At 63.3% G+C, this 57,671-nt stretch carries 47 protein-coding genes and 1 tRNA gene (1 of these 48 running past the window's edge); 28 read left to right on the plus strand and 20 right to left on the minus strand.

The annotated features are described in order from the left end of the window. Positions 1-71: 71 nt before the first annotated feature. The 15 genes from ACYU70_RS14415 to ACYU70_RS14485 all read left to right on the plus strand — a co-directional run bounded on the left by ACYU70_RS14415 (position 72) and on the right by ACYU70_RS14485 (position 21,153). The gene (locus tag ACYU70_RS14415; RefSeq protein WP_460616031.1) at positions 72-1,736 is read left to right on the plus strand and encodes a lipopolysaccharide biosynthesis protein; all 1,665 of its coding nucleotides are present in this window, start codon (positions 72-74) and stop codon (positions 1,734-1,736) included. Positions 1,737-1,751: 15 nt separating this feature from the next. Then, the gene (locus ACYU70_RS14420) at positions 1,752-2,864 is read left to right on the plus strand and encodes a glycosyltransferase family 4 protein (RefSeq protein ID WP_460616032.1); all 1,113 of its coding nucleotides are present in this window, start codon (positions 1,752-1,754) and stop codon (positions 2,862-2,864) included. A 167-nt stretch (positions 2,865-3,031) separates the two neighbouring features. After that, on the plus strand, positions 3,032-4,366 hold the full coding sequence (locus ACYU70_RS14425; RefSeq protein WP_342298128.1) for an O-antigen ligase family protein: 1,335 nt from the start codon (positions 3,032-3,034) through the stop codon (positions 4,364-4,366). Continuing rightward, on the plus strand, positions 4,335-5,375 hold the full coding sequence (locus ACYU70_RS14430; protein WP_342298130.1) for a nucleotide-diphospho-sugar transferase: 1,041 nt from the start codon (positions 4,335-4,337) through the stop codon (positions 5,373-5,375). The genes ACYU70_RS14425 and ACYU70_RS14430 overlap by 32 nt, the downstream gene beginning before the upstream one ends. Further along, complete coding sequence (locus ACYU70_RS14435) at positions 5,372-6,721, plus strand: glycosyltransferase family 4 protein (protein ID WP_342298132.1); 1,350 nt, start codon at positions 5,372-5,374, stop codon at positions 6,719-6,721. Before ACYU70_RS14430 ends, ACYU70_RS14435 begins: the two co-directional genes overlap by 4 nt. A 50-nt stretch (positions 6,722-6,771) precedes the next feature. Beyond that, complete coding sequence (locus tag ACYU70_RS14440) at positions 6,772-7,611, plus strand: glycosyltransferase family 2 protein (RefSeq protein ID WP_342298134.1); 840 nt, start codon at positions 6,772-6,774, stop codon at positions 7,609-7,611. A 187-nt stretch (positions 7,612-7,798) separates the two neighbouring features. Further along, entirely contained in the window at positions 7,799-8,728 is a 930-nt protein-coding gene (locus tag ACYU70_RS14445; protein WP_342298136.1) for an alpha-1,2-fucosyltransferase, read from the plus strand. Beyond that, positions 8,725-10,005, plus strand: coding sequence for a hypothetical protein (locus ACYU70_RS14450; protein WP_342298138.1), 1,281 nt, complete (start codon positions 8,725-8,727; stop codon positions 10,003-10,005). The genes ACYU70_RS14445 and ACYU70_RS14450 overlap by 4 nt, the downstream gene beginning before the upstream one ends. A gap of 608 nt (positions 10,006-10,613) precedes the next feature. After that, a complete protein-coding gene (locus ACYU70_RS14455) occupies positions 10,614-13,325 on the plus strand; it encodes an Ig-like domain-containing protein (RefSeq protein ID WP_342298140.1) in 2,712 nt (903 codons plus the stop codon). A 257-nt stretch (positions 13,326-13,582) separates the two neighbouring features. Further along, a complete protein-coding gene (gene gmd / locus ACYU70_RS14460) occupies positions 13,583-14,698 on the plus strand; it encodes a GDP-mannose 4,6-dehydratase (RefSeq protein ID WP_342298141.1) in 1,116 nt (371 codons plus the stop codon). 58 nt (positions 14,699-14,756) lie between these two features. After that, a complete protein-coding gene (locus tag ACYU70_RS14465; RefSeq protein WP_342298142.1) occupies positions 14,757-15,707 on the plus strand; it encodes a GDP-L-fucose synthase family protein in 951 nt (316 codons plus the stop codon). A 51-nt stretch (positions 15,708-15,758) separates the two neighbouring features. Then, positions 15,759-16,967, plus strand: a complete 1,209-nt coding sequence (locus ACYU70_RS14470) for a glycosyltransferase family 61 protein (protein ID WP_342298144.1) — start codon at positions 15,759-15,761, stop codon at positions 16,965-16,967. Between the two features lie 59 nt (positions 16,968-17,026). Next, positions 17,027-18,256, plus strand: coding sequence for a glycosyltransferase family 61 protein (locus ACYU70_RS14475; protein ID WP_342298146.1), 1,230 nt, complete (start codon positions 17,027-17,029; stop codon positions 18,254-18,256). A 159-nt stretch (positions 18,257-18,415) separates the two neighbouring features. Continuing rightward, complete coding sequence (locus ACYU70_RS14480; RefSeq protein WP_342298148.1) at positions 18,416-19,426, plus strand: glycosyltransferase family 2 protein; 1,011 nt, start codon at positions 18,416-18,418, stop codon at positions 19,424-19,426. Between the two features lie 362 nt (positions 19,427-19,788). Next, complete coding sequence (locus tag ACYU70_RS14485; protein ID WP_342298149.1) at positions 19,789-21,153, plus strand: T9SS type A sorting domain-containing protein; 1,365 nt, start codon at positions 19,789-19,791, stop codon at positions 21,151-21,153. Positions 21,154-21,260: 107 nt separating this feature from the next. Here the strand turns inward: ACYU70_RS14485 and ACYU70_RS14490 are convergent, their stop codons facing one another. The 10 genes from ACYU70_RS14490 to ACYU70_RS14535 form a co-directional block, all read right to left on the minus strand. Then, positions 21,261-22,712, minus strand: a complete 1,452-nt coding sequence (locus ACYU70_RS14490; protein WP_342298151.1) for a T9SS type A sorting domain-containing protein — start codon at positions 22,710-22,712, stop codon at positions 21,261-21,263. A 190-nt stretch (positions 22,713-22,902) separates the two neighbouring features. Continuing rightward, positions 22,903-27,345 (minus strand): InlB B-repeat-containing protein, encoded by a 4,443-nt coding sequence (locus ACYU70_RS14495; protein ID WP_342298152.1) that lies wholly within the window; start codon positions 27,343-27,345, stop codon positions 22,903-22,905. A 74-nt stretch (positions 27,346-27,419) separates the two neighbouring features. Beyond that, positions 27,420-31,739 carry an InlB B-repeat-containing protein gene (locus ACYU70_RS14500; protein ID WP_460616033.1) on the minus strand — a complete coding sequence of 1,440 codons (4,320 nt, stop codon included), beginning with the start codon at positions 31,737-31,739 and terminating at the stop codon, positions 27,420-27,422. A gap of 116 nt (positions 31,740-31,855) precedes the next feature. After that, positions 31,856-33,073 (minus strand): ATP-grasp domain-containing protein, encoded by a 1,218-nt coding sequence (locus tag ACYU70_RS14505; protein ID WP_342298155.1) that lies wholly within the window; start codon positions 33,071-33,073, stop codon positions 31,856-31,858. 50 nt (positions 33,074-33,123) lie between these two features. Beyond that, positions 33,124-34,482, minus strand: coding sequence for an NAD(P)H-dependent oxidoreductase (locus ACYU70_RS14510; RefSeq protein WP_342298156.1), 1,359 nt, complete (start codon positions 34,480-34,482; stop codon positions 33,124-33,126). A 108-nt stretch (positions 34,483-34,590) separates the two neighbouring features. Beyond that, positions 34,591-35,142 (minus strand): dTDP-4-dehydrorhamnose 3,5-epimerase, encoded by a 552-nt coding sequence (rfbC, locus tag ACYU70_RS14515; protein ID WP_342298157.1) that lies wholly within the window; start codon positions 35,140-35,142, stop codon positions 34,591-34,593. A gap of 166 nt (positions 35,143-35,308) precedes the next feature. Beyond that, positions 35,309-36,415 carry an NAD-dependent epimerase/dehydratase family protein gene (locus tag ACYU70_RS14520; protein WP_342298159.1) on the minus strand — a complete coding sequence of 369 codons (1,107 nt, stop codon included), beginning with the start codon at positions 36,413-36,415 and terminating at the stop codon, positions 35,309-35,311. A 163-nt stretch (positions 36,416-36,578) separates the two neighbouring features. Continuing rightward, on the minus strand, positions 36,579-37,472 hold the full coding sequence (gene rfbF, locus ACYU70_RS14525) for a glucose-1-phosphate cytidylyltransferase (protein WP_342298160.1): 894 nt from the start codon (positions 37,470-37,472) through the stop codon (positions 36,579-36,581). 42 nt (positions 37,473-37,514) lie between these two features. Then, a complete protein-coding gene (locus ACYU70_RS14530; protein ID WP_342298162.1) occupies positions 37,515-38,285 on the minus strand; it encodes a WecB/TagA/CpsF family glycosyltransferase in 771 nt (256 codons plus the stop codon). 183 nt (positions 38,286-38,468) lie between these two features. Further along, positions 38,469-39,821 carry an exopolysaccharide biosynthesis polyprenyl glycosylphosphotransferase gene (locus tag ACYU70_RS14535; protein WP_342298163.1) on the minus strand — a complete coding sequence of 451 codons (1,353 nt, stop codon included), beginning with the start codon at positions 39,819-39,821 and terminating at the stop codon, positions 38,469-38,471. A 678-nt stretch (positions 39,822-40,499) separates the two neighbouring features. On the opposite strand from ACYU70_RS14535, the gene ACYU70_RS14540 reads away from it, so the two are divergent. Continuing rightward, on the plus strand, positions 40,500-40,958 hold the full coding sequence (locus ACYU70_RS14540; protein ID WP_342298164.1) for a BLUF domain-containing protein: 459 nt from the start codon (positions 40,500-40,502) through the stop codon (positions 40,956-40,958). A gap of 166 nt (positions 40,959-41,124) precedes the next feature. Here ACYU70_RS14540 and ACYU70_RS14545 read toward each other — a convergent pair whose 3' ends face one another. Then, positions 41,125-41,622, minus strand: a complete 498-nt coding sequence (locus ACYU70_RS14545) for a hypothetical protein (protein ID WP_342298165.1) — start codon at positions 41,620-41,622, stop codon at positions 41,125-41,127. 566 nt (positions 41,623-42,188) lie between these two features. Here ACYU70_RS14545 and ACYU70_RS14550 point away from each other — a divergent pair. From ACYU70_RS14550 to ACYU70_RS14595, 10 genes are all read left to right on the plus strand, one after another. Beyond that, positions 42,189-43,355: a DegT/DnrJ/EryC1/StrS family aminotransferase gene (locus tag ACYU70_RS14550; protein ID WP_342298167.1), complete on the plus strand. Its 1,167-nt coding sequence runs from the start codon at positions 42,189-42,191 to the stop codon at positions 43,353-43,355. A gap of 8 nt (positions 43,356-43,363) precedes the next feature. Then, the gene (locus ACYU70_RS14555; protein WP_342298169.1) at positions 43,364-44,296 is read left to right on the plus strand and encodes an NAD-dependent epimerase/dehydratase family protein; all 933 of its coding nucleotides are present in this window, start codon (positions 43,364-43,366) and stop codon (positions 44,294-44,296) included. Positions 44,297-44,477: 181 nt separating this feature from the next. After that, a complete protein-coding gene (locus ACYU70_RS14560; RefSeq protein ID WP_342298171.1) occupies positions 44,478-44,798 on the plus strand; it encodes an ArsR/SmtB family transcription factor in 321 nt (106 codons plus the stop codon). A 67-nt stretch (positions 44,799-44,865) separates the two neighbouring features. Continuing rightward, on the plus strand, positions 44,866-45,684 hold the full coding sequence (locus tag ACYU70_RS14565; RefSeq protein WP_342298173.1) for a sulfite exporter TauE/SafE family protein: 819 nt from the start codon (positions 44,866-44,868) through the stop codon (positions 45,682-45,684). 59 nt (positions 45,685-45,743) lie between these two features. After that, entirely contained in the window at positions 45,744-47,099 is a 1,356-nt protein-coding gene (locus tag ACYU70_RS14570; protein ID WP_342298174.1) for a rhodanese-like domain-containing protein, read from the plus strand. Positions 47,100-47,153: 54 nt separating this feature from the next. Continuing rightward, complete coding sequence (locus ACYU70_RS14575; protein ID WP_342298175.1) at positions 47,154-47,489, plus strand: rhodanese-like domain-containing protein; 336 nt, start codon at positions 47,154-47,156, stop codon at positions 47,487-47,489. Positions 47,490-47,528: 39 nt separating this feature from the next. Continuing rightward, on the plus strand, positions 47,529-48,089 hold the full coding sequence (locus ACYU70_RS14580; RefSeq protein WP_342298177.1) for a YeeE/YedE family protein: 561 nt from the start codon (positions 47,529-47,531) through the stop codon (positions 48,087-48,089). Between the two features lie 9 nt (positions 48,090-48,098). After that, positions 48,099-48,503 carry a DUF6691 family protein gene (locus ACYU70_RS14585; protein WP_342298179.1) on the plus strand — a complete coding sequence of 135 codons (405 nt, stop codon included), beginning with the start codon at positions 48,099-48,101 and terminating at the stop codon, positions 48,501-48,503. A 74-nt stretch (positions 48,504-48,577) separates the two neighbouring features. Next, positions 48,578-49,918 carry an MFS transporter gene (locus ACYU70_RS14590; RefSeq protein ID WP_342298181.1) on the plus strand — a complete coding sequence of 447 codons (1,341 nt, stop codon included), beginning with the start codon at positions 48,578-48,580 and terminating at the stop codon, positions 49,916-49,918. A 111-nt stretch (positions 49,919-50,029) separates the two neighbouring features. Then, entirely contained in the window at positions 50,030-50,905 is an 876-nt protein-coding gene (locus ACYU70_RS14595) for a DNA/RNA non-specific endonuclease (RefSeq protein ID WP_342298183.1), read from the plus strand. 95 nt (positions 50,906-51,000) lie between these two features. Here the strand turns inward: ACYU70_RS14595 and ACYU70_RS14600 are convergent, their stop codons facing one another. The 9 genes from ACYU70_RS14600 to ACYU70_RS14640 form a co-directional block, all read right to left on the minus strand. Next, positions 51,001-51,714, minus strand: a complete 714-nt coding sequence (locus tag ACYU70_RS14600; protein ID WP_342298185.1) for a GAF domain-containing protein — start codon at positions 51,712-51,714, stop codon at positions 51,001-51,003. Between the two features lie 232 nt (positions 51,715-51,946). Continuing rightward, a tRNA-Asn gene (locus ACYU70_RS14605) sits at positions 51,947-52,023 on the minus strand. A 111-nt stretch (positions 52,024-52,134) separates the two neighbouring features. Next, a complete protein-coding gene (locus ACYU70_RS14610; RefSeq protein WP_342298187.1) occupies positions 52,135-52,581 on the minus strand; it encodes a hypothetical protein in 447 nt (148 codons plus the stop codon). A 92-nt stretch (positions 52,582-52,673) separates the two neighbouring features. Next, positions 52,674-53,645: a signal recognition particle-docking protein FtsY gene (gene ftsY / locus ACYU70_RS14615; RefSeq protein ID WP_342298189.1), complete on the minus strand. Its 972-nt coding sequence runs from the start codon at positions 53,643-53,645 to the stop codon at positions 52,674-52,676. 102 nt (positions 53,646-53,747) lie between these two features. Continuing rightward, positions 53,748-53,912 carry a DUF4295 domain-containing protein gene (locus tag ACYU70_RS14620; RefSeq protein WP_210514038.1) on the minus strand — a complete coding sequence of 55 codons (165 nt, stop codon included), beginning with the start codon at positions 53,910-53,912 and terminating at the stop codon, positions 53,748-53,750. Between the two features lie 8 nt (positions 53,913-53,920). Continuing rightward, on the minus strand, positions 53,921-54,103 hold the full coding sequence (gene rpmG, locus ACYU70_RS14625; RefSeq protein ID WP_168674975.1) for a 50S ribosomal protein L33: 183 nt from the start codon (positions 54,101-54,103) through the stop codon (positions 53,921-53,923). 259 nt (positions 54,104-54,362) lie between these two features. Beyond that, positions 54,363-56,063 (minus strand): aminopeptidase P N-terminal domain-containing protein, encoded by a 1,701-nt coding sequence (locus tag ACYU70_RS14630; RefSeq protein WP_342298190.1) that lies wholly within the window; start codon positions 56,061-56,063, stop codon positions 54,363-54,365. A gap of 171 nt (positions 56,064-56,234) precedes the next feature. Next, entirely contained in the window at positions 56,235-56,474 is a 240-nt protein-coding gene (rpmB, locus tag ACYU70_RS14635; protein ID WP_044003635.1) for a 50S ribosomal protein L28, read from the minus strand. 86 nt (positions 56,475-56,560) lie between these two features. Continuing rightward, entirely contained in the window at positions 56,561-56,743 is a 183-nt protein-coding gene (locus ACYU70_RS14640) for a DUF5522 domain-containing protein (protein WP_342298193.1), read from the minus strand. A gap of 80 nt (positions 56,744-56,823) precedes the next feature. Between ACYU70_RS14640 and ACYU70_RS14645 the strand changes: the two genes are divergently transcribed. Beyond that, on the plus strand, positions 56,824-57,336 hold the full coding sequence (locus ACYU70_RS14645) for a hypothetical protein (RefSeq protein WP_342298195.1): 513 nt from the start codon (positions 56,824-56,826) through the stop codon (positions 57,334-57,336). A 62-nt stretch (positions 57,337-57,398) separates the two neighbouring features. Beyond that, on the plus strand, positions 57,399-57,671 hold the 5' end (the start) of the coding sequence (gene rocD, locus ACYU70_RS14650) for an ornithine--oxo-acid transaminase (RefSeq protein ID WP_342298196.1). The gene runs 981 nt beyond the window's last position; only the first 273 of its 1,254 coding nucleotides appear in the window; its start codon is at positions 57,399-57,401; the stop codon falls past the right edge of the window.

The raw sequence follows: 57,671 nt of genomic DNA on the forward strand, positions 1-57,671 counted from the left end.
ATGACCGTTCGACCCTCCAATGGATACCAAACGCCCCAACGCCAACAACCAAAAACCACCCACCACCCCCAATGGCCTCCACCGACGAACCTCAAAACCTGACCGTGGCCACCGTCAATGGTGTGAAGTGGACGATGACGGCCACCATCGTCAACTCGGTGCTGCAGGTGGGCTACACCGCCGTGATGGCGCGCCTGCTGAGCCCGGCTGCCTTCGGGCTGGTGGCGCTGGCGGGCGTGATTCTGCGCTTTGGGGTGTATTTCGCCAAGATGGGCATGGAGCGGGCCATCATCCAGAAGCCGGATTTGACGGAGCGCGACGTGAGGGCGGCGTTCACGTCGTCGGTGGTGCTGGGGGTGTTTTTTGCGGGGCTGCTGGTGGCGGGCGCGCCACTGGCGGCCACCATCGTGCATCAGCCCGAGGTGGTGCCCGTGGTGCGGGCGCTGGCGCTGGGCATCCTATTTAGTGGTTTGAATGGCACGGCGATGAGCCTGCTACACCGGGCCATGCGCTTCCGGGCGCTGGCTATTTTCGAGATGGCTTCGTTCCTGATAAGCTACCTGGGGCTGGGCATGGTGCTGGCCTGGCAGGGCTTCGGGGTGTGGGCACTGGTGAGCGCCACCCTAGGTCAGGGACTGATAATGAGCGTTCTGGCCTACGGGGCAGTGCGGCACACGCTGCGGCCGCTGTTCAGCTGGGAAGCCTATAAGCCGCTGCTGGCGTATGGCAGCCGGATGTCGGCCATCAGCTTCGTGGAGTTCGTGACGCAGTCGCTCGATACGTTGCTGATTGGGCGGCTGCTGGGGCCGGCGGCGCTGGGAATCTACACCCGGGGCGGGCTGCTGATTGGCTTGCCGGTGTACCTGCTGTCCAGCAACGTGGCGAAGGTGGTGTTCCCATCCTTCAGCCAGGTGCAGGCAAACCGGGCGCGGCTGCGCGAGGTTTATCTGAGCAGTATCACGCTGGTGGCCATGATAATTACGCCGGTGTGCGCCGGCGCGGTGGTGGCCGCTCCGGAAATCGTGCATGTGATGCTGGGCGAGAAATGGATGGCGGCGGTGCCCATTCTGCAGGTCATCAGCGTGACGTATGTGCTGAGCGCCATCACCATGTTTGCCGGGGTGGTGTGCGATGCCACGGCGGCCCTCAGCCACAAGCTGCTGCTTACGCTGGTGTGCCTGGCGGCGCTGGCGGTGCTGCTGTTTGTGGGCAGCAAGTTTGGGCTGGTGGGTGTGGCCTGGGCCATGGTGGGCTGCGAGTTACTACGCACTGCCCTGTATTCCAACATTATGCGGCGCGAACTGGGCGCGGCACCCTTCGCGGTAATCGGGGCCTATGGGCCGGGCGTGCTGGCGGGGGCCGTAGCGGCCGGGGCCATTGCGGCGGTGCGCCTGGGGCTGCTGGCCCTGCACGCGCCCGCCCTGGCCATCCTCATCGCCGAAGTGCTGACCGGGGCCGTGGTGCTGGCCGGCCTGGTGCTGGTGCGCCCGCCCGTGCAGCTGCGCACCGTGATGCGCGCCCTGCTGGCCCGCCTCACCGGCACCCGCGCTGCGGCCACCGACCGCCTGATACCGCGCCTGCTGCACGCCATGTCCGCCCGCCTGGCCCGGCAGGCCGGCGATGCGCCGGCCACGATGCCCGCCCCCACCACTACGCTTGCCATCGAACTGGAAGCCGAAACGCCCGCCGAGACTCAACCCACCCATTTCTCCACCGCTGAAACTGAGCTTGCCTAGCTCCCTGCCCCGGCCATGAAAATCCTGTACGAACCCGAAACGTTTTCCATTCAGGATGTGGGGGGCGTTTCCCGCTACTTCTACGAACTCATCGACCACGCCGGGCCGGAGGTGACCTGCGAGTTGCCCGTGGTGCTCAGCAACAACATTTACCTGAAGGACCGGAAGCATACCCGCCACCTGGGGCTGCTGCCCGGCGTGCAGGTGCCCGGCCTGTGGCGCATGATGCAGTACGCCAACCGCCGGGCCTCCTGCAAGGCCATTCAGCGGCAGAAGTTCGACGTGTTCCACCCCACCGTGAACGACCAGACCTGGTTTCTGGATTTGCTGGGCAAGAAGCCGTTCGTTATCACCATTCACGACATGATTCCGGCGCTGTTCAGCGAGTATTACCAGCGCACCGGCACGGAGCTGAGCACGCTGGCCAGCCGCGCCGCCCGCATCATCACTGTATCAGAAAACACGCGGGCCGACGTGCTGCGCCTGCTGCCCGTCCCCCCCGACCATGTGACCGTAGTTCATCACGGCCACGCCGTGCGCCATTACCCCTACGAGGAGGCCGTGGTAGCCCCCGACGACTACCTGCTGTTCATCGGCAGCCGCCGGGCTTACAAGAATTTTGGCTGCCTGGTGAAGGCCTTCGGGATGCTGCACGCCGAGTACCCCGGCCTGCACCTGATGTGCGCCGGCGGCGGCCCCTTCACCGAGGAAGAAATGACCCAGCTGCGCGAGGCCGGCGTGGCCGCGCGCGTTCACCAGCTCGGCTACCTCTCCGATGGTCAGCTGCACCACCTCTACCACCGGGCGCGGGCTTTCGTATTTCCGTCGCTGTATGAAGGGTTTGGGTTTCCCATTCTCGAAGCCTTCGGGCAGCACTGCCCGGTGGTGCTGAGCAATGCGTCGTGCTTCCCGGAAATCGCGCAGGACGCGGCCCTCTACTTCGCCCCGCACGATGCCGATGACCTGCACGAACAGCTCGACCGCGTGCTCTACGACCGTGCCCTGCGCCAGATTCTCACCCGCCGCGGCCAGGACCGGGTGCGCGATTTCACCTGGGCCCGCACCGTGGCCGACACGCACCGCGTGTACGAAGAGGCGCGGGAAGACTCGCCGATGGTGGCTTGCTGAGGCTACTCGAAAGAACGTCGAACCAAAAGAACGTCATGCTGAGCGCAGTCGAAGCATCTCTACCTCAATACTAATCCAATTGAAGCAACGAAGCGGTAGAGATGCTTCGGCTGCGCTCAGCATGACGGCCATTGTAGTTGCTAACACCACCCAAACTCCACACCAAAATGAAGCTAAGCCTACGCTTTCTGTACGTGCTGCCGGTGCTGGGGGTGATTATCACCGACCGCGCCTTCACGGAGTTTGCGCTGGCCGATGAGGGCTCGCCGGTGCTGGCGAAGTTCGGACTGCTGCTGCTGGCTACTTCGTGCGGCTTTTCGGTGCTGTACTTCCGGTATATGCAGCCGCTGATGCGGCGCTGGTTTCTGGTGGTGGTGGCGGCGCTGGGCGGGCTGGCGCTGGAGTCGTATGCCGGCTGGGGCTCGTGGGCGGTGTATCCGCACGTGTTTGCCAAGCTATTGATATTAAGCCATGTGTTTGGCCTTTATGCGTTTTACCGCCGGTTTGGGCCGCCGCCATTTGGCCTGCTGATGGGCACCGTGATGCTGGGCCTGCTGGCCGACCTAGCCGTGTACCACCCCGATGCGCTGAGCCTGTCGGCATTTCTGGATAATGAGCGCGGCTTTGCTTCCACTTCGGCCATGATGTTGCTGCTGCCCACGCTCTACTACCTCAACCAGTACCTGACGCGGGGCGGGATGATGCGGCTGCTGCTCTTTTTTATGGGGGCGGCGCTAATTATCTTCCTGCAGCATCGCTCGGTGTGGGTGGCCATGGGCGCGGCGCTGGCCCTGAACGCGGTGCTGCTCATGCTGGGCCGCGTGGAAGGTGCCCGCCTCAGTTCGGCCCGGCTGCTGCCCATGGTGCTGCTGCCGCTGTTCGTCCTGATTTCGGGCGGCCTAGTGGCCCTCAGCGACCCGAAAGTGGTGAAGAAGCTGGAGTCCAGCGTGGGCGACATTCTGCACCCCGACAAGCAGGGCACCGGCAGCTGGCGGCTGAAGCAGTTCGAAGCCTATAAGCCGTATCTGGAAGAATACCCCATTGCCGGCATGCGCCTGAAGGGCTTTGAGCTGCCGGTGCAGTTCTACACCCTGGCCGAGGATGGCGGCGGCCAGGTGCAGGTATGGGCCGATGGCACGGGCCACCATTTCCACAGCTTCTACGTCGACCGGCTGTTCTATTTCGGTATTCTCGGGCTGCTGCTCACGGTGCTGGTGCCGCTGCTGCTGCTGGGCCGCCGCCTGCTGAGCCGCGCCCCACTGCCGCCCACTTCGGCGGTGCTCATCGTGTACAGCATCAGCTCGTTGGTCTACAGCATTTCCTACGATTGGCCGCTGTATTTCTTCGGTCTGCTGGGCCTTTCACTGGCCGCCGCCGCCGAGCCCGGCCGGGTGCCCGTGCCCGCTCCCGCTATCCCGCAGCCTGCCCGCCAGCGCCTGCCTCGCCTCGATTCTCTTGCCACTTCCCGCCATGCCCACGCTCCCAACCTCGCCCGCCCCTGAGCTGGACACGCCCGTGCTGCTCATCGTGTTCAACCGCCCGGAGGCGGCGCGGCGCGTACTGGCGGCCGTGCGCCAGGCCCAGCCCGCCCGCCTCTACGTGGCGGCCGATGGCCCCCGCCCCGGCCGCCCCACCGATGCCGCCCTGTGCAACGAAACCCGTGCCTTAATAGAAGCCGAAGTAAACTGGCCCTGCACGGTCCAGACGCTGTTTCGGGACGACAACCTGGGCTGCGGCCTGGGGCCCGCCACGGCCATCGACTGGTTTTTTCGGCAAGAGCCGGAGGGTATTATTCTCGAAGATGACTGCCTGCCCACGGCCAGTTTTTTCAATTTTTGCGACCAGCTGCTGCGCCGCTACCGCTACGATAGCCGCGTGATGCACATCAGCGGCAACAACCTCTCCCGTGATGCCCGGTGGCCCGTGCCGGCCGAGGCCGATTCCTACCATTTCTCGGGGCGGGTGCACAGCTGGGGCTGGGCCACCTGGCGGCGCGCCTGGCGGCACTTCGATATTCACCTCACCCTGCTCACCGAGCTGCGCCGGCGCGGCGATTTAGATAATATCTACCCCGTCTGGCTGGAGCGCCAGTATTGGCTGCGCAAGTTCGAGGCGGTGCGCCTTGGCCCGCAGCCACCCCACATCTGGGACTACCAGTGGCACTTCGCGGTGGCCTGCAACGGTGGCCTCACCATCATCCCGGCCGTGAACCTGGTCACCAACATCGGCTTCGGCAACGACGCCACCCACACCTTCGACCCCTACGACCAGGATGCTCACCCCGCCGCGCACGAGCTAAATTTTCCGCTGCGCCACCCGCCCACCGTGCTGCGCGATGCCCGCCGCGACGCCCGCCACTTCCGCGAACACCTGGCCGGCCGCGCTTGGGCCACGGTGCGGCGACTAGTGGCCCGGCTGCTCCCGGCGGCTACCCCGCCCGCCCCCTCGTCGCCCAAGCCCGTGGCGTCCCCGCTTGCTCACCCTCACCCCGCTTCTGCATTATCGTCATGAATGTTCTCGTCTCCTCTTATGCCTGCAACCCCGCCCAGGGCGGCGAGTGCGGCAACGGCTTCCACTGGGCCTGGGGCATGGCGCAGCGCGGCCACCGCGTGTGGTGCCTCACCACGCCGTATGGCCGGCTGGGCATCGCCACTTTCCTCGCCAATAATGCCCACGAGGGCGCGGCCGGCCGCATTCAGTTCGTATATCCGAAGGTACCCGGCTGGGTGCAGTTTCTGTATCGCTGGCAGTTTGGGGTGTATCTGCACTACTTCATCTGGCAGTACACGGCCTGGCGGCTGGCCCGGCGGCTCGACCGGGAAGTTGATTTCGACCTGGTGCACCACGCTACCTACAGCAGCCTGAAAATGGGCTCCTGGCTGTGGCGGCTGGGCAAGCCGCTGGTGTACGGTCCGGTGGGCGGCGCGCAGAAAGCCCCCATCGCCTTCCGCCAGTACCTGCCCGACTGGTTCCAGACCGAAACCCTGCGCTCGGCCTTCACCTGGGTGCTCACCACCTTCGACTACAACCTGCGCCAAAACCTGCGCCACGCCGCCCTGGTGCTGGCTTCCAACGACGAATCGGCCAACCTGGCCCGGCGGCTGGGAGCCAAACGGGTAGAGCTTTTCCTCGATACCGGCCTTTCCGAAGCCTTTCGGGCGGCCGAGTTTCCGGCGCGGCCAGCGCGTTCCGTACTGGAGCTGCTGTGGGTGGGCCGGCTCTATCCGAATAAAGCCCTGCCGCTGGTGCTCGATGCGCTTTCGCAGGTCGATAAGCGGGTGCGGTTTCACCTCACCGTGCTGGGCGATGGGCCGATGCGCGACCTCGTGCCCGGCTGGATTGCCCAGTACGGCCTGATGGGCCGCGTGACCTGGCGCGGCAGCGTGCCGTGGGCCGAAGTCCACGCCGCCATGCTCAATAGCGACGTGTTTCTGTTCGGCTCGCTGCGCGATTCGTTCGCCTCGCAATTCATGGAGGCGCTGGCCACGGGCCTGCCCATCATCACGCTCAACCACCAAGGTGCGCGCACCTTTCTGCCCGATGCGGCCGCCATCAAGGTATCGGTCGAGTCGCCGGCCGTGGCCACCGCCGCCATGGCCCGCGCCGTGGAATACGTGTACGACCACCCCGAGGCGCGCCGCGCCATGGGCCGCGCCGGCTACGAATTCGCCCTGCGCCAAACCTGGCCCCAGCGCCTCGACCGCCTCCTGACCATGCTGCACGACCTGAACCTGGCCCCGGCCAAACCCTCCTCCCTGCTGGCCCGGCGGCGCAAGCTGCCGCTCTCGCGCCTGCGCCGCCACAAGCGCCGCCCCGAGGTCGTGCAATCCCACAAACTTTTAACTCCTAACTCTTAACTGCCAACTCTTAACTCCTGCCCTCCATCCTTCCCCTGTAAGCCTTTTTTATGCTGTACGTCGTCATTCCGGTTTTCAACCGCCTGCCCTACACCCGCGCCTGTCTGAACTCGCTTCGACAGCAAACCCGCACCGATTTCCGCGTCGTGGTGGTTGATGACGGCTCTACCGACGGCACGGCCGAGGTGCTGGCCAACGAGTTTCCGGAGGTGGAAGTGGTGACCGGCGACGGCAACCTCTACTGGACGGCCGGCGTGAATGCCGGCATCCGCCGCGCCCTGGCCCTGGGCGCCACCCGCGTGCTCACCATGAACAACGACGTGCTGGCCCTGCCCGATTTCATCGAGCGAATGCTGGCCTACGCCGACCAGCACCCCACCGCCGTGCTGGGTGCGCTGGAGCTCGACGCCGCCACCGGCGAGCCCGTGTACGGCGGCGAGCGCCTGGACTGGAGCACCAACACCCGCCACGACCTGCTCAAGGAGCTCACGCCCGGCGAGCGCCACGGCCTGCACCCCGTCACCTACCTCCCCGGCCGCGGCCTGCTCATTCCGCTGGCCGTCATCGAAGCCATTGGCCTCTTCGATGAAAAGCGCCTGCCGCACTACCTCGCCGATTTCGACTACACCAGCGTGGCCCGCCGCCACGGCTTCCCCGTGTTCTGCAACTACGACGCCCGCCTCAGCACCTACCCCGAAGAAAGCGGCCAGGAGCAAACCCGCCGCCAGCGCAGCCTGCGCGGCTATTTGCAGCACTTATTCGGCATTCGGGGCGGCGGCAACCTGCGCAACTTCACGCATTTCTCCCTCAAAAACTGCCCCCGCCCCTACCTGCCCTACTTCCTGTTGAATGGCTACGCGAGGCGGCTGGCGGGGTATTTCATGCACTAACATAAGCTGTTTAGCTGGCTAAAAAGAACGTCATGCTGAGCGTAGTCGAAGCATCTCTACCTCATAAGTAATCAATGCTGACTCAACGAAGCGGTAGAGATGCTTCGACTACGCTCAGCATGACGGGCCAATGCCCCGACTACTTTCTACTCCCCCTTCCCTTCACCCCCAAATCCTTCCTCCCGCTATGGTTATTCTGACCCAGGACCTCCACGGTTTCGGCAACTGCCTGCTCCTCACCTCGCATTTTTTAGTCAATGCTGTGGAGCACGACTACGAATTGGCCATTCCCGCCTTCAAAAGCTACGCGCCTTATTTTGAAGGCACCGTGGGCCAGCGCGACAGCTTTTTCGGCCGCCTGCCGGTGCGCCTCCACGCCGACCAGCCCGTGCCCGATATGCTGCACCGCGTGCTGCAATGGCGCGTGGGGCCGCCCGTGCTCCTGCGCCTGCCCTGGCTGCCGCGCCTACTGGGTGTGCACCTCGTAGGCGACCTGCCCACCGGCGATGTCGACCTCAACAGCGCCGAATATCTGGCCCAGGCCCACGGCCCGCGCCATCTCATGGTGCACGGCTGGCAATACCGCGACAAGCCCAACTTCGCCCGCCACGGCGACCTGCTGCGGCGCTTCTTCCGGCCCATAAAGCCGCACCGCGATGCCGTGGCCGAAGTGCTGGCCACCAACCGCACCCACGCCGACGTATTGGTGGGCGTACACATCCGGCGGGGCGACTACGCTGGCTGGTACGGCGGGGCCTACCTCTACACCAACGCCACCTACGTGCGGGCCATGCGCGAAATGCGCGCCCTGTTTCCGGCCGATGCGCGGGTACGCTTCCTGTTGTTTTCCAACGAGCCCATCCCCGCCGCGGACTTTGCCGAGTTCGATACCGGCCGCTCCACCGACCACCCGCTGGAAGACCTGTACGCGCTGGCCGGCTGCGACTACATCATCGGCCCGCTGAGCACCTACTCCATGTGGGCTTCCTTCTATGGCCGCGTGCCCCTCTGCCACCTGCACCGCCCCGACCAGCCCATCCAGTCCCTGGCCCAGTTCGTGGTATTTGAAGACCAGGAAACCGTGCGCTGGGAATCGGAAAAAGTGGCACTGGTATGAGCCCGCCCACCTATTGGCCGCGCCCGGCGGCCTACGCCATCATGCTGGCGGCACTGAGCGGCGCGGGCCTCCCGGCGGGCTGCGGACGGCACCCCAGCGGCCCGGCCCAGCTCATCGTCCGCCACGGCGGCACCTATACGGGCACTTTCGGCAGCACCGATTCCAGCTTGCCCTGCGTCAGCATCGAAACCACTGAGCCGGTCACGCTCAGCGGCTGCGTGCTGGCCGGGGCCGGCAACCTGATTGAGGCCACCCGGGGCGGCGCCCAGCTCACCGTGGTGAATTGCCAGGGCTACGGCCTAGCCCAAAGCCTCGATAACATTCGCCACGGGCACTTTCTGGAAGCAAACTCCGCCAAATCCGTGCGCGTCGAGCACAACTATTTTGAGCACACCAGCGGCATCAGCATCTACCAGTGGAGCGGCGACGGCACCCCCGCCCAAACCCTCACCGTGCGCTACAACTCGGCCCGCAACATCGACGGCCGCTACCGCAACGGCGGCAGCACGCCCGTCAATTTCCTGGGCTTGAATGGCCTGCCCAACCTGGCCAACATCGAAGTGGCCTGGAACCAGATTATTAATGACCCCGACCAGTCGCTGGTCGAGGACAACATCAACTTCTTCAACTCGGGCGGCACCCGCACCAGCCCGGCCCGCCTGCACGACAACTACATTCAGGGCGCTTACCCCAGCCCGGCCACCAGCGCCACCTACGCCGGCTCGGGCATCACCCTGGACGGCACCGGCCGCGCCCCCATCACCACCACGGCCTTCGTGGAGGGCTACGACAACCAGCTGGTGAGCACCTGCGCCGCCCTGAATATCGCCTCGGGCCACGACAACCACTTCTACCACAACCGCATCATCACCAGCGGCCTGCTGCCCGACGGCACCCGACTGGTGGCCAACTACGCCGGCATTGGCGTCTGGAATGCCTACAAGCAGCCGCCCACCGTGTTTTTCCACAACCAGGTCAGTAATAACGTGGTGGGCTTCGTGCATTGGGGCGGCAGCACTCCCCTGCCCAACCGTCAGGACCTGAGCCCCGATGCCTGCGCGCCCTGCACCGCCACCACCCACCTACCCAACCCCATCACCCTGCAAACCGAGCAGGCCGAATGGAAGCTATGGCAGCACAAGCTGCGGGCGCAGCGCCTGCACGTAGGCCCGGCCGCCACTCCCGCCCGGCCCCGAATGCGCCTTCAGCAGCCTCCCAGCGTCGATAGCGGGGCCATGCGGAGCATCATGACTTCATTCAGGCCGAAATCATATTGATAGGCAAACTTGAATTAATTCAATTTAAATCAAGTTTTAGCCGTTTTCAACCAAAAATTAAATATTGCATATCTTAAATATAACAACTTATACGCTATTGCACTTTGCGAAGTATTGAAAATTTAATTAATCTCAAATAATTAGCTTAACCAATCATATATATCAGTTACAAAAGCTGATGACGAGCTTTTCCGGCTTGTGATAACGCCGACTTCGGCACCCCAACCCAAAGCCCCCTTAAAGCACATAACAAGCCCCTATTATGTTTAAATGGGCTTTATAAAGGCTGCTTTGATGAAGTTTACCGGCCTGCACACGGCTTGCCAAAGCAGCATTCTCAGCCTGGGAAACCTATCCCGCAGGCGGACCTATGCTAACGAGCAATTTTAAATTGCATTTTATGATATATAACAAATTCTATCAGAAGGCTTGGAACAAATAGATTTTTGGCTGGGTTGAAGGGGCCATTGCCAATCATTTTTTTCGTTTCAAGTTTTTCAAGAATGCAAAAAAATCTCAAGCACACCTTCGCTCTTTCCCCTGTAACACGCCCACTTACTGGCATTCTTTCTGCGGCTATTAGTTGCTTCCTCGCGGTAGCACCGGGTATGAATCCGGCCATGGCGCAGGCCCCCAACGTTACGTATTCCGGCCCGCTCGTTATCACGCAGGGCGGTACTTATACGGGTAACTACCGCAGCACCGACTCTAATGTGCCGGTCATCACGATTCAGACCACGCAGCCCGTCGTTATTGAGAACTGCGTGCTGGCCGGTGCCGGCGACTTGATTGACGCTAAAAACGGCGGCGACAACCTGATTGTGCGCAACAACAAAGGCTACGGCCTGGCCCAGAGCGCCGACAACACCCGCCACGGCCGCTTCCTGGAGGCCAACTCGGCGAAGTCGATTGTGATTGAGCACAACTACTTCGAGCACACCACGGGCATCGACATCTATCAGTGGGGCGGCAACGGCACGGCCTCGCAGACGCTGACCATCCGCTACAACCAATCGAAAAACCTGGACGGCCGCTACCGCAACGGCGGCGGCACCTATTGCAACTTCCTGGGCATGAACGGCGCACTCGGCCTGGTCGGGGCCGAAATTGCCTGGAATGAAGTACTGAACGAGCCCAACCAGTCGCTGGTGGAGGACAACATCAACTTCTACAACTCGTCGGGCACCTCGGGCAGCCCGCTGAAGCTGCACGACAACTACGTGCAGGGCGCCTACCCCTACCCCGCCACGGGGTCGAGCTACACGGGCTCGGGCATCACGATTGACGGCGACGCCCAGTCGGCCAGCGGTGCCACGGCCTTTATTAATGGCTACAACAACCAGCTGGTGAGCACCTGCGCGGCCATGAACATCGCCTCGGGCCACGACAACCACTACTATAATAACCGCATGGTGACCTGCGGCCTGCTGCCCGACGGCTCTAAGATGCCCGCCGGCTACGCCGCCGCCGGCCTCTGGAACGCCTACCAGCAGTCGGGTTCGGTGTTCTTCAACAACGATATGACCAATAACTTCATTGGTTTCTTCTACCAGGGCGGCAACACGCCCTACACCAACCGCCAGGACACCAGCCCCGGCGCCTGCCCCACCTGCACGAGCACCACGCACATTCCTGACCGTCCGCTGACGCTGGCCGATGAGCAGGCCGAATGGACGCTCTGGCAGCAGAAACTGTCGCAGAACGGCATCACCCTTGGCGTGGGCGGCACCAGCGGCGGCGGCGGCACTACTACGCCTACCACGCCCAGCGCCCCCACCGTTAGCCTGAGCGTGCCCAGCACCGGCACCGTAGGCACGGCCCTGAACATGACGGCTACCGCCGCTTCCACCAACGGCACCATCACCACGGTGGAATTCTTCAACGGCGCTACTAAAATCGGTGAAGACCTGACGGCTCCTTATTCCTTTAGCTACACGCCCACGGCGGCTGGCACGCTGAGCCTCACGGCCCGCGCCACCAACAACGCCGGCGCCGCTACTTCGACGGCCGTTTCTTCGGTAACCGTGACGGCCCCGACCACGACTACGCCGCCCACCACGGGCACCGGCACTACGCCGACCAACGCCACCTTCGTGCGGGCCATTAACGTAGGCGGCACCGCCACCACCATCGATGGCCTGAGCTTTGAAGACGGCAACAGCGCCGCTAACTTCCAAATCAACGGCTCGCCCTTCTCGAACCAGAGCGTGACGCTGAACCCGGCCACCGACGCCGCCCGCGCGGCCATGATTCGTGCTTCGGTGTATGACCCCAACATCAGCGCGGCGGTGAGCGGCGTGGCCAGCGGCACCTACAGCGTGTACCTCTACATGTGGGAAGATAACAACCCCGTGACCCTGAACATCACCCTCGAAGGCCAGACCGTGCAGTCGAACTACAGCAGCGGCTCGGCCGGCCACTGGGACCGCCTCGGCCCCTTCACGGCCAACGTGACCGATGGCACCATCAACATCGGGACGGTGAGCTCGAACAACAACAACCTGTCGGGCATCGAAATCTGGAAGCAGAACTCGGGCACTACCACGCCGACTACGCCCAGCGCCCCCACCGTTAGCCTGAGCGCCCCGAGCACCGGCACCGTGGGCACGGCCCTGAACCTGACGGCCTCGGCCGCCTCGACCAACGGCACCATCACGAAAGTGGAGTTCTTCAATGGGGTGACTAAACTCGGCGAAGACCTGACGGCTCCTTACACCTTCAGCTACACGCCCACCACGGCCGGCACGCTGAGCCTCACGGCCCGCGCTACCAACAACGCCGCTGTTGCCACGACTTCGGCCGCCGTTAGCGTGACCGTAACGGCCCCCACGACCACCACACCGCCCACCACCACCGCGCCCACCTTCGTTCGGGCCGTGAACCTGGGCGGCGGAGCCATCACCCTCGACGGCAATAGCTGGGCCGCCAGCTCGGGCGCAGCTAACTTCCGCGCCACCGGCCTCACCGCCTTCTCGAACCAGAACGTGACCCTGACCCCCACCACCGATGCCACCCGCGCCAGCATGATTCGCTCGTCGATGTACGGCAGCAGCACCGGCCTGGCCCTGAGCGGCGTAACCAGCGGCACCTACAGCGTGTACCTCTACGTGTGGGAGGATAACAACGCGGAAACCTTCAACATCTCGCTCGAAGGCAAAACCGTACTGAGCGGCTACAACAGCGGCTCGGCCGGCCACTGGGACCGCCTCGGCCCCTTCACGGCCAACGTGACCGATGGCACCGTGAACGTGGGTACCACCGGCGGCATGGCCAACATCTCGGGCATCGAGCTCTGGAAGCAAGCCACCCCGCTGCCCTAGTATCTTCTCTAAATGCGCGACGCGCACCTGCTCAAAAGCCTGGCCCCTGCGGCCAGGCTTTTTTGGTTTCGGGAAGAGGGTGGGTTTTATAGTCGGTGCTACAACAGCTCCTCGGTAGAATAACAGGTTTTTCTTGTCGGAAAAATAAATTAATGAATGAACAATATATGAATGTTGATATAAATCACTATCTTGCTATCACCTACTCTATCCGGGGTGCCTGACAGTCATTTCTCACCTCATTTTCACTACTGCTTATGAAATGCGCATTAATTACTGGAATTACGGGCCAGGACGGGGCCTACCTCGCCGAGCTGCTGCTGAGTAAAGGGTACGAAGTACACGGCATCAAGCGCCGCTCGTCGATGTTCAATACCGACCGCATCGACCACCTGTACCAGGATTTGCACGAGAAAGACGTGCGCTTCAAGCTGCACTACGGCGACTTGTCCGATGCGACAAATCTGATTAGAATCGTGCAGGAAGTGCAGCCCGATGAGATTTACAACCTCGGGGCCATGTCGCACGTCAAGGTTTCGTTCGACACGCCCGAGTACGCGGCTGATGTGGACGGCCTGGGCACGCTGCGCCTGCTGGAGGCCATCCGCATTCTGGGCCTGGGCAAGAAAACCCGGCTCTATCAGGCCAGCACTTCGGAGCTGTACGGGCTGGTGCAGGAGGTGCCGCAGCGCGAAAGCACACCCTTTTACCCCCGCTCGCCCTACGCCGTAGCCAAGCTCTACGCCTACTGGATTACGGTGAACTACCGCGAGGCCTACGGCCTGTATGCCTGCAACGGCATCCTGTTCAACCACGAAAGCCCGCGCCGGGGCGAAACCTTCGTCACCCGCAAGATTACGCGGGCCGTGGTGCGCATTGCGCTGGGTTTGCAGGACCGTCTCTACCTGGGCAACCTGGACGCCAAGCGCGACTGGGGCCACGCCAAAGACTACGTGGAGGCCATGTGGCGGATGTTGCAGCAGGACGAGCCGCGCGACTACGTCATTGCCACCGGCGTGACGACTAAAGTGCGCGATTTTGTGCGCCTGGCCTTTGCCGAGCTGGGCATCGAAGTAGACTTTGCGGGCGAGGGCGTGGCCGAAGTGGGCTTCGTGCGGGCCTGCCACAACCCCGATTTCCAGCTGCGGACCGGCCAGCAGGTGGTGGCCGTGGACGCGGCTTACTTCCGCCCCACGGAGGTGGAATTGCTCATCGGCGACCCCAGCCGGGCGCGGGCCGAGCTGGGCTGGGTGCCCAAGTACGACCTGGCCGGCTTGGTGAGCGACATGGTGCAGAGCGACCTGACCCTGTTCCGGCGCGATACCGTGCTGCTCGAAGCCGGCCACACCGTGCTCAGCTACCACGACGAATAGCCGGCCCCGGGCACCCGCTGCCGCGCCATTCCACCGTTTCGCTTTCGCTTTTTTACTCATGGAAAAGAATTCCAGCATCTTCATCGCGGGCCACCGGGGCATGGTGGGCTCGGCCTTACTGCGCGAGCTCACGCGCCGGGGCTACACCAACCTCATCACCCGCACGTCGGCCCAGCTCGACCTGACCAACCAGGCGGCCGTGGGCCGGTTTTTTGCCGAAACCCGGCCCGAATACGTGCTGCTGGCCGCCGCCAAGGTGGGCGGCATCCACGCCAACAACACCCTGCGGGCCGATTTTATCTATGAAAATCTGATGATTACGGCCAACGTGCTGCACGAAAGCCAACGCTGCGGCGTGCGCAAGCTGCTGTACTTGGGCTCGTCGTGCATCTACCCCAAGCTGGCCCCGCAGCCCATTCGGGAGGAATACATCCTCACCGGCCCGCTGGAGCACACCAATGAGCCCTACGCCATTTCCAAAATCGCGGGCGTGAAGATGTGCGAGGCCTACCGCGACCAGTACGGCTGCAACTTCATCACGGTGATGCCCACCAACCTCTACGGCCCCAACGACAACTACGACCTGGAAAGCTCGCACGTAATGGCCGCTTTGCTGCGCAAGTTTGAGGAAGCCGTGCAGCACAACCGGCCCCGCGTGGACGTGTGGGGCACCGGCACCCCGCGCCGCGAGTTTCTGCACGTCGACGACCTGGCCGAGGCCTGCCTCTACCTGATGGACCACTACGACGAAGCCGCCCCCGTGAACGTGGGCACCGGCCAAGACCTGTCCATCCGCGAGTTAGCCGAGCTGATTGCCGAGCTCACCGGCTTCGCGGGCGAAATCCACTTCGACTTCTCGCGGCCCGACGGCACCATGCGCAAGGTGCTTGATGTGAGCCGGATACACGCACTGGGTTGGCGCCACCGCCTCTCGCTGAAAGCCGGCCTGCGCCAGGTCCTGGCCTCGGCCGAGTGGCAGGCCGCCGGGCAGGGCCAACCCGTGGAGTAGCACGGCCGCCACGCCCTCATTCTTCGCTTTTACCCTTTTTCTGCTGTGAAAATGCCTGACATTCTGAACCGGGGGCGGCAGCGGGCGGGCCGCCTGCTGCGCGAGCTATTGCCCCGCCGCCAGCACTACCGCCCTGTGGGTGTGCATACCAGCAGCCGGGGGTTGGCCGCGTGCCCCGGCAGCGGGGCTAGCTACACCGAGGCCTACCCCGCGCAGGTGTCGTACCTGAACGTGACGCCCGACCTCTACGCCCACACCACCGACTACGGCGGCCTGCACGCCAAGCCCAACCGCGTGGAGAAGGCCCCGGCCGCCTTCGTGCTAAGTCTGGTGGAGGGCCGCCTGCTGGCCGACAACGCCCTGAGCGTGGCCGTCATCAGCCCCGACAACCGGCTGGTGGGCGATGCCTCGTTTCAATACGATGCGCAACGCTCAGACCTGGCCCGGCCGGAGGAAAACAACGTGTTTGTCCAGCGCTGGTTCTCGGAGCCCCAGCGGGTGCGCGGCACGGTGGCCAGCCTGCTGTCGGGCGGCGGGGCGGCGGTGGGCAACTATTACCACTGGCTGATTGACTCGCTGCCGCGCCTGCATCTGCTCAAAAAAGCGGGTTTGTGGGATGAAATCGACTATTTCCTGGTGTATGATGGACAGCGGCGCTTCGTGGCCGACTCGCTCCGTGCCCTGGGCATCCGGCCCGAGCAGGTACTCGACCTGCGCACTCACCGCCACCTCGTGGCCGACCGCCTGCTGGTAACCTCGCCGGTGCGCGGCGCGGGCACCCACACCCCCCAATGGGCCTGCGCCTTCCTGCGCGACGAGCTGCGCGCCGCCGCCGCCCCTCAAACCTTCAGCCCCTACGTGTACCTGAGCCGACGCGACGCCCCCGCCCGCCACGTCCTCAACGAGCCCGATGTGGAAGCCCTGCTGCGGCCCTACGGCTTCGAGACGCACGTGCTGAGCGACTACAGCTTTGAGCAGCAGCTGGCGCTGTTTGCCGGGGCACGGGCCGTGGTAGCGCCCACCGGCGCGGGCCTGGCCAACCTGGTGTTTGCCCCGGCCGGGACGCCGGTAGTCGAGCTGTTTCCCAAGCACTTCACGGTGGTGGAATACCCCGAGCTGTGCTACCGCCTGGGCCTGCGCCACCGCTATCTGGTAGCCGATGCCGCCGATGGCCCCATCACCTCCCGCCGCGCCGGCTGGCGCGAAAACCTCACCGTGGACCTCAACGCGCTCAGCAGCTGCCTGCACCAGGTATTGTGATACCCGACCGACCACCATCATCCGGGCCTTCCCCCTCCCACCAGCAAACTCATCTGACCATGCAAGACCTCATTACCCGTGCCCAACGACGCACCGGCCGGCTGTTGCGCGACCTGGTGCCGCACCACGAGCACCTGCGCCCCATCGGCGTGCACCCCACCGCCAAAGCCCTGGCCAACCAGCCCGGCAGCGGCGCGCACTACGTGGAAGTGTACCCCGCCTACACCTCGCACCTCACCGTGCCCGACGAGTTTGTATCATTAGCCCCGGCCTACTACGACCGCATTGCCGAGCAGGAGGAAGTGGCCGCCGCCTTTGTGCTGCTGCTGCCCAACGCTCGCATCAACGCCGATAATTTCGGCACCATCGCCGTGGTCGCGGCCGATAACCACCTGGTGGGCGATGTGTCGCTGCAATTCTCGGCGGGCAATTTCGCAGTGGCCCCGCCGGCCGAAAACCCCATTTTCCGGCAGCGGTATTTTCGGTCGCCGGGCCAGGTGTCGGGCACGGTGTGCAGCCTGCTTTCGGGCGGCGGCGCGGCCATGGGCAACTATTACCACTGGCTCCTCGACTCGCTGCCCCGTCTGCATTTGGTGGAGGAAGCCGGCCTGTGGGATGAAGTCGACTACTTCCTGATTTATAGCCGCGAGCAGCACTTTGTGATGGAAACGCTGCTGGCCCTGGGCATTCGCAGCGAGCAGATTATCGACCTGCAAACCACCACGCACCTGCGCGCCCAGCGGCTGCTGCTCACCTCGCCGGTGCGGGGCACCGGCCGCCACGCCCCGCGCTGGGCCGGCGAGTTTATGAAGGACGCCTTCCGGCCCCTAGCGGCCGCGGCGGCTCGCGCCACCCGCTTCAGCCCGCTGGTATATGTGAGCCGGCGCGATGCCGCCTTCCGGCGGGTGCGCAACGAGGCTGAGGTGGAAGCCCTGCTGGCTGAATATGGCTTCGAAAGCTACGCCCTCACCGAGCTTAGCTTCCGCGAGAAAGCGGCCCTGTTTTCCGGGGCGCGGGCGGTGGTGGGGCCGGTGGGCGCGGGGCTGGTCAACATCATGTTTTGCGCCGAGGGCACGCCGCTCATCGAGCTGTTGCCCCGCAACCTGGTGGTGCCCGATTACCTCGACCTCACCGCCCGCCTGGGCATGCCGCACTACCCCATCATTTGCGCCCTGGAATCGGCCTCGGCCCAGCGCGCCACCGCCGACCGCCAGGACGACCTCACCGTGGACCTGACGGCCCTGCGCCAAGCCGTGGAAATAGCCCTGCGTCAGCCGGTTAGTGCGTGAGGGAGTAAAATTTTAGAGTGTAAAAACCGGTCATGCTGAGCGCAGCCGAAGCATCTCTACCGCTTCGTTGCAGTCGTCATTGATTACTGGCGCGGAAGAGATGCTTCGGCTGCGTTCAGCATGACGTTCTGGATAACAGTACAAACCTCCCCTACCGCCATGCCTTCCGTTCTGATTTCCGTCGTCAGCTGGAATAGCGCCGACGTCATCGAAGCCTGCCTGCGCTCGATACTGGCCCAAACGTATGCCGACTTTGAGGTGTGGGTGGTGGATAACGCCTCGGCCGACGACACCTGCGCCCGCGTGGCCGCCCTGGCCGCCACCGATGCCCGCGTGCGCCTGCACCCGCTGCCGCGCAACACCGGCTTCTGCGGCGGCCACAACTACACCCTCGACCGCACCACCTCGGAGGCTGTGCTGCTGGTGAACCCCGACATCGAAATGGCCGTGAACTACCTGGGCCGGGCCATGACCACGCTGCGCGCCCACCCCAGTGCCGGCACGGTGTGCGGCCTGCTGCTGCAAAGCCCCGGGGCCGCCCCACGCATCGACAGCACCGGGCTGGAGGCCCTGCCCGACGGCCGCTTTCGGCTGCGCCACCACGGCCACCTGCTGGCCGAAACGCCCCTCATTGCCGGCCCGGTGGATGGGGCCGATGGTGCGCTGCCGCTCTACCGCCGCGCTTTTATCGATGATTTGCGGGTGGATGGGCAGTTTTTCGACGAGCGTTTTTTTGCCCACAAGGAGGACTGGGACATTGCCTGGCGCGGCCGCCTCTACGGCTGGAGCACCTGGTTTGAGCCCGCCTGCCGGGCCCTGCACCCGCGCGAGTTCCGCCCCGCCGACCTGCGCCGCCGCCTGCGCCTGAACGGCACCATCAAGGCCGATGCCGTGAAAAACCAGTGGCTGCTGCTGCTCAAGAACCCGCCGGCGCGGCAGCTACCGGGCCAGTGGCTGCGGGCGCTGCCCCGGCAGCTGGGCATTTTGCTCTACTGCCTGCTGCTGGAGCGGCCCTCGCTGCGGGCCTACCGCTACGTGTGGCAGCACCGGCGCGGCATCTGGGCCACGCGGGCGCTCATTCAGGCGCGGGCGGCACAGCCGAGGCCGGCGGCAACTCAGGCCCCGGCGGTATCCCGGCGGGCGGCGAACACGCCGGTCACTACTGCCTAGTAGCGGCTGGAACAACCATCTTACATCTTAGCACGGGTTAGAACAGTGTTTATCACGGCAACTTATCAGTACTTCCGTGCTGATAAGTTGCCGTGTGCTCTTGCGCTCTTGCATCGCCGGCGTGGACCGCCGCCCGAGCTACCGTGTAGTTAGGGTTCTGGCAGGCAGCACACTACTGTTGGGCTATTTTATCTCAAAAGTTTGCAATAAATATACAATAAGCAGAACCTCGAACTTAGAAAGTTTATATTTATTAATTAATTATATATATTATATTTGCAATAACTCATCCACGCATACTCTTTCTGGATGCCAGTGTCTGGGTGAGCCGGTTAAGTATCCACTTTCAACGTCTCCCTGTCATGAAAATCAAGGTCTACTTATCGCTATTAATCAGCCTGTTTGCCTGGGTTACACCGTTGCTCCCTACTTGGGTAGCAGGCACCGGCACTACGGCCAGAGCTGCCTCCATCGTCAGCTTCACCCTGATAAATGCCGACACCGACCAGGACCTATTCATCATGACGCCGGGCATGGTGATAGACCTGGCCACGCTGCCCACCCGCAACCTGAACATCCGGGCCAATACCGACCTACTCCCGGTTGACAGCGTGGTGTTTAACCTAAGCGGTGCGCAGACACGAAATAGCACGGAAAGAATTGCGCCTTATGCCTTGTTCAGCGATTTCCAGGGTGATTATTTTCCGTGGGTGCCCCCCTTGGGCAGCTACTCCCTGCTGGGTACGCCCTACTCCCCTGGGGGCGCATCGGGCGCGCCCCTCACGCTCAGCTTTTCGTTTGTCAACTCGGTGGGCGGCGTAAGCAGCTTTTCCCTGGTCAATGCCGACACTAATCTCGACATACAGGTAATGGTACCCGGCATGACCCTGATTCTGAATGGCCTGCCCACCCAGCACCTGAACATTCGGGCCAACACCACCCCCGCCACGGTGGGCAGCGTGGTGTTTGAACTAAGCGGCCCACAGGTGCAATCCACTGTGGAAAACCTGCCTCCTTATGCCCTGTTCAGCGACCTGAACGGGGCCTACAACTCCTGGACACCGCTGGGCGGGACGTACACGCTTACGGCCACACCATTTGACGCACCCCAGGGCGGTGGAACGGCAGGCTCGCCCCTGACCATCAGCTTCGTGGTGGTGGCCCCGCCGCTGCCGGTGCGGCTCACGGCGTTTCTGGCCGAGCCGCTGGGGGCTGGCGCGGTGCAGCTGCGCTGGAACACGGCCACCGAGGAGCAGAACAAGGAATTTGTGGTGCAGCGCAGCACCGATGGGCGCGAATTCACTTCGGTGGCCCACCTGCCCGGGCACGGCAACACCACGCTGGCGCAGGCCTACCAATACGTCGACAAACAGCTGCCCGCCAACCTGAGCAAGCTGTATTACCGGCTGCAACAGGTGGATGTGGACGGCACGAGCACCTATTCGCTGGTGCGCGTGGTGACCGTGGTGCCCGGCGCGGCCCCGGCCCTGCTCCTGGCCTACGTGCCCACGCCGGGCGATGGCCTGCTGCACTACACCTTTGCCGGCCCGGCCACCGGCACCGAGGAGCTGGAGCTGTATTCCATCATGGGGCAGCGGCTGGGACGGTATCCGCTGGCGGCCTCGGGCAGCGGCACGGTGCCGGTGGCCGGGCTGGCGGCCGGCACCTACGTGCTGCACCTCGTGAATGCGGGCGGCCGCTACGCGGGGCGCTTCGTGCTGCCGTAGCGGCGTTTGAAGAACAAAAATTCAGGCCGTCATGCTTCGACTTCGCTCAGCATGACGGCCTTCTTATTCCTTATTCTCCATTCCCTCATCCTATCCCCATCCTCAACCTACTCCCGCACAAACGTGCGGCGCACGCGCCCGATGGCCGTTTCCAGCTCCAGCTGGTAGAGGCCGCCGGGCAGGCCGGCCAGCTCCACGGTGGCCTGCCCGCCGGGCATGGAGCCCTGCCGCAATAGCTGGCCGAGGGAGTTGCGCACGCGGTAGGCCGTGGCAGCCGCCCCCGCGATGAAAAGCTGCTCCCGGGCCGGATTGGGATAGAGCGACACCGGCGCGACCACCGGCCCTACCGCCGTCACCGGCGAGAAGGTAGCCGCGCCGCTCACATCCACCTGCCGCAGGCGGTAGTAGAGCGCCGCCGACGGGGCCAGGGCATCGAAAAACGCGTAGCTGGTGGGCTGGGAAGAATTGCCGCTTCCCGGCACGGTGGCGATGGTGGCAAAGGCCCCGCCATCGGGGCTGCGCTGCACGTCGAAACGGGCATTTTGCAGCTCGGTGGCGGTGGCCCAGCGCAGGCGCACGCCGGCTGCTTGGCGCTGGGCGGCAAACGCGGTGAGCACCACGGGGAGCGCCACGCCGGGCATAAATACCTGCTGAAATGCAACCTGCTGCAAGGCCACGGCGGTGGGGCCGGTGATGTCGAGGGCCACGGCGGCCTGCTCGGCGGGGCCCAGGGTGCGCGGGTCGATGTCGGTGAGCTGGGCGAACAGGACGCAGGCGGCCAGGTACGAGCCCCACTTGCTGGCGTGGAGGTTATCGCCCCCCCACAGGTTGAGTTGGGTGGCGCTGGGGTTGTTGTAAGGGTCGCGCACGGCGAGGCCGGCCTGCATGGCCCGCAGCCAGGCATCGCCCACAGGGGCCACGGCGGCGATGCGGGCGTTGTGGGTGGCCAGGTAGCCGTAGGTTCGGCGCAGGTCGCGCATCATGGTATCGATGGGCAGGCCGGAGTAGGGCTGGCCGGTGGGGTAGGTCATGTCGGCCCGGGGCCAGGTCTGGAACAGGTAGACGCGGGCGGCGGGGCTGCTGGCGTGCACGGCCTGTTCGAGGCGGGTGGCATAGGTCAGAAAATCGGCAGGCTGGCCGGTGCGGGCCACGGGCAGGGGCTGGGTGCTGTTTTCCTGGAGCACCACCTGGTCCCAAGGGCCCTGCTGCACCACGGGCAGGGCGTTGGTGTAGTGGTAGGCCAGCGTGGCCGCGCTCACTACTTCGACGTGCACATCATAGGCCCGGCCGGTCTGGTCGGCCATTTTCTTGAAGATGCCCGGCACGCCGCCCCAGGGGCCGGGCATGGTGGGGTCGGTCTGGTAGCGGGGACTGCCGGGCGGCAGGCCGTAGTTTTCGTCGGTGATGCCGGCGGCGTTATAGTTCAGCACCGGCGTGTACTTGCCATTTGTGAAGCTGTTGCCGATGAATAGAATGCGTATTTGCGCGGCAGCCGGCCCCGCCAGCAGCCAAACCCAGCAGCAGCTCAATAGTCGGAAAAAATGTAAGTGGTGCACCATACCGGAAGCCTGAAAAGCAAGAGATAAACGGGTCGGAAAAAGCCCTCGCGGACCGGTCCGGGCCACGAGGGGAAAGCCTATTCAACCAGCCGCCCTGTCATTCCGACGCAGGAGGAATCTGAGGAAATTCGCCTAACGGTTTTCCTCAGACTCCTCCTGCGTCGGAATGACAGGGCGGCTCACTCAGCCCCTACTGGCGCAGCAGCTTGAGCCGGGCGGCAGCGTGGTCGTTTTCGAGCAGCAGATAATAGAGCCCGGCCGCGTTGATTTCATGCGAGAAATCGAGGCGCTGCACCGGGGCATCGGCCGGGAGGGTGCCGGTGGCCACGGTGGCCCCCAGCGCCGTGAGCAGGCGGTAGCGCACCGCGCCCTGCAAGGCATCGGGCAGGCGCAGGGAGTAGCGGCCGTCGGCGGAGGGGTTGGGGTAGGCGGCGGCCTGACTCAGGCTTGCCTTGGTGGACGAGGCCGCTGTCGCGGCCGCCACGCGGGCCGCCTGGTTGGTCACCGTGAAGCTGATGCTGAGCGGAGTCCCGGCCGTGCCGCCATTGTCGGCGGCGGAGTAGGGCGTGGCGGTGAGGGTGTAGCTGCCCAGGGCAATGGCCGGGCTCCAGGGGTTGAAGTCGCCGTTGGAATCGGCAAACAGGGCGTAGGGAGCCAGGTTTTCATTGTGATTGACGGACTGCGTCCCGCTCAGCACGAAGAGCACGCTGCCCACCGTGGCCGGGCTGGTGATGGCCCGGATGGTGAGGTTGGGCGTGGGCAGGGTGGCCAGGTTCAGCACCGCACCCGTGGCCAGAGGTTGCAGGTCGAGGTCGGTGTCGGCATTCACCAGCACCAGACTTGTCACCTGCTGGCCGCTGGCCGTGAAGGTGGCGGTGATGGATTTGTTGGCCGTCATCGTGACGGTGAGCGGGTTGGTGGTGCCCGTGGCCGCGCCGCTCCAGCCCGAGAAGGTATAGCCAGCGGCGGGCGTGGCCGTCAGCGTCACGCTCGTGCCGCTGAGGTAGCTGGTCTGGTTCGGGCTTTTTGTCACCGTGCCGCTGCCCGTCACGGCCGTGGTGAGGGTGTAGGAGGTCGTCGTTGCCACGAAGGTGGCCGTGATGCTTTTGTTCGCATTCATCGTCACCGTGAGCGGGTTGGTGGTGCCGGTGGCGGCCCCGCTCCAGCCATTGAACTTGTAGCCTGACGCCGGGGTGGCCTGGAGGCTGACCGTGGTGCCACTGGCGTAGCTGGTCTGGTTGGGCGTTTTGGTTACGCTGCCGCTGCCGCTGGTGCTCACCGTGAGCGTGTAGGTAGTGGTGGCGGTGAAGGTGGCGGTGATGGATTTGTTGGCCGTCATCGTGACGGTGAGCGGGTTGGTGGTGCCGCTGGCATCGCCGCTCCAGCCCGTGAAGGCGTAGCCGGCAGCCGGCGCGGCCGTCAGGGTCACGGTGCTGCCGCTGGCGTAGGTGGCGGTGTTCGGGTTTTTGGTCACCGTGCCGCTGCCCACCACGGCCGTGGTGAGGGTGTAGGTGGTGGCGGCCTGGTCAATCACGCTGAAGGCCAGCGTGAGCGGCGTGCCGGCCGTGCCACCACCCCCGGCCCCCGTGAAGGGCGTGGCCGTGAGCGAGTAGCTGCCCACCACCGGCGTCCAGGGGTTGTAGGCCCCGCCATTGTCCGAAAACAGCGCGTAGGGCGCTACCGACTCGGTCTGGCTCCGGGTTTGGGCTCCGCTCAGGGCAAAGACCACGCTGCCCACGGTGCTGGGGTTAGTGTTGGCCCGGATGTTCAGGTTGCGGGTGGGCAGGGTGGCCAGGTTCAGCGTCATGCCGGCCGTCAGGGTCTGGATGTCGGCGTTGCTGTCGGCACTTACCAGCGTGTAGCTCGTGACCTGCTGCGTGGAAGTAGAAGTGAAGGTGGCCGTGATGTTCTTATTGGCATTCATGGTCACCGTGAGCGGGTTGGTGGTGCCCGTGGCCCCGCCGCTCCAACCCGTGAAGGCGAAGCCCGCCGCCGGCGTGGCCGTGAGCGTCACGGTGCTGCCGTTGGCGTAGGTGGCCTGGTCCGGGCTTTTGGCAATGGTGCCGCTGCCAAACACGGCCGTGGTGAGCGTGAACGGCCCCGGCGTGCCGGTATCCGTCACCGAAAAGCTGATGGACAGCGCCGCGCCCGGCGTGCCCGTGCCGCCGCTGCCCGAGTAGGGCGTGGCCAGCAGCGAATAGTTGCCCACGGGCGGCGTCCAGGGGTTGTAATCGCCGCCATTGTCCGAAAACAGCGCGTAGGGCGCTACCGATTCGGTCTGGCTGCGGGATTGGGCTCCGCTCAGGGCAAAGACCACGCTGCCGGTGGTGCTGGCATTGGCATTAGCCCGGATGTTGAGGTTGCGGGTGGGCAGGGTGGCCAGGTTCAGAATAGCCCCGTTGGTGAGGGCCTGAATGTCCACGTCGGCATCGGCATCCACGAGCGTGAAGCTGGTGGCGTTGCAGTCGGGGTCGAGGCGCACTTCCCGGGTGGTGGCCAGGCCGCCGGCATCGGTCACGGTGAGCACGATGCGATAGTAGTAGGTTTCGGCCCCGCAGCCGTAGGGCACGATGGTAGTGCTGGTTTGGCGGGTGGTGTCCACGGGGTCGGGGTGCTCGTGGCTGGCGTGGTGCAATATGGTCTGCCACTGGTAGCTGAGCAGGTGGCCGCTCTGCTCGGCATCGGTCACGGTGGCCCGCAGCTGGTAGGTGGTGTTGCTGGTGAGCGGGTACAGCGTGCCGGCGGCCGGGCTGGTGATGGTGACCTGCGGCGGCGTGTTATTCACCGAAATCAGCAGCGTGGTCTGGTTGCTCAGGCCCTGGGCATTGGTCACGGTGAGCTTCACGGTGTATTGCGTGACGGCCGAGGTGGGCGGCGAAAACGTGTGGCTGGGGTTGGCCGCCGAGCTGGTGGCGGTGCCATCGCCAAAATCCCAGCGGTAAGTCAGCGCGCTGCCGTTGGGGTCGGTCGAGTTGCTGCCCGTGAACTGCACCGCGAGCGGGCCGGGGCCGTAGGTTTTGTTGGCAGTAGCCACCGCCACCGGCGGGCTGGCCGTGGTCACGTAGCTGATTTTGCGGATTTCCGAAGGGTAAAAATTGACGTAGAACAAGCCCGTTTCGCCGGGGCTGGTGGCGAAGGCCACCGGCACGGCCCCACTGGGCACGAAGTCGCCCACCGCGCTGGGCTGGTTGCTGCTGTTCACGGTCAGGTTTTTAATCCAGCCGCCCACGTAATCGCCAAAAAAATAGGTATTCCGGTACTGCAGCGGGAAATCGGTGTAAGGATAAAACACCCCGCCCGTAGACGCGCTGCCCCCAAACTGCGAGCCCGTCACCGGCGAGCCGGCCGCGCCAAGATTGGCCGTAGTAGCCGTGCTGCCGCTGAACGTGCCCGTGCGCGACGGCCCCGTGCCGTGCCCCCAATCAATGAGCGGCCGGACGTGCACGAAGGTGGGAATGCTGCTCGGCACGGTCTGGCCCGTATTGCAGGAGTTGGGGAACGTGGCCGTGCCCGTGGGCGTGGCCTGCTTGATAAGGTCCTGGAAATAGAAAAACTGCTTGGTGCAGCCGCCCACGTTGTAGAGCGGGTTGGGCGCGTCGCGGTTGTACACGTTCGAGGTGGTGAAGGCGTCGTAGGGCGTGAGGCCTTCGAACAAGGGCCAGCCAAAATTCTGGCGCGGGCCGGTCACCACGTCCACTTCCTCCCAGCTGGCCGCGCCCACGTCGCCCAGGTAAATGGTGCCGGGGCTGCCCACCGAGGGGTCGGTGCTGCCGGTGCCAGGCTTCAGCGTCATCCGAAACGGGTTGCGGAAGCCCAGCGCCCACACTTTGGAGCGGGGCGCACCGGGGTTGGCCGCGTCGTAATACGGGTTGCTGGCGATGCCATTGCCGTTGCTGGGGTCGATGCGCAGGATTTTGCCGTTGTAGCAATCCACGAGTTGCGAGCGCAGCGAACCCACGTCCTCCTTCGCTTTGATGATGCCATCGGCCAGGGCCTGGGGCGCGTAGGTGGCCGTCCAGGCCCCGAAATCGGGGTACGGGTGGGCGCCGTCGCCGGTGGCTACCAGCAGCGTGCCATCGGTGCCGAACTGCAGGGCCGCCGTGACGTGGCCGTTGAAGGTGGACGGGATGCCGTTGGTTTTGCTCGACCCAATCAGGATTTTGCGGCTGGCGGGGTTCACCGTGTAGCTCGTGCCGCTGGGCGTGGCCGTGTAGCGCGTGAGCCGCCCAATGGTGGCGCTATAGTAGTCGTTGGTGGTAGAGCTGTAGCTGGCCGTGCCGAAGTTCATGAGGTAGTGCCGGTCCACCACGTAGAGCAGGTACATGTAGCCGTTGGTGTCGAAGTTGGGGTCGAGCGCGAAGCCCAGCAGGCCCTGGTCTTCCCAAGCCCCCACCTCTTCGGTGATGTCGAGCAGCTGCTGGCGCTGGCCGTTCACCACCACCCACACTTTGCCGGGCCGCTCCCAGACAAACATTTTGCTGCCGCTGCTATTGAAAGTCAGCCCCACCGCCTCGTTCCAGCCCGAGGATACGGTGGTGGACGTGAAGCCCGCGGGAGGCGTCTGGGCCTGCACCCGGCCGCAACAGCAAGCCAGCAAAAACGCCAGCAGGAAACAGGTTAGCGAAGATTTCATGGGCTTGGGAGAATAGGTTTGCAGAAAAGAGATGGGACGAAAAAGAACGGTCGGGTCGGCCAGGGCCGGGGAGGTTACTGCCGCAGGAGCTTGAGCTGGGCAGCGTGGCGGCCATCCTCCAGCAGCAGGTAGCTCAGGCTGGTGCCCGAGAGCGGCTGGGTGAAATCCAGCTCGGCCGCGCGGGTTCCGGCCGGCAGCGTGCCGCGGGCCAGCGTCTGGCCCAGGGCCGAAATCAGCCGGTAGCGCACCTCGCCGGTGAAGTCGGCGGGCAGCAGCAGGTGGAAGCGCCCGTTGGGCGAGGGGTTCGGGTAAGCTTCGGCCGGAGCCAGGGCCAGGCCGGAGCTGAGGGAAGCGGCGGCCACCCGTGCGGCGGCATCGGTCACGCTGAAGGTGATGGTGAGCGGGGTGCCGGCCGTGCCGCCGCCCCCGCCGCTGGTGTAGGGCCGGGCCGTGAGCGTGTAGCTGCCCACCGCGGGAGTCCAGGGGTTATAAGTCCCCGCCCCGTTATCGCCAAACAGCGCATACGGGGCCACCGACTCGGTCTGGTTCCAGGTTTGCGTGCCGCTCAGGGCAAACACGACGCTGCCCACGGTGGCCGGGCTGGTGGTGGCCCGCACGTTGAGGCTGCGCGAGGGCAGCGTGGTTAAATTCAGCGTAGAACCGGCCGTAAGGGCCTGGATGTCGGTGCCGGTGCTGGCGTTCACCAGCACGAAGCCGCTGAGCTGCTGCCCGCCGCTGGTGGCCGTGAAGGTGGCCGTAATGGTCTTGTTGGCCGTCATCGTGATGGTTAGCGGATTGGTGCTGCCCGAGGCATCGCCGCTCCAGCCCGTGAAGGCGAAGCCGGCCCCTGGTGCGGCCGTGAGCGTCACGGTGCTGCCGCTGGCGTAGCTGGCCGCGTTCGGGTTCTTCGTCACCGAACCCGTGCCCACGGTGTTCACCGTCAGGGTGTAATTCGTCGTGGTCGTGGCGGTGAAGGTGGCGGTGATGTTCTTATTCCCATTCATCGTTACCGACAAGGGATTAGCGGTACCCGTGGCATCGCCGCTCCAGCCGCTGAAGGTGAAACCGGCAGCCGGCGCAGCCGTGAGCGTCACGGTGCTGCCACTGGCGTAGGTGGCGGTGTTCGGGTTTTTCGTCACGGTGCCGCTGCCCACCACGGCCGTGGTGAGCGTGTAGGTGGTAGGGGTGCCGCCGGTTTGCTGCCAGAGCTCGACGCCCGAGAAATTGGGCCAGCCGCCGGTGCTGGTGAACGCCACGCTGCCCGTGGCCGCCAGCGTCACGTTGTAGGGCCCGAGCCGCGCCCAGGTGCCGGCCGGGCCGGTACTGTAGTTGGCGCGCACGCTCTGCCCGTTCAGCGACAGATTAATGACCTCGGGGTTGTTATCCTCCCACACGTAGAGGTAGGCCTGATAAGTGCCAGCTGGCACGGCCGAGAGCGTCACGCTCAGATTGGGCCCGAAGACGGCCGCCCGAATCATGCCCGCCCGCGTGGCGTCGGTGGCCGGAATCAGTGGCACGGCTTGATTCTCAAAAGCCGAGCCGTTGGTAGAATAGTTGGCCGCCGTGGAGCCGCCCCAGGCGTTGCCGTCCAGCGTGAGGGCCGGCCCGCCCAAGTTGATGGCCCGGTAGAAGGTGTAGCTGCCACCCGAGGTAGCCGTGAAGGTGGCGGTGATGTTCTTATTCCCGTTCATCGTCACCGACAAGGGATTGGTGGTGCCGCTGGCATCGCCGCTCCAGCCCGTGAAGGCGAAGCCGGCGGCCGGCGCGGCCGTGAGCGTCACGGCGCTGCCACTGGCGTAGGTGGCGGTGTTCGGGTTTTTCGTCACGGTGCCGCTGCCCACGGTGGCCGTGGTGAGCGTGTAGGTAGTGGGAGCCCCGGAATCCGTCACCGTGAAGTTGATGGTGAGGGGCGCGCGGGCCGTGCCGCTGCCATTGGCCCCGCTGTAGCCCGTGGCCGTGAGCTGGTAGTTGCCCACCGGCGGCGTCCAGGAGTTATAGTCGCCGTTCACGTCCAGAAACAGCGCAAATGGGGCTGCGTTATCGGTCACGGCCTGGGTTTGCGGGCCGGTGAGGGAGAACACGACGCTCCCGGTGGTGGCCGGGTCGGCATTGGCCCGGATGTTCAGGCGGCGGGTGGGCAGGGCGGCCAGGTCCAGAATGGCACCGTTGGTCAGGGGCTGAATATCGGCGTCAGTGGCGGCGTCGGCATCCACCAGCGTGAAGCTGGGCGTGGTGCAATCAGGGTCGAGGCGCACTTGCTGGGTGGTGGCGAGGCCCCCGGCATCGGTCACGGTCAGCGAGATGGTGTAGTAGTAGGCTTCGGCCCCGCAGCCGTAGGGGCCGATGATGGTACTGGTTTGCCGGGTGGTGTCCACCGGGTCGGGGTGCTGGTGCGTGAGGTGGTGCAGCACCGTTTGCCACTTGTAAGCAAGCAGGTGGCCGCTCTGCTCGGCATCCGTCACGGTGGCCCGCAGCTGGTAGGTGGTGGTGCCCGTGAGCGGGTACAGCGTGCCGGCGGCCGGGCTGGTGATGGTGACCTGCGGCGGCGTGTTATTCACCGAAATCATCAGCGAAGCCTGATTGGTCAGGCCCTGTGGGTTGGTCACCGTCAGCGTCACGGTGTAGTTGGTGACGGCCGAGGTAGGCGGCGAAAACGTGTGGCTGGGATTGGCCGCCGAGCTGGTGGCGGTGCCGTCGCCAAAATTCCACCGGTAAGTCAGCGCGCTGCCGTTGGGGTCGGTCGAGTTGCTACCCGTGAACTGCACCGCGAGCGGGCCGGGGCCGTAGGTTTTGTTGGAAGTAGCCACCGCCACCGGCGGACTGCTGCTGGTGACGTAGCTGATTTTGCGGATTTCCGAAGGGTAGAAGTTGACGTAAAACAGCCCCGTTTCGCCCGGGCTGGTGCCGAAAAACACCGGCACGGCCCCGCTGTCCACGAAATTGCGCACGGCACTGGGCTGGTTGCTGCTGTTCACGGTCATGTTCCGAATCCAGCCGCCCACGTAATCCCCGAAGAAATACGAGTTGGCATACGGGGCCGGAAAGTCGCTGTAGGGATAAAAAACCCCGCCCGTCACCGAATTCCCCCCAAACTGCGGCCCGCTCACCGGCGAGCCCGCCGCCCCGATATTAATGGTAGTAGGCGTGCTGCCGCTGAAAGTGCCCGTGCGCGCCGGCCCGCTCAGGTTATGCGCCCAGTCGATGAGCGGCCGGGTGTGCACGAAGGTGGGAATGCTGGCCGGAATCGTTTGCGAGGTATTGCACGGGTTGGGGAACGTGGCCGTGCCCGTGGGCGTGGCCGGTTTGATGAGGTCCTGGAAGTAGAAAAACTGCTGGGTGCAGCCGCCCGTGTTGTAGAGCGGGTTGGGCGCGTCGCGGTTGTACACGTTCGAATTGGTGAATGCCGAATAGGGCGTCAGGCCCTCGAACAGCGGCCAGCCCAGGTTCACGCGGGGCCGGTCCACCACCGATACTTCTTCCCAGGTGGAGGCCCCCACCACGCCCACGTAGAGCGTGCCGGGGTTGGCAGCGGCGGGGTCGGGGCTGCCGGTACCGGGCCGCAGGCTCATGCGGAAGGGCGTGCGCAGGCCCAGGGCCCACACCCGGGAGCGGGGGGCGCTGGGATTGGCCGCGTCATAATAGGGGTTGCTGGGCACGCCGTTGCCGGTGGCAGGGTCCAGGCGCAGGATTTTACCACTTAGGCAGTCTACCAGCTGGGCGCGCAGGGCGCCCACGTTTTCCTTGGCGGAGATGATGCCATCGGCGAGCGCCTCCGCGTAGTAGGTTTCGTTGTAGCTGCCTAAATCCGGCGCCCAGTGGGCCCCGTCACCGGTTGATACGAGTAAGGTGCCATCGGTGCCAAACACCAGCGAGCCGGTGCAGTGGCCGTCGTGGGTCGAGGGAATGCCCGTGGTTTTGGTGGCCCCGAGCAGGATTTTGCGGCTGGCGGGGTTCACGGTGTAGCCCGTGCCGGCCGGCGTGGCCGTGTAGCGCGTGATGCGCCCAATGGTAGCGCTGAAATAGTCGTTGGCAGCGGGGTCATAGTTGGCCGTGCCGAAGTTCAGCAGGTAGTGCCGGTCCACCACGTACATCAGGTACATGTAGCCGTTGGTGTTGAAGTTGGGGTCGAGCGCGAAGCCCAGCAGGCCGTGGTCGCCCCAGGCCCCTACTTCTTCGGTGATGTCAATTAATTGCTGGCGCTGGCCGTTCACCACCACCCAAACTTTGCCCGGTCTTTCCCAGACAAACATCTTGCTGCCCGTGCTATTGAAGGCAAATCCGACAGCTTCATTCCAGCCCGAGGAAACGACGGTGGACGTGAAGCCCGTGGGCGGCGTCTGGCCCCGCAGCGGCTGGCCGCCCACCAGTAGCAAGGCGCAAAAAATAACAGTCAAAACACTTTTCATGGCGAAACTGGTGCGAATGCATCGGATATAAGCGTGAGGTGGATGAAGAAATTGAATGGATATCGATAGCCGCCGCAATGCCCGGCCGCAGCCGGGCGGCGGGCCTAGTCCTCGTCGGTGAGGAAGCGGTAAATCTTGGTCAGCGGGTCGCCCAGAAAAGCGCCCACGCTGGTATCGCGCAGCGAAAACCGCACGTCATCGGGCCGGCGCACGCGGCGGCCGTAGCGGTACTTGAAGTAGTTGGCAAACGGGATGTAGCGCCCCTCGCGGAAGGGCGCGGGCACCACCGCCCGCCCGGCCGCCACCTGGCAGGCCAGCACCGGGAAGTTCACGCCCGCCGCCAGCGCCGAGCCCACCACCGTGAGCCAGAAGCGGGTGTTGATTTCGATGACTTTGATTTCCTGAGTGCGGGCGTCGTAGCGCAGGTCGAGGTGGGCCACGCCGTTCCAGCGCAGGGCCTTCATCAGGCGGTCTACCACGGCCAGCACGGCGTCGTGGTGCACAAATTCGATGGCTTCGGTGGGGGCGTATTCGTCGCCCGTAGCCACCAGGCCCTTCTGAATGGAATGGGCAATGAGCTGCCCATTCTGGTACAGCACGTTGCAGTCAATATCGTAGCCCTCGATGCAGTTCTGGATGATGTAGCGGCTGCTATCGGGCAGCATGGCCACGGCGGCCAGCAGCGCCTCGGGCGAGGCGTAGCGCACAATGCCCCGGCCGCCGGCACCCTCAATGGGCTTCAGCAGCACCGGAAATTCGAACTTCGCCAGCTTGGCCGCCAGGTTGTGCCGGATGTCCACGATGGTGTCGGGCGCGGGAATACGGTGCTCCTGCATAAACGCGCCCAGCAGGCCCTTGTCGGTGGCAATTTCGTAGTACGCCGCCGCCGGCAGCGGCAGCAGGTGCAGGGCCGTGGCCAGCGCCGTGCGGTGCGCAATCACGAAGCGCATGCCGGCCACGTCCACGGGCAGCAGCACTTCGGCCCCGGTGGCGCGGGCCGCGTTCTGGATGAAGGCCACGAACACCTCCGCCGGGCTATCGGGCGAGAGCAGATGGAAGGAATGCACGTAGCTCGAAAACCGGTACGGGCTCAGCCTGTCGCGCGACAGCAAATGCACGCGCACCCGGGCCTGCCGGCTCAGGCAAAACAGCACGGCTCCCGTGAGGCGGTACTCGCCCTCCAGCACCAGCACCGTGAGCGGGGCCGTGGCGGGGCGTGGGGCGGGCGGGGCCGGCGTGGCGGCCGGGGCCGTGCCGGGAATATTTTGCCGCGTGGGTAGCGGGTCGGAGTGCTTCAGAAACTCAACCAGGGTGGGATTCATGGCGACGAGGCTTCGGGGTAATTAGAAGGAAAGGGACAGTTTTGGTTGAGTCAGAGGTTGGCCAGGGCGAAATCGGCGGGCACGAGGGGCTCGGCGGTGGCCGCCAGCACGGGCGGGTTGAAATGAACTTCCTGCTCGCGGCGCAGCTGGTCGATGAGGCGGCCGGGGGGCAGCGCCACATCGCCGTAGGTCAGCACCTGGTCTTTGGGAATGTCGCGCAGCAGGCGGCAGCCCTCGGCCACGCCAATGGGCAGTAGGTTTTCGGCGCGGGCAGTGGTGTAATTCTCGGCCAGCCCATAGGTCATATAGTGGCCGATGCCGTCGAGCGTGTCGCCGGCCCGCAGGTCAATTTTGGCGGCCGTAATCACCTCCACCTTGGGGGCGCCGGCCGGCGCCAGGCAGGCATCGCCAAAGAGCACCGCCCGCGCCACCGAATTCGGCGTTTCGAAATGGCACAAGTGGTAAGGCGTGTAGAAGCAGTACAACGGCCCCGGCCCCAGCTTGTACAGCTTGAGGTAGTGCTGCTGAATGGGGTCGTCGTGCGTGCCCAGGATGAACACGCCGGGGCCGGGCTCGGCCCCCACCACGTAGTCCACAATGCCGGGGCCGCCATCCAGCAGGCGCTCCGTGGGGTACCACTCGGCGGCCTTGCTGATGGGCGTGCCCGGGGCCACGGTAGGGCCGTACATGCCACGCCGGGCCACTTCCATGCCCAGCGCATTGGCGATGACGGCCTGCTCGAAGCTGATTTTGCTGCCGTCGGCGAAGCTGGTTACCATGCTCGGGTTCTGGCCCCACTGCTTCGCAAAGCCCTCCTGCGTGGTGGGGTTGCGGTAAGGGTCGTGCAGGCCTTTGATGTTGCCGCACAGCACCGGCTTCACGCCCAGGCCCAGCACGAAGCGCGCTAGGTTGAGGGTCACGCCGGGCTGGTCGCCGTCGCTCACGGTGTACACCACGCCGGCGCGGTCAGCATACACTTTCAGGATGGCCCCGGCCGTGCCGTCCAGCTCGGCGTTCAGCAGCACCACGTGCTTGCCGTGCCGGATGGCCTCCAGCACCACATGCGCGCCGTGCTCCACCGCCCCGGTTACCTCGATGATGGCATCGATGCCCTCGGCGCGGCTCAGCAGCAGCGCATCGTCGGTGATGGCGCGCTCGCCCCGCTGGATGCAAGCCTCCAGCGCGTGTACCGAGCTTACCTCACTGGTCACCAGCTCGCCGGCTTCGTGGTAGGCCCGCCGGGCCTGGCTGATGGTGCGGTTGGCGATGGCCACCAGCTCCATGCCGGGCACGTAGCGGCAGATTTGCAGGGCCACGCCCCGGCCCATAAAACCCGCGCCCACCATGCCCACCCGAATGGGCTGGCCGGATTGCTGGCGCTTCTTTAAGGCATTGTCAACAAGTATCATAATGCAGAAAGAAAGATGAGAAAAGCAGAGAAGTAGCGCGGACTCGCAGAGTCCGCGCCGGGTTGGCCCAAGCATCGTTCCGGCGGGCGCGGACTCACAGAGTCCGCGCTACATTACCATTGGCACGGCCAGCCCCTGGAAATCGGGATGAGCCTGGTCTTTCGCCGAAATGAGCAAGGGCTGAAAAGGCCAGCGGATGCCAATAGCGGGGTCGTCCCAGCGCAGGCCGCGCTCGGCCCCGGGCGTGTACTTGGCCGACACCTGGTAGCACACGTCGGTGTTGTCTTCGAGGGTGAGGAAGCCGTGGGCGAAGCGGCCGGGCACGAATAGCATCCGGTAGTTATTGGCGTTCAGCTCCACTCCTATCCACTTGCCGAAGGTGGGCGACTCCTCGCGCAGGTCCACTATCACGTCCAGAATCGCGCCCCGGGTGCAGCGCACCAGCTTGGTTTCCTCGTAGGGAGGCAACTGGTAGTGCATGCCGCGCAGTGTGCCCCGGCGCGGGTTGAAGGACAGGTTGGCCTGCTGCGGCGGCATGGCAATGCCGTGGGCGGCAAACTCGTCTTCGCACCAAGAGCGGGCAAAAAAGCCGCGCTCATCGCTCAGCCGGTCCACGTCGATAATGAAGGCCCCTGCAAGGGCAGTTTCGGTAAATTTCATCGCATTAAGGGTAAGGTTGAAGGGTTGATTTTTGGCGGCTGGGTATTGGTTTAACGTCTGTCATCCTGAGCTTGCGAAGGACCTTATCACGGCTGCGCCGATTGAATTACTGCGAGCTTTTCTTCGTTGATAAGGTCCTTCGCAAGCTCAGGATGACAGTCGAAGCTCAGACTACCACAAGCTCCGGCCGGTACAGCGGCACGGCCGCTTTGGCCGGGCCAGCAGCCCAGGTCAGGTCCTCGGTCAGCTCATCCTGCTCGCGCAGGGCGGCCAGCACGCGCAGCCGCATCAGCCGGGAGGCGCGGAAATTGGGGTCGCGGAAGCCCATTTCCAGCAGCTTGCGCTGGAGCTCACTGATGGTATCGGCCAGGGTGTGAATGGGCTGGCAGTCGGGCGCGAGGCGACGGAACAGGCTGAAGTCGACGCGATACGAGCGCAGGTCGGGCGCGGCGTCGGGGTTGAGGCGCACCTGGGTGCCGGGGATGGCGGCGGCCACAGCTTCGGCCAGCTCGCGCACGCGGTAGTTCCAGTTGTTGGCCCCGGCGTTCACGGCCACGAAGGCCCCGCCGTTGCTGGCCTCGCGCGTCACGGCCCAGCCGATGGCGCGGGCCATGTCCAGCACATGAATGAGGGGCCGCCAGGGCGTGCCGTCGCTCAGGATGCTGATTTCGCGGGTGGCCACCGCGCCGGCCACGAAGTCGTTCAGCACCAGGTCGAGGCGCAGGCGGTCGCTCCAGCCGCAGGCTGTGGCGAAGCGCAGGCAGGTCACCCGGAAGTTCGCATCGGCCAGCGGAGCCAGGTCGCGCTCACTGCTCACCTTGGAGCGGGCGTAGGCCGTGAGCGGATTCAGGGTGGAGGTTTCGGTTTTGGCGTCCTCGCCGCCCAGCCCATACATGCTGCATGAGCTGGCAAACACGAAGCTTTTCACGCCGTAGGTTTTGGCGCGCTTGGCCAGCGCGATGCCGGCGCGGTAGTTCACGTCCATCGTCACGCCCTCGTAGGCCGTGCCCATGGGGTCGTTGGAGATGGCGGCCAGGTGCACTACGGCATCCACGCCGGCCAGCAGGCCCGAGGGCAGCGTCCGCACGTCGCCAAACACCTGGCGGTCGAGCCGCGACTCGGGCAGGCGCGTGGCCCCGGTGAGGCAATGGGCGAAAAATCCCATGTCGTAGCCAATCAGCTCCGCGTTGGGGTACGTCTGTCGGAGGTGGCGCACCACGCCGGGCCCCACGTAGCCCATGTTGCCGGTGATGAGTATGCGGGAGGGTTTCATAGGAGATTCCATTAGAAGTGAGGTTTATACAGCCATCAATCAACCAGAATGCCATGCCGGGCGCGCCAACTCATTGCGGCCGTGGGAAGGGGCTCCGTTCTATCTCAGCGGAGCTGCGGCAATGCGCCAGCGGCGCTCGGCAAGGCGTTCGGGGTGGTTGTTTTCAGTCGCTGGGCATAAGTTTGGTAGTGGCCGCGCGGCCGCGCCCGGCCGGCGCGGCCAGCGGCGTAGTCAGGATGGTTTCGAGTTCGGGCACTGTCACGGGAGCGGCGGGAATCTGGTCCCAGAGCTTCCATTCGGCCTTGCCAGCCTGCCAGAGTTCCTCCAGCATGTTGCGGTCGCGCAGCGTGTCCATGGGCTGCCAGAAGCCGGCGTGGCGGTAGGCGGCCAGCTGCCCGGCGGCGGCCAGGCGCTCCAGCGGGGCCTTTTCCCACACCGTCTGGTCGTGGTCGAGGTAGTCGAAAATACCCGGCTCCAGCACGAAAAAGCCGCCGTTAATCCAGGGCGTTTCGCCGCCCTCGGGCTTCTCCATGAAGTTGCTCACGTGGCTGTCGCCGTCGCTCAGGTTGAACACCCCGAAGCGGCCCGGCTGCCGCACCGCCGTGAGGGTGGCCAATACGCCCTGCGAACGGTGGTATTCGATGCTGGCCGCGATGTCGACGTTGCTCACGCCGTCGCCGTAAGTCAGGCAAAACGTCTCGTTGTCAAGGTATTTCTGCACGCGGCGCAGGCGGCCACCGGTCATGGTTTCCAGGCCGGTGTCCACCAGCGTCACGGTCCAGGGCTCGGCGTTGTTGCGGTGAATCTGCATCTCGTTGCGGTCCATCCGGAAGGTCACGTCCGAGTTCAGCAGGAAATAATCGGAGAAATACTGCTTAATCATGTGGCCCTTGTAGCCGCAGCAAATCACGAAATCGGTGATGCCGTGGTGGGCATAAATCTTCATGATGTGCCACAGAATAGGCTTGCCGCCGATTTCGACCATGGGCTTGGGCCGTACGCCGCTTTCCTCGCTGATTCGGGTGCCGTAGCCGCCCGCTAGTATCACTGCTTTCATGTGAAAAAAGGTTGGGATGAAATCGACTAAAAAGCGGCCCATTCAGGCCACGGCCGGCAGCCAGCCGGCCAGGTTTTCGAGCGTGGCGCGGGCCATCAGGTACACGAAGCGGGTGTTGGTGACGAAGTAGCGGCGGGCCAGGCGGCGCGGCTCCTGCCACAGCCGGAAGGCCCATTCCAGCCACAGCTTGCGGGCCCACGCCGGCAGGCGCGGCTCCATTCCGGCATACACCCGGAAGGCCTGCCCCACCCCCAGCATGCACGCCCCAATGCGCCCCTGGTGGGCCGCCATCCAGCGCTCCTGGCGCGGGCAGCCCAGCGCCACAAACAGCAAGTCCGGGTCGGCCGCGTTGATGGCCGCCACCTCGTCGGCGTCCTCCTCAGCCGTGAGCGGGCGGAACGGCGGCGCATATGCCCCCACCACCCGCAGCGCGGGCAATTCCCAGCGCGCCCGCCACACCATGGCCTGCAAAACGTCATCGGTAGTGCCGTAGAAGTACACCGACTGGCCCCGCTCGGCGGCGTGGCGCAGCAGCTCAGGCAGCAGGTCCATGCCCGCCATGCGCTCCTGCGCCGGCCCCCGAAACCAGCGCACCGCCGCCGCCACCGGGCTACCATCGGGCGCGGCTACGGCGGCATTGTTCACAATCTGCCGGAACTCGGCGTTGCGCTCGGCTTCCACCAGCATGTGCACGTTGGCAAAGCACACGTAGGCCGAGGTGCGCGCCGCGCCCAATTCCAGAATGGTATCGACGAAATCAGCGGTGCGCCCCGTCGAGATGTTGGCGTGCAAGACAGCGTGTTTGGGTAGCATGGTGGGTTTGGTTGGTGGATTGGTGGGCTGAACTCAGAACGGTCATGCTGAGCGTAGTCGAAGCATCTCTACCGCTTCGTTGAGTCGGCATTGATTACTGAGTGCGGTAGAGATGCTTCGACTGCGCTCAGCATGACGTTCTACTAATCAGCGTGACTGTTCTAACTGCTTCGTTCTAGTCACTCAATAGGCATTCTCCTCGCCGCGCACCATGTTCCGCACGGTTTTGCCGATGATTTGCAAATCGAGCCCGAACGACCAGTTCTGCACGTATTTCAGGTCGTATTCCACGCGCTTTTCCATGGCGTTGGGGGCGCGGGTTTCGCCCCGGAAGCCGTTCACCTGCGCATAGCCCGTGATGCCGGGTGTCACGGCGTGGCGCAGCTGGTAGGTGCGGCCGCGCTTGGAGTATTCCTCCAGCTGCGACACCATGTTGGGCCGCGGCCCCACCACCGACATATGCCCCAGCAGCACGTTGAAGAACTGCGGCAGCTCGTCCAGATTGTACTTGCGCAGGTACTTGCCCACCCGCGTTACCCGGGGGTCGGCCTTGGTGGCTTGCAGCTCGGTCTGGCGGTGGTCGGCGCGCATGGTGCGCAGCTTGTAGCACGGAAACAGCTTGTTACGCTTGCCCGGCCGCATCTGCTTAAAGAACACCGGCCCCGGCGAATCGAGCTTAATGAGCACCGCCAGTACCGGCAGAATGATGGGAAACAGCCCCAGAATCACGAACAGCGAAAACCCCAGGTCGAACGCCCGTTTCAGCACCTGATTGGTGCGGAAACCCAGCGGCTCCTGTCGCACCATGAGGATGGGCAGGTGGTCGTGGAAATACACGCCCACATCCTTGCCCACCGTGCCCTGGTAGTCGGGCACGATGCGGAAGGCCAGGAAATGGTCCTCCGCGAAGCGCGACAGCTCCTCAATCAAATCGTGCCTGTCCAGCGGCAGCGCGTAGTAGATTTCGTCCACCGGCGTGCTCAGGCAGTAGTTCATCAGGTCCGTCACGGCGCCGCGCCGCAGGCCGCGCAGGTTGGTGGGAAGCGCCTCATCGGCAAAAAAGCCCTTGAACTGGTACGCGCCCGAATCATCGGCCGTGAGGGCGTGGTACAACTCCTGCCCGCTCTGGCTGGCCCCCACTATCACAAAGCGGTTGTGGGCCTGGGCGAAGTACCGCAGCCAGGCGCGGTAGCTAAACGTGACCGCAAAGCGGCCCACCACCACGGCCGCCACCGCAAAGCCGTAAATGGCCGCCAGGTAGCGCGTCGAGAGGTAATTGATGCGCAGCGCCACCACCGTGCCCACCACCAGCACGCCGTGCAGCAGAAAGGCTTTCAGCAGGTGCCGCAGCTTCTCGCCATACGAAATGCGCCGGTCGAGCCGGTACACGTTGGCATACTGCCGCGAGAGCAGCCACCACAGCAGCGCAAACGTGATGATGAAAAAGGGCGTTTCGCCCTTCATCGACCACGAGTGCCACACCACAAACTCGGCCATATGGAAGGCCAGCCAGATAAGGCCCCCGTCCACAGCCATCAGAATAAAACGGGAAGTATCCGAGTATCGCACATAGCGCTCCATAGCTCAGGAAGTAACAAGTTGCTTACTGCATCCCGCAAGCATCTGCCGCGGGATGAATACAGGAGTAAGTTATGCACTTAATATTTAATTATCAATATTTAATATGATTAAATATTTGTTGAGTTATTTTGTTTACTGAAATAATCACAAGCATTACAACTGAATTACAAGACATTAAAGTTTTAAATATTCATTATTTAATATATTAAATAATGCGCCAATTCTGTTCTATTATTCTCCTATCAGCCTGTGGTTGTGCTATGCACGCCCGTCCTCAGTAATCGTCATGGTCGCTGGCGGGCCATGGTTGGCGCTGGGTTTGCCGCACCATCTCTGCCATATAGTATACCCCGCAGTATATCGTCTTTTTTGAATCAAATTAATATGCAATATGTAATATAAAAAATTATATGTATATTTGAAAACATTCACATTATAAGTACTTGTAGCTCTTCTACTATACCCACAGTATGCAGCAGTCTGGCTTACTTCGTGCCCCACTGGCTGTCGATGGCTATCCGCGCCACCACTGCCAGCGCCGCTGGCAGCCATCAACGGCCTTTTTTGGGCAAGTCTCCCGTTCGTATTTCTTACAGCCGCCGCCGCGGTCTCAGTTGCTTCCCCATCATGGGCTTGTATCACCTTCTATACCAGAGCCTGGCCCTGGCCAGCTTCAGCCTGTCGGAACTGCTGGAGCTGCTGCAGAAATCCCGTGCGTACAACGCTGCCCGGGGCATCACCGGCATTCTGCTGCACGCCCCCAACGGCCAGTTCCTGCAGCTATTGGAAGGCGAAAAGGGGGCCGTGCAGCACCTCTACTACCACCGCATTGCCGCCGACCCGCGCCACGAGCACCTCGTGGTGCTCAGCGAAGGCCCCAGCACCACGCCCATGTTCCCGGACTGGAGCATGAGTTTTCGCTCGGGCACGGGGCCGCTGGCGCTGCCGGGCTACCTGGCCCCCAGCGCGGCCTACTTCCGCGTGAGCAACCTGCCCCAGGCCCCGCCCGAACTCAAGCGCCTGCTCCTGGACTTCACGGCGGGCTACGACGACAGCCCCCTAGCCGAAAGCATGATTGGCAGCCGGCGCTAAGCAGCGCGAACTGTTAGTTCGCGCTGCTTAGCGCCGTTAAAATCGTTCGGGTGTCGTTCGGAGGCGCGAACTAACAGTTCGCGCTACGTGCCCACCGGCCAAAAAAAACACCGCCCGGCCAAAGTGGCCGGGCGGTGCAGCATGCCCAGGAAGGAAGTTGGTGTGCTTAGCGCGAGAACACCGAGGTGTACACCGAGCCTTTGCCGGTAGCGCCTTCCGAATGGGTGAGGCGCAGCGTGTTATCCGTCAGCTCGGCCACGGCGAAGCGGCGGGTGCGGTCGGCTTGCGTGAGGATGAGCGAGTCGGCCGAAGCCGTCAGACGCCAAGTGCCGCTCACGGGCTCGGCGGTTTGCTTGCCGGCGCGGGGGCCGCGCAGCAGCGTGTAGGTGCCGTCCGACTTATATACGGCGCTCTGCACCAGCATAGAAGGTTTGGCTTGGGCAAACAGGTCGGAGGTAGCAGCGGGGGCCGTGCCTTCGCCGGGCGTGCTCACGGTGAGGCCGGTCTGGCGCCAGGTGCCGGTTGTGAGCAAGTCCGGTTTGGCCAGCGTCGACGCAGCGGAGGAAGATGAAGGAGAGCTATTTACTTTCTCAAGCTCTTTTTCGCAGGAGGCGAGGGTCAGCGCGGCAAAGGCCACACCCAGGTACAGGGGCATTTTTTTCATGCAAACAACTTTTGAGGTTTACGCCGCTCCGATGAGGGAGCCTGCATAGTGAAACATATAGTTATTTAATGGGCAAGCATTTGAATTCAGCAGCTGGACTATATCCGATACTTGGGAGCCTAACTTTTCCCGTTTTGTTTTGGTTCAGCCATTCGCGGAAAAAGACTATTATTAGAATTTTCTATTTGTAAAATTACATTGCATAATCTTGTATAAAAACACTCTATTGCAGCATATTACAAATATAAAACCCAGCAATTCGGCAATTCAGCCCTAATTGGGTTTACTTCGATATTGGTTTTGTTTTAAATCAATTTTTCCTATTGAACAGCTACCGGAATAGTTTCACCGGGAGCATGTAGCATGCACCGGACAGGATATGCCCTCAAGGTGCGGCGGCACCGGCCGGTTGCGGGGCTCGGCCAGGCATTGTTCGGCACCGCCCCAATGGCCCGCTATTCACAGCAGGCCACTATTTTTTCCTCAAAAAAACTTATTATCAAAAACAACAAATGAATATCCAAAGATATTATTATATTTAAGCCACATTTCTCCACTTCACTGCGATGGTCAATCCTTACATACCCTCTCCACTCGTTGGGACTACGCCCCCGGTCCTCGCACCGGGCCAGCTACTGCCCATGTTCAGCACGTTTGTGCACCCCAGCGCAGCCCGGCGCGTGGGCAAAGTTTTGGCCAGCACCTATTTGAGCGAGGGCAAGCTGGTACAGGAATTTGAAGCCCGGCTGAGTGCCGAGCTGGGCATGCGCCACCCGGCGGCCCTCAACTCGGGCACCAGCGCCCTGCACCTGGCCCTGGAGTGTGCCGGCATAGGGGCCGGCGACGAGGTGATTCTAGCCCCGCAAACCTTCATCGCCACCGCCCTGACGGTGGTGCAGGTGGGGGCCAAACCCGTATTTGCCGATATCCAGTACGAAACCGGCAACATTGACCCGGCCGACATCGAGCACCGCATCACGCCGCACACCAAGGCCATTATGGCGGTGCATTGGGGCGGCTACCCCTGCGATTTGGCCGAGATTCAGGCCATTGCCGATAAGCATGGGCTGATGGTGATTGAGGACGCCGCCCACAGCCCCGGGGCCAGCTACCGGGGCCAGGCCATCGGGGCCATTTCGGACTTCACCTGCTTCTCGTTTCAGGCCATCAAGCACCTCACCACCGGCGATGGCGGCGCGCTGTGTGCCCGCTCGCCGGAAATGGCCCGCGAGGTATTCCGGCGGCGCTGGTTTGGCATCGACCGGGCCAGCTCGCCGGTGAACGAACTGGGCGAGCGCGAATACGACCTCACCGACGTGGGCTACAAGTACCACCTTTCCGACTACGCTGCCGCCCTCGGGCTGGCCAACCTCAATGGCTTTGGCGAGCGCATGACGGCGCGGCGCGCCCGCGTACAGCAATACCGCGACGGCCTGCGCCAGGTGCCCGGCCTCACGCACTTCATACATCAGCCCGACCGCGAAAGCGCCCACTGGCTGTTCGGTTTCCACGTCGAAAACCGGCTGGAATTCATCCGGGCGCTGCGGGCGAAGGGCGTGGCCTCGTCGGTCGTGCACGATGGCATCGACCACAACGCCTTGTTCGGCGGCAAGCGCCCCGACCTGACCCGGCAGCGGCGCTTCGACGAAACCCAGATTCACGTGCCCCTGCACGATGCTTTGAGCACCGAGCAGGTGGCCTACATCGTGGACGTAATCAAGCAAGGATGGTGAGCGCGGCCATGAAAGTCGTTTTGTTTGGCCACACTGGCTTTGCCGGCCGCAACATGGCCCGCGAGCTGTGCCAGCGCGGCGTGGCCTACGTGGGCGCGTCGCTCAGCACCGGCCTCGACCTGCGCGATGCCGATGCCACGGCCGCGTTTCTGCGCGCCCACCGCCCCACGCACATCGTGAACTGCGCGGCCCACGTGGGCAGCCTCAACTACGTGACCGAGCAGGCCGCCACCGTGATTGCCGACAACTCGCGCATGATTCTGGGCATGTATGAGGCCGTGGCCCGCGAATGCCCCGAGGCCTTGGTAGTCAACCCCATTGCCAACTGCGCCTACCCGGCCGATGCCGACATCTTTGAGGAAAGCGGCTGGTGGAACGGCCACCTGCACCGCTCCGTGCTGAGCTACGGGGCCAGCCGCCGCCTGCTGTGGGCCACCGCCGAATGCTTCGAGATGCAATACGGCGTGCGCAGCATCCACCTGCTCACGCCCAACATGTACGGCCCCTACGACTCGACCGACCCCAACAAAGCTCACGCACTCAACGCGTTGATTTCGAAGTTTGTAAAAGCCGAGAACCTGGGCCAGCCCGAGCTTTCGATTTGGGGCACGGGCCTGCCCATCCGCGAGTGGCTCTACGCTTCCGACTTTGCCCGCCTTGTCTGGGAAGTGCTCCAGAACCCCGACCGCCCCGGCCTCGACCAGCCCACCAACCTGGCCCAGAACGACGGCCTGAGCGTGCGCGAGCTGGTGGGCATCATCCAAACCAAGTTCGGTTACCACGGCCAGCTCCGCTGGGATGCCAGCAAGCCCGACGGTGCCCCCAAAAAGGTGATGGACAACGCCAAATTCCGCCAGGTATTCCCGCTGTTCCGCTTCACCGATTTCCAGGACGGCATCGCCGAAACCATCAAATACTACGAGTCGGTGTTTCCGTACTGAACTGCCTTTTAAATGGCGGTTCGGTCATCCTGAGCCTGCGAAGGACCTTACCACGGCAGGAGAATTTGTTCTGACGTGATAAGGTCCTTCGCAGGCTCAGGATGACAAATATTGAACGACCGGCGAACCAAACAATTGCAACACTTGTATAAATGAACAATTGTTCATAAGTTTGCATTCGATGATGACTCCCGCCGCCCCTGCTGTCGACATGAACCTCTCTGTTGAGAAAATGGAAAAGGTGGCCTTCATTCTCAAAACCACGGCGCATCCCACGCGCATCGCCGTGGTGCAGCTGCTGGCCAACCACGAAAGCCTGTCGGTTTCCGACATCAGCGAGCGGCTGAACGTGGAGCAAAGCCTCCTCTCCCACCACCTCTCGGGCATGAAGCTGAAAGGCATCCTCAGCAGCACCCGTGACGGCAAAAACATCTACTACGCCCTGAAAATGCGCGAAGTCATCGACGTGATTCAGTGCTTGGCCGCGTGCACTTTTCTATAAGGACAAGGCGTTTTTTTAGCACAATACATGAACAATCATTCATAATTTCATACGTCTACGGTCCCTCATGCTACACTATTTCGGCTATTTCGCCGCCATTTTCATTGGGCTTTCGCTGGGCATTATGGGCGGGGGCGGTTCCATCCTCACGGTGCCCGTGCTGGTGTACCTGATGGGCGTGAGCCCGGTGCTGAGCACAGCCTACTCGCTGTTTGTGGTGGGCAGCACGGCGGTGGTGGGGGCCTCGGGCTACTTCCGCAAAGGTCTGGTGTCGCTGAAAACGGCCGTGGTCTTCCTGATTCCTTCGTTGCTAGCGGTGTTTGCGGTGCGCAAGGTGCTCATGCCGGCCATTCCGCACGAGCTTTTCAGCATCGGGGGCATTGTTTTCACCAAGGACTTGCTGGTGCTGGTGGCTTTTGCGGGGCTGATGGTGGCGGCGGCCGCGTCGATGATTCGCAGCCGGCAGGCCGAAGTGGTGCTGGACGAGGAACTGCACCACCGGCACGCGTTTAATTACCCGCTCATTCTCGGCATTGGGCTGGTGGTGGGCACGCTCACGGGGTTTGTGGGCGCGGGGGGCGGCTTCCTCATTATTCCGGCGCTGGTGCTGGGCGCACGCCTGCCCATGAAACTGGCCGTGGGCACTTCGCTGGCCATCATCGCGCTGAATTCGCTTATCGGCTTCGTGGGGGATTTGAGCGCGGGCACGGCCGTGGCTTGGCCATTTCTGCTGGGGTTTCTGGCTTTTGCGTTGGGCGGAATCGTGCTGGGCACCTATTTGGCGCGCTTCATTCCGGGGGGCCGGCTGAAGCCGGCGTTTGGCTGGTTCACGCTGGCCATGGGCACGTTTATTCTGACTAAAGAGCTGCTTTTTCACCACGTCTAAGGGCTGGTTTTTCACCTGATTCCTCCCTACTCTCTCACCCGCTTTTTCTGTTGCTTGCTATGAAAATCGAACAGTTTGAAGACAAGGGCCTGGCCCATTTTTCCTACGCCATTCTGAGCGAGAGTGCCCGCGAAATCGTCCTCATCGACCCGTCACGCAACCCGCAGCAATACTACGACTACGCGCAGGCCCACGACGCCCGGATTGTCAGCGTTATCGAAACCCACCCGCACGCCGATTTCGTGTCGTCGCACCTGGAAATTGCGCAGCACACCGGCGCCACCATCCGCGTGAGCCAGCTGCTGGGGGCTGATTATGCCCACGAGGGATTTGATGACGGCGATTCCTTCACCATTGGCCAGCTCACCTTCCGCGCCTTGAATACGCCCGGCCATTCGCCCGATTCCATCAGCATCGTGCTCAGCCGCGCGGGGCAGGATGTAGCCGTGTTCACCGGCGATACCCTGTTTATTGGTGATGTGGGCCGGCCCGACCTGCGCGAAAATGCCGGCAACCTGACCGCCAAGCGCGAGGAGCTGGCCCGCCAGATGTACCACTCGCTGCGCGAGAAGCTGATGCCGCTGGCCGATGCCGTGCTGGTGTACCCGGCGCACGGCGCGGGCTCGCTCTGCGGCAAGGCCCTGAGCGGAGCCAACAGCAGCACCATCGGGGCCGAAAAAGCCGGCAACTACGCCCTGCGCCCAATGAGCGAGGCCGATTTCATCAAAGAACTGCTGGCTGACCAGCCCTTCATCCCGAAATATTTCGGCTACGACGTGGCCCTGAACAAAGCCGGCGCGGCCGCCTACGCCCCCAGCGTGGAGCGGGTACCGCGCCTGGCCACCGGCACCAAATTGGAAGCCAGCGCGTTGGTGGTGGATGCGCGTCCCGAAGCCGAGTTCAAAAAAGGCCACTTCACCGGGGCCATCAATATTCAGCAGGGGGGCAAGTTTGAAACGTGGCTGGGCTCCGTAGTGGGCCCGGCCGAGCCGTTCTACCTGGTGGCGGCCGACGCGGCGACGCTGGAAAACCTGATTCAGAAAACCGCCAAAATCGGCTACGAGCCGCTGATTAAGGGCGCGCTGGTGGGCACCCCGGCTACCGATGCCACGCTGCTGACGCTGGATGTGGCGCAGTTCCGCCAGCACCCGGAGCAGTACACCATCGTGGATATCCGCAGCGCGACGGAGCACCGCGACGAACCAATTTTCGAAGGCTCCCTCAGTATTCCGCTGCCGGAGCTGCGTGAGCGAGCCCACGAAATCCCGACCGATAAGCCCGTGCTGGTGCATTGCGCGGGTGGCTACCGCTCGGCGGCGGGCAGCAGCGTGGTGGCAGCGGCCCTACCCGGCGCGCGGGTATTCGATTTGGGCGAGGCCGTAAAGTCGTTCCAAATGGCCGGCGCGGCGCATTAGCCGTACCTTAACCACAATTCAGATTTTAGCATTCATTTTCAAATAATTACCATCATGTTCGAAGTATCAAAAACCGATTCCACTTATAAAAACCTCTCGTCCGAACAGTTTGCCGAAGGCCTGCAGGATGGCCGCGCCGTGCTGCTGGACGTGCGCCGCCGCGAGGAGTTTGCCCAGGGACACCTGCGCGGGGCACGCCACATCGAAGTGACCAGCCCGGACTTTGCCCAGCGCGTGGCCAACCTCGATTCTACCCGACCCACCTACGTGTACTGCCGCAGCGGGGCGCGCTCGGCCACGGCCGCCAAGCAGCTGAAAGCGGCGGGCTTTGGGCAGGTTTTCAACCTGGCTGGCGGTATGCTCGACTGGCCATTCCCGGTGACGCGCTAGTTTGCATGCGCTTCTTTTTTGGGTTGATTTCATTGATTCATGCTTGAACTTTTGCAAAAGCCCTGGCCCTGGTACGTGGCCGGGCCGCTCATTGGGCTGACGGTGCCGGCGCTGCTCCTCGCGGGCAATAAAGCATTGGGCATCAGCTCGTCGCTGCGGCACATCTGTGCCGCTTGTGTGCCGGCGGGCATCCCGTTTTTGAACTACAACTGGCGGGCCGAAAGCTGGAACCTGGTGTTTGTGCTTGGCATTGCGCTGGGCGGCTTCATCGGCTACCGGCTGATGGGCCACCCGGCGGCAGTGGCCATCTCGGCCGAAACCGTGCGGGACCTGAAGGCGCAAATGCACCTCACCGACTTCACCGGCCTGCTCCCGCGCGAGCTGTTCGCCCTCGAAAACCTGGGCAACTGGAAGGGCTGGGTGTTTATGATGCTGGGCGGCTTTCTGGTAGGGTTCGGCACGCGCTATGCGGGTGGTTGCACCTCGGGCCACGCCATTTCGGGCCTTTCGAATCTGCAGTGGGTTTCGTTGGTGGCAGTGGTCGGCTTCTTTGCCGGTGGCCTGGTGATGACCTGGCTGATTTATCCGCTGCTGTTTTAATGCGTTGTGATGAAATACTTCCTGGTGCTGGGCACGCTGTTCGGCATTATTCTTACCAAAAGCGAGGTCATCAGCTGGTTTCGGATTCAGGAAATGTTCCGGTTCCAGGCGTTTCACATGTACGGCGTTATCGGCTCGGCCATTGTGGTGGGGCTGGTTTCGATTCAGATTATCAAGCGCAACCGCCTCAAAAGCCTCAGCGGCGAGCCCATCGTCATCGCCGACAAGCAGTTCAACCACGGCGTCTGGATTGGCGGCTTCATTTTTGGGCTGGGCTGGGCCATCACCGGGGCCTGCCCCGGCCCGCTGTTTGCGCAGCTGGGCAGCGGCGTGGGTGCGGCGGCGGCAATGATTATAGCTGCCCTGGCCGGCACCTGGACCTACAGCGCCCTGCGCGAAAAGCTGCCCCATTGAGCGAAGCTGAAAGTGCGGCAGAAGTACCCTGACTTGGTCGCAAAACCATCTGAAAATCAAAACTCGTCTTCCGGATGAATACTCCGCAGCTCGGTTTGCGCGAAAACTGGCGGCAGTTTGGCCTGCTGGTGCTCGTCAACGCCTTTGTGGGCGGCATGGTGGGGCTGGAGCGCAGCATCCTGCCCCGGCTGGCCGAGCAGGAGTTCCACCTGGTGGCGCGCTCGGCCATTCTCTCGTTCATCGTCGTTTTTGGCCTCACCAAGGCTGTGGCTAACTACTACGCCGGGGCCTGGGCTAATACGATTGGGCGCAAAAACCTGCTGGTCATTGGCTGGCTCTTCGGGCTGCCCGTGCCGCTGCTGCTGCTTTGGGCGCCGGGCTGGGGCTGGGTTATCTTCGCCAACGTGCTGCTGGGCCTCAACCAAGGGCTGGCCTGGTCGAGCACGGTGGTGATGAAAATTGACTTGGTGGGCCCCAAGCAACGCGGCCTGGCCATGGGCCTGAATGAGTCGGCGGGCTACCTGGCCGTGGCGGCCACGGCCTTCGCCTCGGGCTGGCTGGCCACCGAATACGGCTTGCGGCCCTACCCTTTCTACCTCGGCATTGGGCTGACGGTGTTGGGGCTGCTGGGTTCGCTGCTGGTGCGCGACACGCGTCCCCACGCCGCTCTGGAAGCCGCCCTGGCCCCGTCCACGCCGGCCAGCCCGCCGCTTTCGTTCTGGGACGTAACGTGGCGGCACCCGAATCTAGGTTCCGTGACGCAGGCCGGGCTGGTGAATAACCTCAACGACGGTATGGTGTGGGGCCTGCTGCCGATGCTGCTGGCCAGCAAAGGCTTTTCGCTGACGCAGATTGGCACGGTGGCGGCGGTGTACCCGGCCGTGTGGGGCTTGGGCCAGCTGCTCACCGGCCCGCTTGCCGACCGGCTCTGCAAGAAAGACCTGCTCTTTTGGGGTATGCTGCTGCAAGGCGCGGTGCTGCTGGCCATGCTCTTCACCAATGCCTACCCGGTATTCCTGCTGCTGGCGGCGCTGTTGGGCGCGGGCACGGCGCTGGTGTACCCCACATTTCTGGCCGCCGTGGCCGAGTATGCGCCGGCTCCGCAACGGGCGCGTAGCGTGGGCATCTTCCGCTTCTGGCGCGACGCGGGCTACGCCATCGGGGCACTGCTCACCGGCCTGCTGGCCGATGCTTTTGGCTTGAGGGCGGCGCTGGCCGCTATTGGCGGGCTCACGGTGCTGTCGGCACTCATCATCCAGCGGCGGATGTACTGCCTGCCACTAGCTACGGCACCGGGCGCTACGGGCACCTGCGCCCGGCCCGCGCCGGTGCGGTCCCATACGCGCTGGCGAATGGCTAGTGCTTCTGCGGCCGTATCGGTGCCAGGAAGATGCGGCCTGAACCTTTCGGCCTGACGGCCAATGCCCTCAACCAACCTAATCCATTGAAGCAGCTTGAATTGGCTGAGGCGGGGACTTTTTTGCCCCGCATCCACGTAGTAAGGGCCATTGCTTCTTAATTAGCCTATGCAAAACACCTTTCGGCATTTCCGTTTTCCGATACTCGCCTTATCCCTCCTGCTGGCTGCCTGCCAGCGCGAAACCGTAGCCCCCGCGCCCACCGGCCCCGGCGCTACGGCCCAAAACCTGCCTGAGCACCTCACCCTCGGCAATCCCAGCGGGGCCACCACCGACCTCGCGCAGCCCACCAACTACCTGCTGATGAAACCCCAATATGCCCTCAGCTACCACCGCGACCGGGGCATTCCCAACTGGGTGAGCTGGCACCTGAGCGCCGACTGGCGCGGCAGCGCCGCCCGGCAGGACGACTTCCGTGCCGATGATACCCTGCCTACCGGCTGGTACCAGGTGCAGGCCACCAGCTACACCGGCTCGGGCTTCGACCGCGGCCACAACTGCCCCAGCGCCGACCGCACCAGCTCCGTGGCCGACAACTCGGCCACCTTCCTCATGACCAACATGATGCCCCAGGCCCCGCGCAACAACCAGCAGACCTGGGCCAACCTGGAGGACTACTCCCGCACCTTGCTCGGTACCGACAACGAAGTCTACATCATCTGCGGAAGCTACGGGCGCGGCGGCACGGGCACCAACGGCTACGCCACCTCCCTCGACCAGGGCCGCGTGACGGTGCCGGCCCGCTGCTGGAAAGTCGTCGTGGTCCTTCCCACCGGCACCAACGACGCGGCCCGCGTCAGCACCAGCACCCGCGTTATCGCCATCGATACGCCCAACGATAACTCCATCAGCACAACCTGGGGCAGCTACCGCACTAGCGTCGACGCCATCGAAACCGCTACCGGTCTCGACCTGCTTTCGGCCGTGCCCACGGCCATTCAGCAGGTCATTGAAGCGCGCATCGACACCGGCCCCACTAACTGAGGGGAGCTTTTTTATTTCGACTTCCAAAACCAAAACGAGCGGGCCAGATGGTCCGCTCGTTTTGGTTTCGAGGAGCAAAAACCTAAGAAAAACGGCTAACGCGGCGGCTCATTTAGCAAGCGCTGCAAGTCGAACAGGCGGCGCTCTACTTGGGTCAGCAGGTCGGCAGGCACGGGGATTTGCACCCCGTGGCGGGTGAAAAGGTAGCGCACCAACGCCGTGAGTTCGCGGAGCTCTTCCTGAAGCTGAGTGCGTAGCCGCTCCCACTCCCCGGCACCACCGGGCGGCTGGGCCAGGCAGGCGTGCCGCACGGCAATGGTCTGGCTGACCACGGCCGCCAAGTGGTCGAGCACCTGTTGCTCATCGGCGCTGAAGGTGCGCGGCTGGCGGTCGATGATGCAGAGGGTGCCGAGCAGGCGCTGGTCGGGCAGGCGCAATGGGGCTCCGGCGTAGAAGCGTAGCTCGTTGTCTTGGGCGGCGCGGGCGGCTTCGGGCGTGATGGTCGCGCTGCTTTCGAGCACCAGGTCGTGATACACCACCGCGCGGGCCTGCTGGATGGCGCTGGAACACAGCGCTTCGACGCGGGGCTGCTGGTCGTTGCCGGGCATGCCGTGGTTGGCGGGGTAATACACGTCGTCTTCCTCCACCAGGGCAATGAGGGAGATGGGCAGGCTGAATACCTGCGCGGTGAGGGCCACGAACTCATCAAACAACGGCTCGGCGAGGGTCGGCAGCACATCGTAGGCACGGATGCTTTGCAGCCGCTCGGGTTCGTCGGCGGGCAACAAAGAGGGAGGAGTGGCGGGCATGGGCACAGGGCGTAGGGAAAGGCTACAAACATAAGCCCCGCAGCCCGGTAGCGCGCCAAGAGTAAAAACGGACGTTGGTTCTATGCTTTAATGGGCAGTTCGTCTTTGTTCCTTCCAATTCCCCATCTGTGATGCTATAGCCTTCAATAGCCGTTGGGCTGAATTAAAAACACACCCTAAGCTGAGCTTAGACGCAAAAATGCCCGCCGGTTAGGGCGGGCATTCTCGGTATTGGCGCTCCCTCCTGGGCTCGAACCAGGGACCCTCTGATTAACAGTCAGATGCTCTAACCGGCTGAGCTAAGGAAGCTTTTTTCTAGTCCGAAACCCGGTTGCTGTTGTTTCGGAGTGCAAATCTACAACGGGCTTTTGAAGATACACAAGCTTCAATCCGTTTTTTTTCAAAAAAATCTGCGGCCGCTTAATTCGTAATGCTGAGAATATTGCCTTGCAGACTGGTACTGTACTGTTTAAGTGGCCGGGGCGTGGGGCCGCCCGTTATTTGGCCCTGCAAATCAAATTGTGAATTGCAGCACGAATCACGCATAAAGAGCCGTGACCGGTCTAAGCTGACCGTGGCGCAGGCATCGTACGGGCGGTAAGGGCAGTTGCGCTCGAAGGCCAGATACGTACTAGCATTTTGGCGCACCACGATTACGCCCTTCACGCCACCGGTGCCGGCCGGGCCTTTCACGGGCAACGTCACTGCACCGTTGTTGGCGCGTAGGTTCACGTACTCCTGGTTGGTGAGCACCAAGCTCAGGTTAACCGGAGCATAGGGAATGAGTGGCTGGTCGTCGTTTTTGGAGCCGCACGCTGCAACACCCAGCAGCAAGCACAATGTGAGGAATAGCGGGAGGCGCTGCATAGTGGGTTGGAATAGATGCGTGGCTCACTAAGCGTTTGCGGGGACACAAAATTCCCGGCGCCCCGCTCGCCACCAACGCAAACCGGACGCGCTTATTTCTTAAACAGCGAATTGACGAACGTGTGGCGGTCGAACAATTGCAAGTCAGTCATCTTCTCCCCTACCCCGATGTAGCGCACCGGGATGCTGAACTGGTCCGAGATGCCGATGACCACGCCGCCGCGCGCCGTGCCGTCGAGCTTGGTGATGGCCAGGGCCGTGACTTCGGTGGCTTTGGTGAACTCCTTGGCTTGTAGGAAGGCATTCTGGCCGGTGCTGCCGTCCAGCACCAGTAGTACTTCGTGCGGGGCATCAGGAATCATCTTTTGCATTACGCGCTTGATTTTGCTCAGCTCGTTCATCAGGTTCACCTTGTTGTGCAGGCGGCCGGCGGTGTCGATGATGATGACGTCGGCCCCCATTTCCACGCCTTTTTGCACGGCATCGAAAGCTACGGCAGCGGGGTCGGTGTTCATGCCGTGGCTCACCACGGGCACACCCACGCGTTGGCCCCAGATGATGAGTTGGTCGACGGCCGCAGCGCGGAAGGTATCGGCTGCGCCCAGCACCACCTTTTTGCCGGCGGAGTGGAAGCGGTGGGCCAGCTTGCCGATGGTCGTGGTCTTGCCCACGCCGTTCACGCCCACCACCATGATGACGAAGGGCTGGCCGGTGCTGCCAGCGCGGTCCAGCACAGCCGTGGAGCCGGACTTATTATCCTCCAGCAGGCCCACTATTTCCTCGCGCAGGATGCGGTCGAGTTCGCCGGTGCTCACGTACTTGTCGCGGGCCACGCGGGCCTCGATACGGTCGATGACCTTCACCGTGGTTTCGATGCCCACATCGGCGTGCACGAGCAGGGTTTCCAGGTCGTCGAGCACCGACTCGTCCACGGTGCTTTTGCCCACCACGGCCTTGCTCAGCTGGTCAAAAAAGTTGGTTTTGGTCTTTTCCAGGCCGGCATCGAGCGAGGCTTGCTGGGCAGGAGTTTCCTTGTCCTTTTTAAAAAAATCGAAGAGGCCCATGAGGGGAGGGAGGATAATGGGGCGGGGAAATACCCCTACACGCAAAAAGTCCCACGAAGGTGGGACTTTTTAAACTTTTACAAAGCCGAAGCCGGCGGGCAACTATTTGTTGCCGGTAGCCAGGTACTCCTGCACTTTGTCGAGCAGCACCATTTCCTCGCGGAAGGTGTAAGCACCGGTTTTCTCCGATTTAACGGCACGAATTACTTTCGCCCAGTTCTTGGCGTTCTCAACGGTTTTCAGCGTTGCTACTACTTTCTTAGCCATTGTTCAGGTTATTTAATTTCCTTGTGAACGGTCATTTTCCGCATAATCGGGTTGAATTTCTTCAGCTCGATGCGCTCAGGGGTGTTCTTGCGGTTCTTGGTGGTGATGTAGCGCGAGGTGCCCGGCAGGCCCGAGGTTTTATGCTCGGTGCACTCCATGATAACCTGCACCCGGTTTCCTTTCTTGGCCATCTCGACGGGGGTGTATGTGTTTTAAAATTTAGGACTGCAAAGGTACGGGGATTTTTGGAAACAGCAAAGGACTGAGCCGCAACTTTCAGTTGGAGAAGCAGAACGGGAGAAATGATTGCTGAAGAACGTCATGCAGAGCGCAGCGAAGCATCTTTACCGCAGTAGTAAATCCCATCGAAAGGATTAGTAACTACGGTAAAGATGCTTCGCTGCGCTCTGCATGACGTTCAATAAAATGCGGAGTCCGACGGATTGCCAACTACTTCAAATCCGGCAGTTTAAAGCCTTCCAGGGCGCTGGGTTCGGCCATTAGCTTCTCGATATCGGCCACGGTACGGGGCGCTTCGGCCGACAAATTTTCGTAGCCAGTGGCGGTAATCAGGGCATCGTCTTCGATGCGGACGCCGATGTTCCACCACTTGGGGTCGCAGGGCGAGCCGGCGGGGATGTAGATGCCGGGCTCCACGGTTATGACGTTGCCGGCTTGCAGCGGGCCGTAGCTGCCGCTGTCGTGCACGTCGAGGCCGAGGTAGTGGCTGGCTCCGTGGGGGTAGTATTTGCGGAATTCTTCCTTCTTTTTGATGATGCCGAGCTTTTGGAGGCCGGCGGCTACTACCTCTTGCGTGGCTTTGTTGGGCGCGTCGAAGTTGGCACCGGGGCGGCAGGCGGCAAAACCGGCTTCCTGGGCGGCCAGCACCAGCTCGTAAATCTGGCGTTGGGCGGGGCTGAAGGTGCCGGAAGGCGGCGCGGTGCGGGTGACGTCGGCGGAATAGCCGTGGTATTCGGCCCCGCAGTCCATGAGCACGAGGTCGTTGTCGAGGCGCTGGCGGTCGTTGGTTTCGTAGTGCAGGATGCAGCCGTTGGCCCCGCCGCCCACGATGCTGGGGTAGCCCTGGAACTCGGCCCCGTAGCGGCGGTACACGTATTCGTGCAGGCCCTGCACGTCCATTTCGCCCATGTCGGGGCGCAGCAGCTTCATCACTTCGCGCTGGCCCTGGGCGCTGATGCGGATGGCGCGGCGCAGCAAGGCCAGTTCCTCGGGGGTTTTGATTGCGCGCAGGTCGCCGAGTTTTTCGCCCAATGTGGCATCGTCGAAGCGGCCGGGCGGGTTGGCGTCGATGGCGGCTTGGCGGGCGGCATCGGTGGTGGCGGCCAGGTAGGCGCGGATGAGCGGCGTGGTGCCGAGCGCGGGCGTTTCTTTCACCTGACTGCTCAGGTATTCGGTCACGCGCCTGGCGTTGCGGATGCCGTTGCGGCGGATGAGGTTGTTGAACTCGGTAACGGCTGGGTTGTAATCGGCGGGCACAGCGGCTTGCTGGCGGAAAGTCGCCACGAGGCTGTGTAAATCGGCCGGGTTGGAGAAGTCGTCGCGGGTATCGGCAGGCAGGCCGGGGACCAGGATTTTATCAAAATCGGTCCACTTGATGCCGGCGGCGGAAAAGTCTTTGTTGTCGGCGGCGTATTGCAGGGCCAGTTGGCCTTTAGCACCGGCAGCGCCCAGGCGGCGGCCGGTCCAGGACTCGCGGGCGGGGTCGCGGGGTTGGGTGAAGAGGGCTTCCGTCACGCCGGGCTGGCCGCCCACGGTGCGCGGCTCCTTGAAGAGGAGCAGCACGGCATCGGGCTCTTCGTAGCCGGTGAGGTAGTGGAAATCGGGGTTTTGGTGGTAGATGTAGTCCACATCGTTGGCCCGGTTGCGGACGGGCGCGGCGAACACTACGGCCACGCTATTGGACGGCATTTGGGCCCGCAGCAGCTCGCGCCGCTGCTTGTGGAAGGCGGGCGAGAGGAAATCGGTGGGCCGGGCGGGGGCCGGATTGTTGGTCAGCGGCTCGGGGATGGACGTGGGGGCCTGGGCCGTGGCTGTAAAGCTTAGCAGCCCCAGCAAACCGGCAAAAACCACGGAAGAAGCTTGTGGCCACGGCCGGGGCAACAGGAAACGGGAAGAGAACCGGAGCAGCATAAGCGTCAGGGTTTGGACGAACAATCAGACTACCAGCCAAGGTAGCCGCCAACAGACAAAGCCAGCGCCGATACAGTTGCCTCGAAAGGCAAGCGTATCGGCGCTGGCTTTGAAAATTTGAAGCGAAAAGCCGGCTATTTCAGCCAACTACCCGCCGCAACATCACTATTACTAGTAAACGATGAAGCCCTGCTCCTTGGCCTTCTTCAGGACCGACATGATGCCGTTCTTGTTGATGGTGCGGATGGTGGAGGTAGCAACTTTCAGGGTCACCCAAGCATCCTGCTCGGGGATGTAGAAGCGCTTTTTCTGCAGGTTCGGATAGAACTTGCGCTTAGTCTTGTTGTTAGCGTGCGAAACGTTGTTACCAACGCGGGTACGCTTGCCGGTCAAATCACAAACACGGGCCATGATATCGGAGGGTTAAATTATTTACAAAGCAGGGAAACGGGCCGCAAATATCGGCAAAAGTCTGGCATTCACCAAACACCCCGCCCTTATTTCCGGTCGGATGCGCCCTGAGCGCCTGGTTTGGGCCGAAATTTCCAGGGACAGTGGCGGCAGCCGCTCTGGCAGCAGCTGCCCCGGCGGCGGTGGTACTGCTCGGTGAAGACGAGGTAGCCTTCGGGCGTGTAGTAAAAATCGCCGGGCTGGAGCGGCTGGGGAACGGGAGCGGGCATCGGTGAATCAAAGTTAGGGCCGGTGGCGTTCAATGGCCGGGGTGTCGTACCTTGTGCTATTGAAATTTGCTATTCATTCTATGAAAATGCCTACTGGTTTCGCATTGTCACTTGTGGCTGGGGCCGCTTTGTTGCTTACGTTCCCTACTGTTGCTCAGGCCCCCACGCCGGTGGTATTGACGGCCGCCACGGCTCCGGCGGGGGTGCGCCCGGCACTGGCCCGCGACGAAACCGCGCTGGCTGACCCGGTGCGCGAGGCTTTGCGCACGCTGCCCCAGGCCAAGAAGAAATTCCTGGCCGGCCTGCCCATCGGCGACCAGTTTTTGCTATCGGTGCGGGTGATTGCGACGGATACTAGCTTCCGGCAGGCCTCGGCGCGGGTGCTGGGCTGGCACGGCAACACGGTTCAGGCACTGCTGCTGCCCGAAACCACCACCGCCTCTACTACTCCGGCCGAACCCACGCCGGTGACTTTCCCCGAAACCGCCGTGGTGGACTGGACGCTGCTACGGGCCAGTGGCCGCGAAGAAGGCAACTACGTGGGGCGCTATACTGACACGGCGCATCAGGTGGAGGGCATGCGGCTGCGCTAAGGCAGCGCGGCGGGCGGGGCGAAAATCCGTAATTTCGGGCCTCATCAACTCCCGCCCTTGCCATGTCCGCCACCACCTCCCCCACCGCCACGTCCAGCCGCGCCGCCGAGCTCATGCAGCTCGAAGACCAGTACGGCGCCCATAACTACCACCCGCTGCCTGTGGTCCTGAACCGCGGCGAAGGTCCGCTGCTGTGGGACGTGGACGGCAAGCAGTATTTCGATTTTCTCTCTGCCTATTCGGCGGTAAACCAAGGGCATTGCCACCCGCATATCATCGGGGCGCTCACAAAGCAGGCACAGCAGCTTACGCTCACGTCGCGGGCATTTTTTAAT

Source organism: Hymenobacter segetis, from assembly GCF_054776495.1.

Coding starts and splice junctions, on each gene's coding strand:
- ACYU70_RS14455 (WP_342298140.1), top strand. CDS start 10,614: ATGAATCCGGCCATGGCGCAGGCCCCCAACGTTACGTATTCCGGCCCG.
- ACYU70_RS14535 (WP_342298163.1), bottom strand. CDS start 39,821: ATGGCTGTGGACGGGGGCCTTATCTGGCTGGCCTTCCATATGGCCGAG.
- ACYU70_RS14425 (WP_342298128.1), top strand. CDS start 3,032: ATGAAGCTAAGCCTACGCTTTCTGTACGTGCTGCCGGTGCTGGGGGTG.
- ACYU70_RS14430 (WP_342298130.1), top strand. CDS start 4,335: ATGCCCACGCTCCCAACCTCGCCCGCCCCTGAGCTGGACACGCCCGTG.
- ACYU70_RS14450 (WP_342298138.1), top strand. CDS start 8,725: ATGAGCCCGCCCACCTATTGGCCGCGCCCGGCGGCCTACGCCATCATG.
- ACYU70_RS14645 (WP_342298195.1), top strand. CDS start 56,824: ATGAAAATGCCTACTGGTTTCGCATTGTCACTTGTGGCTGGGGCCGCT.
- ACYU70_RS14640 (WP_342298193.1), bottom strand. CDS start 56,743: ATGCCCGCTCCCGTTCCCCAGCCGCTCCAGCCCGGCGATTTTTACTAC.
- ACYU70_RS14545 (WP_342298165.1), bottom strand. CDS start 41,622: ATGAAAAAAATGCCCCTGTACCTGGGTGTGGCCTTTGCCGCGCTGACC.
- ACYU70_RS14470 (WP_342298144.1), top strand. CDS start 15,759: ATGCCTGACATTCTGAACCGGGGGCGGCAGCGGGCGGGCCGCCTGCTG.
- ACYU70_RS14550 (WP_342298167.1), top strand. CDS start 42,189: ATGGTCAATCCTTACATACCCTCTCCACTCGTTGGGACTACGCCCCCG.
- ACYU70_RS14590 (WP_342298181.1), top strand. CDS start 48,578: ATGAATACTCCGCAGCTCGGTTTGCGCGAAAACTGGCGGCAGTTTGGC.
- ftsY (WP_342298189.1), bottom strand. CDS start 53,645: ATGGGCCTCTTCGATTTTTTTAAAAAGGACAAGGAAACTCCTGCCCAG.
- ACYU70_RS14595 (WP_342298183.1), top strand. CDS start 50,030: ATGCAAAACACCTTTCGGCATTTCCGTTTTCCGATACTCGCCTTATCC.
- ACYU70_RS14435 (WP_342298132.1), top strand. CDS start 5,372: ATGAATGTTCTCGTCTCCTCTTATGCCTGCAACCCCGCCCAGGGCGGC.
- ACYU70_RS14585 (WP_342298179.1), top strand. CDS start 48,099: ATGAAATACTTCCTGGTGCTGGGCACGCTGTTCGGCATTATTCTTACC.
- ACYU70_RS14445 (WP_342298136.1), top strand. CDS start 7,799: ATGGTTATTCTGACCCAGGACCTCCACGGTTTCGGCAACTGCCTGCTC.
- rpmB (WP_044003635.1), bottom strand. CDS start 56,474: ATGGCCCGTGTTTGTGATTTGACCGGCAAGCGTACCCGCGTTGGTAAC.
- ACYU70_RS14465 (WP_342298142.1), top strand. CDS start 14,757: ATGGAAAAGAATTCCAGCATCTTCATCGCGGGCCACCGGGGCATGGTG.
- ACYU70_RS14565 (WP_342298173.1), top strand. CDS start 44,866: ATGCTACACTATTTCGGCTATTTCGCCGCCATTTTCATTGGGCTTTCG.
- ACYU70_RS14490 (WP_342298151.1), bottom strand. CDS start 22,712: ATGGTGCACCACTTACATTTTTTCCGACTATTGAGCTGCTGCTGGGTT.
- gmd (WP_342298141.1), top strand. CDS start 13,583: ATGAAATGCGCATTAATTACTGGAATTACGGGCCAGGACGGGGCCTAC.
- ACYU70_RS14520 (WP_342298159.1), bottom strand. CDS start 36,415: ATGAAACCCTCCCGCATACTCATCACCGGCAACATGGGCTACGTGGGG.
- ACYU70_RS14570 (WP_342298174.1), top strand. CDS start 45,744: ATGAAAATCGAACAGTTTGAAGACAAGGGCCTGGCCCATTTTTCCTAC.
- rfbC (WP_342298157.1), bottom strand. CDS start 35,142: ATGAAATTTACCGAAACTGCCCTTGCAGGGGCCTTCATTATCGACGTG.
- ACYU70_RS14610 (WP_342298187.1), bottom strand. CDS start 52,581: ATGCAGCGCCTCCCGCTATTCCTCACATTGTGCTTGCTGCTGGGTGTT.
- ACYU70_RS14555 (WP_342298169.1), top strand. CDS start 43,364: ATGAAAGTCGTTTTGTTTGGCCACACTGGCTTTGCCGGCCGCAACATG.
- ACYU70_RS14415 (WP_460616031.1), top strand. CDS start 72: ATGGCCTCCACCGACGAACCTCAAAACCTGACCGTGGCCACCGTCAAT.
- ACYU70_RS14480 (WP_342298148.1), top strand. CDS start 18,416: ATGCCTTCCGTTCTGATTTCCGTCGTCAGCTGGAATAGCGCCGACGTC.
- ACYU70_RS14560 (WP_342298171.1), top strand. CDS start 44,478: ATGATGACTCCCGCCGCCCCTGCTGTCGACATGAACCTCTCTGTTGAG.
- ACYU70_RS14485 (WP_342298149.1), top strand. CDS start 19,789: ATGAAAATCAAGGTCTACTTATCGCTATTAATCAGCCTGTTTGCCTGG.
- rfbF (WP_342298160.1), bottom strand. CDS start 37,472: ATGAAAGCAGTGATACTAGCGGGCGGCTACGGCACCCGAATCAGCGAG.
- rpmG (WP_168674975.1), bottom strand. CDS start 54,103: ATGGCCAAGAAAGGAAACCGGGTGCAGGTTATCATGGAGTGCACCGAG.
- ACYU70_RS14510 (WP_342298156.1), bottom strand. CDS start 34,482: ATGATACTTGTTGACAATGCCTTAAAGAAGCGCCAGCAATCCGGCCAG.
- ACYU70_RS14505 (WP_342298155.1), bottom strand. CDS start 33,073: ATGAATCCCACCCTGGTTGAGTTTCTGAAGCACTCCGACCCGCTACCC.
- ACYU70_RS14475 (WP_342298146.1), top strand. CDS start 17,027: ATGCAAGACCTCATTACCCGTGCCCAACGACGCACCGGCCGGCTGTTG.
- ACYU70_RS14495 (WP_342298152.1), bottom strand. CDS start 27,345: ATGAAATCTTCGCTAACCTGTTTCCTGCTGGCGTTTTTGCTGGCTTGC.
- ACYU70_RS14420 (WP_460616032.1), top strand. CDS start 1,752: ATGAAAATCCTGTACGAACCCGAAACGTTTTCCATTCAGGATGTGGGG.
- ACYU70_RS14630 (WP_342298190.1), bottom strand. CDS start 56,063: ATGCTGCTCCGGTTCTCTTCCCGTTTCCTGTTGCCCCGGCCGTGGCCA.
- ACYU70_RS14575 (WP_342298175.1), top strand. CDS start 47,154: ATGTTCGAAGTATCAAAAACCGATTCCACTTATAAAAACCTCTCGTCC.
- ACYU70_RS14530 (WP_342298162.1), bottom strand. CDS start 38,285: ATGCTACCCAAACACGCTGTCTTGCACGCCAACATCTCGACGGGGCGC.
- ACYU70_RS14600 (WP_342298185.1), bottom strand. CDS start 51,714: ATGCCCGCCACTCCTCCCTCTTTGTTGCCCGCCGACGAACCCGAGCGG.
- ACYU70_RS14580 (WP_342298177.1), top strand. CDS start 47,529: ATGCTTGAACTTTTGCAAAAGCCCTGGCCCTGGTACGTGGCCGGGCCG.
- ACYU70_RS14620 (WP_210514038.1), bottom strand. CDS start 53,912: ATGGCTAAGAAAGTAGTAGCAACGCTGAAAACCGTTGAGAACGCCAAG.
- ACYU70_RS14440 (WP_342298134.1), top strand. CDS start 6,772: ATGCTGTACGTCGTCATTCCGGTTTTCAACCGCCTGCCCTACACCCGC.